The organism is Thalassotalea fonticola (assembly GCF_032911225.1).
In the GTDB taxonomy this organism is placed as follows: domain Bacteria; phylum Pseudomonadota; class Gammaproteobacteria; order Enterobacterales; family Alteromonadaceae; genus Thalassotalea_A; species Thalassotalea_A fonticola.
Genome location: NZ_CP136600.1, coordinates 1,672,472 through 1,730,142 on the forward strand (window position 1 = coordinate 1,672,472; position 57,671 = coordinate 1,730,142).

The 57,671-nt window shown below is 40.9% G+C and carries 46 protein-coding genes (2 of these 46 running past the window's edge); 12 read left to right on the top strand and 34 right to left on the bottom strand.

Annotated features, from left to right (window positions below; translation table 11 throughout):
• A protein-coding gene (locus RI844_RS06775) for an efflux RND transporter permease subunit (RefSeq protein WP_348397683.1) crosses the window boundary here: on the top strand, nt 1-2,209 show its 3' portion. Its footprint begins 920 nt before the window's first position; the window shows 2,209 of its 3,129 coding nt (coding positions 921-3,129); its start codon lies beyond the left edge, outside the window; the stop codon is at nt 2,207-2,209.
• Nucleotides 2,206-3,729 carry an efflux transporter outer membrane subunit gene (locus RI844_RS06780; RefSeq protein WP_348397684.1) on the top strand — a complete coding sequence of 508 codons (1,524 nt, stop codon included), beginning with the start codon at nt 2,206-2,208 and terminating at the stop codon, nt 3,727-3,729. The genes RI844_RS06775 and RI844_RS06780 overlap by 4 nt, the downstream gene beginning before the upstream one ends.
• Nucleotides 3,730-3,771: 42 nt before the next feature.
• On the opposite strand, the gene RI844_RS06785 is transcribed toward RI844_RS06780, so the two are convergent.
• Genes RI844_RS06785 through RI844_RS06800 form a run of 4 tightly spaced genes read right to left on the bottom strand, consistent with a single transcriptional unit; the run spans nt 3,772 to nt 9,795 of the window.
• A complete protein-coding gene (locus tag RI844_RS06785) occupies nt 3,772-4,224 on the bottom strand; it encodes an HNH endonuclease (protein ID WP_348397685.1) in 453 nt (150 codons plus the stop codon).
• 5 nt (nt 4,225-4,229) lie between these two features.
• Nucleotides 4,230-5,447, bottom strand: a complete 1,218-nt coding sequence (locus RI844_RS06790; RefSeq protein ID WP_348397686.1) for a phosphoenolpyruvate carboxylase — start codon at nt 5,445-5,447, stop codon at nt 4,230-4,232.
• Nucleotides 5,444-6,079, bottom strand: a complete 636-nt coding sequence (locus RI844_RS06795) for a hypothetical protein (RefSeq protein ID WP_348397687.1) — start codon at nt 6,077-6,079, stop codon at nt 5,444-5,446. Before RI844_RS06795 ends, RI844_RS06790 begins: the two co-directional genes overlap by 4 nt.
• A complete protein-coding gene (locus RI844_RS06800; protein WP_348397688.1) occupies nt 6,076-9,795 on the bottom strand; it encodes an ATP-binding protein in 3,720 nt (1,239 codons plus the stop codon). Before RI844_RS06800 ends, RI844_RS06795 begins: the two co-directional genes overlap by 4 nt.
• Before the next feature lie 432 nt (nt 9,796-10,227).
• Between RI844_RS06800 and RI844_RS06805 the strand changes: the two genes are divergently transcribed.
• The gene (locus RI844_RS06805; protein WP_348397689.1) at nt 10,228-10,875 is read left to right on the top strand and encodes an HAD family hydrolase; all 648 of its coding nucleotides are present in this window, start codon (nt 10,228-10,230) and stop codon (nt 10,873-10,875) included.
• Nucleotides 10,876-11,219: 344 nt separating this feature from the next.
• Here the strand turns inward: RI844_RS06805 and RI844_RS06810 are convergent, their stop codons facing one another.
• The 3 genes from RI844_RS06810 to adk form a co-directional block, all read right to left on the bottom strand.
• Nucleotides 11,220-12,620, bottom strand: a complete 1,401-nt coding sequence (locus RI844_RS06810) for a peptide MFS transporter (protein ID WP_348397690.1) — start codon at nt 12,618-12,620, stop codon at nt 11,220-11,222.
• A 282-nt stretch (nt 12,621-12,902) separates the two neighbouring features.
• A complete protein-coding gene (locus RI844_RS06815; RefSeq protein WP_348397691.1) occupies nt 12,903-13,523 on the bottom strand; it encodes a 3'-5' exonuclease in 621 nt (206 codons plus the stop codon).
• Between the two features lie 77 nt (nt 13,524-13,600).
• Complete coding sequence (adk, locus tag RI844_RS06820) at nt 13,601-14,245, bottom strand: adenylate kinase (RefSeq protein ID WP_348397692.1); 645 nt, start codon at nt 14,243-14,245, stop codon at nt 13,601-13,603.
• Nucleotides 14,246-14,826: 581 nt separating this feature from the next.
• Here adk and RI844_RS06825 point away from each other — a divergent pair.
• A complete protein-coding gene (locus RI844_RS06825) occupies nt 14,827-16,143 on the top strand; it encodes an MFS transporter (RefSeq protein WP_348397693.1) in 1,317 nt (438 codons plus the stop codon).
• Between the two features lie 204 nt (nt 16,144-16,347).
• On the opposite strand, the gene htpG is transcribed toward RI844_RS06825, so the two are convergent.
• The 4 genes from htpG to RI844_RS06845 all read right to left on the bottom strand — a co-directional run bounded on the left by htpG (nt 16,348) and on the right by RI844_RS06845 (nt 21,414).
• A complete protein-coding gene (htpG, locus tag RI844_RS06830) occupies nt 16,348-18,288 on the bottom strand; it encodes a molecular chaperone HtpG (protein WP_348397694.1) in 1,941 nt (646 codons plus the stop codon).
• Between the two features lie 174 nt (nt 18,289-18,462).
• Entirely contained in the window at nt 18,463-18,933 is a 471-nt protein-coding gene (locus RI844_RS06835) for a nuclear transport factor 2 family protein (RefSeq protein ID WP_348397695.1), read from the bottom strand.
• A 204-nt stretch (nt 18,934-19,137) separates the two neighbouring features.
• Nucleotides 19,138-20,766 carry a 2Fe-2S iron-sulfur cluster-binding protein gene (locus RI844_RS06840; protein WP_348397696.1) on the bottom strand — a complete coding sequence of 543 codons (1,629 nt, stop codon included), beginning with the start codon at nt 20,764-20,766 and terminating at the stop codon, nt 19,138-19,140.
• 102 nt (nt 20,767-20,868) lie between these two features.
• Nucleotides 20,869-21,414 (bottom strand): carboxymuconolactone decarboxylase family protein, encoded by a 546-nt coding sequence (locus tag RI844_RS06845; RefSeq protein WP_348397697.1) that lies wholly within the window; start codon nt 21,412-21,414, stop codon nt 20,869-20,871.
• Between the two features lie 203 nt (nt 21,415-21,617).
• On the opposite strand from RI844_RS06845, the gene RI844_RS06850 reads away from it, so the two are divergent.
• Nucleotides 21,618-22,517: a LysR family transcriptional regulator gene (locus RI844_RS06850; RefSeq protein ID WP_348397698.1), complete on the top strand. Its 900-nt coding sequence runs from the start codon at nt 21,618-21,620 to the stop codon at nt 22,515-22,517.
• 87 nt (nt 22,518-22,604) lie between these two features.
• Here RI844_RS06850 and recR read toward each other — a convergent pair whose 3' ends face one another.
• From recR to RI844_RS06880, 6 genes are all read right to left on the bottom strand, one after another.
• A complete protein-coding gene (gene recR, locus RI844_RS06855) occupies nt 22,605-23,204 on the bottom strand; it encodes a recombination mediator RecR (protein ID WP_348397699.1) in 600 nt (199 codons plus the stop codon).
• Between the two features lie 90 nt (nt 23,205-23,294).
• On the bottom strand, nt 23,295-23,621 hold the full coding sequence (locus RI844_RS06860) for a YbaB/EbfC family nucleoid-associated protein (RefSeq protein WP_348397700.1): 327 nt from the start codon (nt 23,619-23,621) through the stop codon (nt 23,295-23,297).
• Nucleotides 23,622-23,935: 314 nt separating this feature from the next.
• Nucleotides 23,936-26,359, bottom strand: a complete 2,424-nt coding sequence (gene dnaX / locus RI844_RS06865) for a DNA polymerase III subunit gamma/tau (RefSeq protein ID WP_348397701.1) — start codon at nt 26,357-26,359, stop codon at nt 23,936-23,938.
• 78 nt (nt 26,360-26,437) lie between these two features.
• Nucleotides 26,438-26,983 (bottom strand): adenine phosphoribosyltransferase, encoded by a 546-nt coding sequence (gene apt / locus RI844_RS06870; RefSeq protein ID WP_348398326.1) that lies wholly within the window; start codon nt 26,981-26,983, stop codon nt 26,438-26,440.
• A 95-nt stretch (nt 26,984-27,078) separates the two neighbouring features.
• The gene (locus RI844_RS06875; RefSeq protein ID WP_348397702.1) at nt 27,079-27,462 is read right to left on the bottom strand and encodes a response regulator; all 384 of its coding nucleotides are present in this window, start codon (nt 27,460-27,462) and stop codon (nt 27,079-27,081) included.
• A 547-nt stretch (nt 27,463-28,009) separates the two neighbouring features.
• Nucleotides 28,010-28,426 (bottom strand): HvfA family oxazolone/thioamide-modified RiPP metallophore, encoded by a 417-nt coding sequence (locus RI844_RS06880; RefSeq protein WP_348397703.1) that lies wholly within the window; start codon nt 28,424-28,426, stop codon nt 28,010-28,012.
• Nucleotides 28,427-30,742: 2,316 nt separating this feature from the next.
• Between RI844_RS06880 and RI844_RS06885 the strand changes: the two genes are divergently transcribed.
• The 3 genes from RI844_RS06885 to brnA all read left to right on the top strand — a co-directional run bounded on the left by RI844_RS06885 (nt 30,743) and on the right by brnA (nt 32,100).
• Complete coding sequence (locus RI844_RS06885; RefSeq protein ID WP_348397704.1) at nt 30,743-31,471, top strand: transposase; 729 nt, start codon at nt 30,743-30,745, stop codon at nt 31,469-31,471.
• 133 nt (nt 31,472-31,604) lie between these two features.
• Nucleotides 31,605-31,871 carry a BrnT family toxin gene (locus RI844_RS06890; RefSeq protein WP_348397705.1) on the top strand — a complete coding sequence of 89 codons (267 nt, stop codon included), beginning with the start codon at nt 31,605-31,607 and terminating at the stop codon, nt 31,869-31,871.
• Nucleotides 31,858-32,100 carry a type II toxin-antitoxin system BrnA family antitoxin gene (gene brnA, locus RI844_RS06895; RefSeq protein ID WP_348397706.1) on the top strand — a complete coding sequence of 81 codons (243 nt, stop codon included), beginning with the start codon at nt 31,858-31,860 and terminating at the stop codon, nt 32,098-32,100. Before RI844_RS06890 ends, brnA begins: the two co-directional genes overlap by 14 nt.
• 129 nt (nt 32,101-32,229) lie before the next feature.
• Here brnA and galU read toward each other — a convergent pair whose 3' ends face one another.
• Nucleotides 32,230-33,132: a UTP--glucose-1-phosphate uridylyltransferase GalU gene (gene galU, locus RI844_RS06900; protein WP_348397707.1), complete on the bottom strand. Its 903-nt coding sequence runs from the start codon at nt 33,130-33,132 to the stop codon at nt 32,230-32,232.
• A gap of 310 nt (nt 33,133-33,442) precedes the next feature.
• Here galU and RI844_RS06905 point away from each other — a divergent pair, with 310 nt between their 5' ends.
• Nucleotides 33,443-34,303 carry a universal stress protein gene (locus RI844_RS06905; RefSeq protein ID WP_348397708.1) on the top strand — a complete coding sequence of 287 codons (861 nt, stop codon included), beginning with the start codon at nt 33,443-33,445 and terminating at the stop codon, nt 34,301-34,303.
• 70 nt (nt 34,304-34,373) lie between these two features.
• The gene (locus RI844_RS06910) at nt 34,374-35,237 is read left to right on the top strand and encodes a universal stress protein (RefSeq protein ID WP_348397709.1); all 864 of its coding nucleotides are present in this window, start codon (nt 34,374-34,376) and stop codon (nt 35,235-35,237) included.
• Between the two features lie 343 nt (nt 35,238-35,580).
• On the opposite strand, the gene RI844_RS06915 is transcribed toward RI844_RS06910, so the two are convergent.
• The 14 genes from RI844_RS06915 to RI844_RS06980 form a co-directional block, all read right to left on the bottom strand.
• Nucleotides 35,581-37,212 (bottom strand): phosphohexomutase domain-containing protein, encoded by a 1,632-nt coding sequence (locus tag RI844_RS06915; protein WP_348398327.1) that lies wholly within the window; start codon nt 37,210-37,212, stop codon nt 35,581-35,583.
• 2 nt (nt 37,213-37,214) lie between these two features.
• Nucleotides 37,215-38,639, bottom strand: a complete 1,425-nt coding sequence (locus RI844_RS06920; RefSeq protein WP_348397710.1) for a mannose-1-phosphate guanylyltransferase/mannose-6-phosphate isomerase — start codon at nt 38,637-38,639, stop codon at nt 37,215-37,217.
• A 596-nt stretch (nt 38,640-39,235) separates the two neighbouring features.
• Nucleotides 39,236-40,402 carry a nucleotide sugar dehydrogenase gene (locus RI844_RS06925; protein WP_348397711.1) on the bottom strand — a complete coding sequence of 389 codons (1,167 nt, stop codon included), beginning with the start codon at nt 40,400-40,402 and terminating at the stop codon, nt 39,236-39,238.
• A 414-nt stretch (nt 40,403-40,816) separates the two neighbouring features.
• On the bottom strand, nt 40,817-41,776 hold the full coding sequence (locus RI844_RS06930; protein WP_348397712.1) for an AgmX/PglI C-terminal domain-containing protein: 960 nt from the start codon (nt 41,774-41,776) through the stop codon (nt 40,817-40,819).
• On the bottom strand, nt 41,776-42,363 hold the full coding sequence (locus RI844_RS06935; protein ID WP_348397713.1) for an ExbD/TolR family protein: 588 nt from the start codon (nt 42,361-42,363) through the stop codon (nt 41,776-41,778). The genes RI844_RS06930 and RI844_RS06935 overlap by 1 nt, the downstream gene beginning before the upstream one ends.
• Nucleotides 42,360-42,932 carry an ExbD/TolR family protein gene (locus RI844_RS06940; protein ID WP_348397714.1) on the bottom strand — a complete coding sequence of 191 codons (573 nt, stop codon included), beginning with the start codon at nt 42,930-42,932 and terminating at the stop codon, nt 42,360-42,362. The genes RI844_RS06935 and RI844_RS06940 overlap by 4 nt, the downstream gene beginning before the upstream one ends.
• A 14-nt stretch (nt 42,933-42,946) precedes the next feature.
• The gene (locus RI844_RS06945) at nt 42,947-43,597 is read right to left on the bottom strand and encodes a MotA/TolQ/ExbB proton channel family protein (protein ID WP_348397715.1); all 651 of its coding nucleotides are present in this window, start codon (nt 43,595-43,597) and stop codon (nt 42,947-42,949) included.
• Nucleotides 43,598-43,766: 169 nt separating this feature from the next.
• Nucleotides 43,767-44,258, bottom strand: a complete 492-nt coding sequence (locus RI844_RS06950) for a hypothetical protein (protein ID WP_348397716.1) — start codon at nt 44,256-44,258, stop codon at nt 43,767-43,769.
• Nucleotides 44,251-44,982: a tetratricopeptide repeat protein gene (locus RI844_RS06955; protein WP_348397717.1), complete on the bottom strand. Its 732-nt coding sequence runs from the start codon at nt 44,980-44,982 to the stop codon at nt 44,251-44,253. The genes RI844_RS06950 and RI844_RS06955 overlap by 8 nt, the downstream gene beginning before the upstream one ends.
• A complete protein-coding gene (locus RI844_RS06960; protein ID WP_348397718.1) occupies nt 44,969-48,106 on the bottom strand; it encodes a tetratricopeptide repeat protein in 3,138 nt (1,045 codons plus the stop codon). The genes RI844_RS06955 and RI844_RS06960 overlap by 14 nt, the downstream gene beginning before the upstream one ends.
• Nucleotides 48,103-50,211, bottom strand: coding sequence for a tetratricopeptide repeat protein (locus tag RI844_RS06965; protein WP_348397719.1), 2,109 nt, complete (start codon nt 50,209-50,211; stop codon nt 48,103-48,105). The genes RI844_RS06960 and RI844_RS06965 overlap by 4 nt, the downstream gene beginning before the upstream one ends.
• 14 nt (nt 50,212-50,225) lie before the next feature.
• Nucleotides 50,226-50,744, bottom strand: a complete 519-nt coding sequence (locus RI844_RS06970) for a hypothetical protein (RefSeq protein WP_348397720.1) — start codon at nt 50,742-50,744, stop codon at nt 50,226-50,228.
• Between the two features lie 61 nt (nt 50,745-50,805).
• Nucleotides 50,806-51,384: a porin family protein gene (locus tag RI844_RS06975; protein WP_348397721.1), complete on the bottom strand. Its 579-nt coding sequence runs from the start codon at nt 51,382-51,384 to the stop codon at nt 50,806-50,808.
• Nucleotides 51,385-51,958: 574 nt separating this feature from the next.
• A complete protein-coding gene (locus RI844_RS06980; protein ID WP_348397722.1) occupies nt 51,959-52,291 on the bottom strand; it encodes an SH3 domain-containing protein in 333 nt (110 codons plus the stop codon).
• Nucleotides 52,292-52,722: 431 nt separating this feature from the next.
• Between RI844_RS06980 and RI844_RS06985 the strand changes: the two genes are divergently transcribed.
• Nucleotides 52,723-53,268, top strand: a complete 546-nt coding sequence (locus RI844_RS06985) for an outer membrane beta-barrel protein (RefSeq protein ID WP_348397723.1) — start codon at nt 52,723-52,725, stop codon at nt 53,266-53,268.
• A gap of 885 nt (nt 53,269-54,153) precedes the next feature.
• On the opposite strand, the gene RI844_RS06990 is transcribed toward RI844_RS06985, so the two are convergent.
• The gene (locus RI844_RS06990) at nt 54,154-56,100 is read right to left on the bottom strand and encodes a polysaccharide biosynthesis protein (protein ID WP_348397724.1); all 1,947 of its coding nucleotides are present in this window, start codon (nt 56,098-56,100) and stop codon (nt 54,154-54,156) included.
• Nucleotides 56,101-56,289: 189 nt separating this feature from the next.
• Complete coding sequence (locus tag RI844_RS06995) at nt 56,290-56,505, bottom strand: hypothetical protein (RefSeq protein WP_348397725.1); 216 nt, start codon at nt 56,503-56,505, stop codon at nt 56,290-56,292.
• Between the two features lie 350 nt (nt 56,506-56,855).
• Here RI844_RS06995 and RI844_RS07000 point away from each other — a divergent pair, with 350 nt between their 5' ends.
• Nucleotides 56,856-57,671 carry the 5' portion of an ELWxxDGT repeat protein gene (locus RI844_RS07000; protein ID WP_348397726.1) on the top strand. Its footprint extends 669 nt past the window's final position, so only the first 816 of its 1,485 coding nucleotides appear in the window; the start codon lies at nt 56,856-56,858; its stop codon lies off the right edge, out of view.

Consider the following 57,671-nt stretch of genomic DNA (forward strand, 5'->3'; position numbering starts at 1 on the left):
AGTCAGAACTACGATGACTAAATTATCGGGTCAATTTCCTAGCGGGATCAGTTATGAAATAGCGTACGACACGTCGGTTTTTATTGAAGCAGCGATCAGTGAAGTGGTTATCACATTAATAGAGGCATTATTATTAGTGTCTGCGGTGGTGTTTTTATTTTTACAGGATTGGCGCACCACTATCATTCCTATGTTGGCGGCGCCGGTGTCAATTATTGGTACCTTTACCTTTTTAGCGGCTTTTGGGTTTTCAATCAATACCATTAGTTTATTGGCAATGGTGTTAGCCATCGGCTTAGTTGTAGATGATGCGATTGTTGTGGTCGAAAACGTTGAGCGTATCATGCAAGAAAAAGCCATCAATGCAGCGCAAGCAACGTCAATTGCGATGAAAGAGTTAACTGGTGCACTCATTGCAACCTCAATGGTGCTAGCCGCGGTATTTTTACCTGTGGCTTTTTTAGGAGGCATATCGGGCGAGCTTTACAAAGAATTCGCGATAACGTTAACGGTGGCAGTACTCATTTCAACCATAGTTGCACTCACCTTAAGTCCGGCACTATGTGCACTATTAATGAAACCAGAAAAAAAATCTCTGCCAATATTTAATTGGTTTAACAAAAAAATTGATACCCTAACCAGTAAATACAGCAGTTATGTTGCTGCGGCAATAAAACGCACGGCACGTTCTGTTGTATTATTTGTTGCTATTTTTTCTGTCGGTTTAATAATTTTCAAACAATTACCTTCCGGTTTTATGCCCCTTGAAGATACCGGCATGTTTTATGCGGATATACAACTGCAACCAGGCACAGCAGTAGCACGTACAGCAAAAACTACGTTTAACATTGAAAAAGAATTAACCGCACACCCTGCGATTGAGCAAATTATTACTTTAACAGGTGAAAACCTGAGTAATGGCTCAGGTGAAGAGAACGCTTACTTTCAAATAATGTTGAAACCCTGGGACGACAGATCAGACTACACCATGGATAAAACCATGATTGATGTTGGTAAAATAATTGCCAGCTACCCTGAACTCACTTACAAGGTATTTCAACCGCCTGCCATCGCAGGTATGGGCGAGCGCAGTGGCTTTTCATTTGAATTGCAAGATCGCAGTGGCGCCAACTCAGAGGGTTTAAATGAAATAGCAAAAACGTTCCTTCAAAAAGCACAGGCTTTACCTGAAATTGGCAATATTAACAGCACCTTAAGTGGTGACATACCTATGCTAAAGCTAATTGTTGATCGTGAAATGGTAAAAACCTACGGCGTAAAATTGTCGGATTTAAATACACTATTAAAACAACTGACCGGCTCAACCTCGGCGAGTGACTTTAATATGTTTGGTCGTACTTACAAAGTAAAAGTTCAGGCAGAAGCTGAATTTAGACGCCGGCCAGAAGATTTATCACGTTTTTATATAAAGTCTGGCACGGGCGCGTTAATCCCATTATCTATGTTAGCTAAAATAGAGTACGGTGCTGGTGCAGGTAATATAAGCCGTCACAACTTGTTCACGAGTGCGAGCATTGGCGGCACGCCTGCCCAAGGCTATAGTTCAGGGCAAGCGATGGCTGCAATAGAGAAGTTAGCAATTGAAGAGTTACCCGATGGCTTTGCTTACGAATGGACAGGCATGTCATACCAAGAAAAGAATGCCAGTGGTCAGGCTGGCTCAGCAATGCTACTTGCCGTGGTATTTATCTATTTATTCCTTGCTGCATTATATGAAAGCTGGGTGATCCCTATTCCTGTGCTGTTAATTGTGCCAATTGCCTTAGCTGGAGCGGCAATTATTGCCTGGTTAGTTGGCATTGAAAACAACCTGTTCTTTCAAATATCGGCGGTAGCGTTGGTGGGTTTCTCCGCAAAAAATTCTATTTTAATTGTCGAGTTCGCCAAAAGCCTGCATCAAGAGCACGGCCGCACCATTAAACAAGCGGCAATTGAAGCGGCAGAACAACGCTTTCGCCCTATTGTAATGACCTCTGTATCGTTTATTTTAGGCATATTGCCTTTAGTTATTTCCATGGGACCTGGTGCACAAGCCAGGCAATCAATTTCAACAGGTACACTTGGCGGCATGATAGCAGCGACCACAGTAGGGATTGTTTTAGTACCATTATTTTTTGTCATCTTTGTCAGTTTTGCCGAAAACATCAAACAAAAATTCAGCTCAGCAGATAAGGAGGCCCAGTCATGAGTAACCTATCATTAAAGCCAAGCTATTTAGTGCTTGCAACAGTCATATTATCAGGTTGTGCTATTGGCCCTGACTATCAAAAAGCGCCTGAAGTAACACCAGAAGAATTACCTTCATGGCAATTCGACAATGATGCTGCGCAGGCAGGTACCTCGATGGCAACATTGAATTGGCAATCATTTTATCAAGACCCGGCATTGCAACGCTTCATTCAACAAGCACTAGACAATAATATTGACCTAAAAATTGCCAGCGAACGGGTGTACCGCGCACAAATAGGTTTAGTGGAAAGTGACAGCCAGTTTCTACCAAATTTTGATCTGACATTTGACGCCGATCGTGAGAAAACCAGTAAAGCATTAACCTCAGATCCAAAAATAGACAATGAATTTAAATTGACGGCTAATGTATCGTGGGAGCTTGACCTATGGGGAAAATTGCGTCGCAGCAATGAGGCCGACATCGCCAATTTACAGGCAATGCAAGCCGATTTTTACGGTTCAAGAATATCATTGATCGCGCAAGTTGCAGAGCTGTATTATAAAATTCAAGATGCTCAAAATCAGATACAGCTAACCAATAACAATATTCTCGCTCGTGAACGATCGAAACGAATAACTGAATTACGACACCAACAAGGTATTATTTCTGGATTGGATGTTAGTCAAAGTAATGTGGAATTAATGCAAGAAAAGCTGAAATTGCCAGCATTGCACAACTCGCTCAACTCAAGCATGTACCAACTGTCAATATTGCTCGATCAGTCCCCTAAAAAACTTGAGATCCCTGCTCGCAATCCGAACAATTTAGATCGAGAATCGCTGCCTGTAGGGTTACCATCTGAATTATTAAAACGTCGTCCTGATGTTATCTCGCAAGAGCGCAAGCTTCATGCAGCAACCGCGGCAATAGGAGTAGCACAGGCCGATTATTTCCCTAACATCAGCTTAGTCGGTAACTTTGGCGCTAAAAGTTTAGAAATAGATGACCTGCTCGACGATGCAGAATATTGGGAAATAGGTGCAGATATTTCGATGCCGTTATTTAATTGGGGAACAACAACCGCAAATGTTGATAAAGTTACCTCTGAATATCGTGAAGCTATCCTCAATTATCGTAAAGCTATATTTGTTTCCTTTAGAGAGTCGGCTGAAGCCATTGAAAATGTGGATAAAAACCGTACTGAATATTACTTAAAACGCGATCTTCTAAGCGCAACTAATGAGTATCTACGTATCGCAAATTTACGTTACAGTAATGGTGTGATCGGTTATATCGATGTACTTGATGCACAGCGAAACCAGGCTAAATCACAACAAGATTTTTCATCAGCTGCCGAAAGTTTACAAACATCATTTGTAGGCCTTTATAAAGCGTTAGGAGGTGGTTGGGATGCAGCAGGTTATCAGCAAGCATTAAATAATGTAGAAGATATCGACAGCGCAGTAGAGCAACAAAGCAATGTTATTAATAACCAAATGCCGGTAGTGCCGCAAACAGCTGAAATGCCCGAAAATTAATTTTCAGCATTTCGTTTTTTAGCAAGGCTACTGCCTTCATCATCACTGATTATCTTTTTTACCAATGAAATTATTGGTTTTGGCGCGATGACAAACTGAACACAGTGTTTGTAAATTACTTAACTGCAAGGCCAATTCAGGATGAGTTGCGCGCTCTTTTATATGATCAACTTCAAGTACGACGTTGTTATCAACAGTCTTGCTTGCCCCACAAATTTGGCAACATGACTTGTCCCGTGCGAGTGCTTGCGCTCTTACCTTTATCCACTCTTTGCTTAATGAAAAGCTTATCGGAGAAGGTTCATCAAAGGGAACTTGTTCTATATGGGTATAGTTTTCACTGCCAAGCTCTGGTGAGGTTAATATTGCATGAATGAAGCTGGCTGCTGAATTATCTACAAAGTGGCGATAAATAGCTTTATACGCACCCTTTTGGGTTTTGTACGACTTAGACTTAAGTCGTTGATTATTTATAAAAAAGCTTACATTAAACATTATTATTACTTTCGCCCTAACTCGACGTCTTCAATAATATAGTTACCATTAAATATCGGGTGCGGATAACCTTCGGTATCTATTTCGAAAAACTCCTGCTCGTCGGCGCTTAAGCCTTGATAACCGTTAAGCACTCCATATACCCATACTTCTTTATCAAACTCTAACGTTTGTAAATGGTGGTATTCTAGTGCTGATAAACGTTCATTTGAATTAACTACTTCACAGAAATATGATTCAACGGCCGATTTAATTGCATCGTTTTCAATCTCAATAGACTCTATATCATCAATATTAAACTGTTGCGATTTACGTTTATCGCTGTCTGCTTTATTGTGATTTACTTGACGGAGTTTACTCACAATTTGGCCATAAACGTGTTCATGGTCGATATTGTTTACATCAACATGAGCTGGTGCAATCACACTACGGGATTGCTTGAATAGTTTTGCTACATTATGCAGCTGACTATAGTCTTTAATTTTATAATCAGGATTTTGCTGGTGGTGTAAAACAAAGCCTTTAAGTAACTGAGAGCGGTGTAAATATTCTCGAAACTTACCTAATAAGTCGATAAGCTTTGATTGCACAATGGCCAGTTCCTGGCTAATTTCGCTGTGGTTTCGTTGCAGTTGTACGACCAATAAGCGCCTTAATTCTCTTGAAGAACCAGCAATATTGGCAAGTTCGTCAAATTGGAACATTTCGAGCTGTTTACGCATATCAGTAAGCTGACTTTGCGCTAATTCGTTTTCTCGGATTTTAGCGTTTATTGAAGCCACATAACCAAATTCATTATGGATACGGCGCCATAAATTACGTACATTCTGCTTTAAACTATCAACTAAGCCATATACTTGCTCGGTTAAATCTTCTAGATAAACTTCAGATTCCGCCAAGTTTTGATGATGTAACGCTTCTTTATAATGGGATGTTACGGTTTTTATCGCGGCTAATTTCGAACCTATGTTTGCATCAAGTTGGCGATTACGCTCATCACGTAAGTTGTTTTCTAACAAGCCGCGAATAGAACTGCGCAGGCGTAGATCTTCACCCGGCTCTGGTCGCCAAAGTATGCCGGCCTCTATCAGTTTATCAAGTACTTTAGCATCAAAGTCTAAATCACTGATCCGCCCTGATAAATAGGCCAGCATAATCACGTCAGCATGCTTCGCTAATACTTTTAAAAACTTAGTGCCTGCAACTTGCAAGGTTTGACTCACAGTAAGTCCCCTTGCTTAATCGCATCTTCGGCTTGCTCGGCAAGTTTTAAATTTTCACTGTCATCAATAAAGCGTATCACTTCAAATAAATAGTCAACTTTACCGGTGGCGATATAAATTTGCGTATCAGGGTTTGGTCTTAATAAATAACCCAATTCGGTTAATCGTCTAAAAATAAGTTTTATCTGCGCGTCAATGGCACTGGAGGTAGAATTAAAAAGCGAATATTTCGCAATTTTTGCCAATTGCTCTTTAAATGCAGGTGTATCTTCAATAACCGATTGTAATTCATTTAACCGTATTACTACGCCTTCACTTAATGGCGCTGTGTCACCCTTTGCTTCTTGCACTAACACTAACCATTCTATCAAGGGTAAAAGGGAAGAGCTAAAATCGCGAAACTGTTGGCTTACTACTTTGCGTTCTTCATCATCAATAACTTGATAAGCGCAAAAAAGAACGTCACCTTCATTGCTACTGGCAATAGTACGATTCATTAGATTAAGTTGTTGTTCTACCTTGGCGTAGTTTTCACTATTTTGCAGAAAATTAAAGCTAAGCTCATCCGATGTTTTACAAATAAAACCACCGGCCAATAAGGTTTCCATGACCTGCCCTTGTAAAGAGATCATACTAACTCCTCTGCTTGCTTATGTTGCTTAATAAGTTCACTAATGCGTTTTACCTTTGGTTGGACCATGCGTAATTTTTGTTGCTTGGCATTTTTATCAATCAAATAACGATTTTCAAAAAAGTACAATACATCAGACTCAGGATTAGGAAACGCGCCTAACACGGTAATGTTATTTGCTTTACAGGCATCAAATATTTTTTTCACGTTTTTATTGGCTAAAGTACCTATTTCATCAATTGGCCAATGAATTATCGCTTGTGAATTACCGCGTAACAAACGGGTAAATGCCAATAAGAACTTACATAAAATCAAATAGGCCATACCATGGCTAGATGATTCATTTAACTGTCGATCCGTTCGAATGATCAAGTCAGAATTGCCTTCTTTTAAGTGCAATTCTATATCAAGTAATTGGCTGATACCGCGACTTACGGTTGCTTTACCTAATACTTCCAGTACTTCACGGATCGTTTGCATGTACTCTTCATCTGGTAACGTCGCATTTTGATCATTTAACCAAGCATAATGGAGTTGGTTAAAGCGCAGCAGTTTTGGCCAAAAATCAAACTCTGCAATTTTTGAGCGAATTTTTACCATTGACTCAGACACACCATCTAAAAATAGCTCATGATCAACTTCTTTACTGATCCGCTTTGATTGCGAGCTAATACGTTTATCAATGTCTGATAATACGTTGTAATACTGGGTAAGATCATTGCCAAAATTCAAGCCATTATTACGCACGCCGGCAAGATGTTGCGGCACCAAGACAGTTAATAGCGTCTCTAATTCAGTGACCATTTTACGCGAATCTAATACTTCAATGCCTTGCGGATTTTCTTTTAAACATTGAAGACGAGCATGCTCCCAAGTTTCCGTTAAGCTTATTCCCGACTTTTGTCCTATCGCGTTATCAAAATAACTTACAAATGAATCAATATCTTGACTGGCACGGCGCTGTGCTTCAAATAATTCCCGGCCTTCTTGCAAACGAGCATTAACGGTTGACGTTTCCTCAACCAATTCAACGTGCGGTAGGTTCAGTAAAGCAAACTGCGGTTTGAGCTGATTAATACCATTTGCCAACTCTTTTTGTTCTTGCAATGCCTTTTCAAGTTGCTCTATTTGCTCTTGTAATTGTTGCTTTTGGCGTTTGTAGGTACTTAATTTTTCACTAAATAAACGCTCAGCATTGGCTTTTACTTGTTTCGCTTTAGACAGCTCTGTTACATAACTGGCTTTTTGTTTGGTGAAGATTTCATCAAACCAACGTACGTAGTCGTTAACGCTGTCTCGATGCTTGTTGGTTATGTCAATATCATCCTTAATTTTCGATAATTGCTGTTTTAGCGAGGCGATTTGTTCAACATCAACATCTCTATTGGCTAATTCGTCCTTGTACCATTTTTTACAAGCCTTTAGGCCTTCTTTGTATTGAGTAGCCGAGGCAATAATCAATTCGTTTATTGACGCTAGTTTTTGCTCAATAATGCCAAGCACTTGCTGCCAATGCATCTCATGTTCCATTTTTTCATCATGACATTGGTCTTTGTGTTCTTCGATTGCATTTTGTTTATTTTGCAATAATTTATCTAAGGCCGATTGTAATTGCGTTAATGCCTTCTCGCGTTTTTGCTTACGCTCGAGTAACGCTTGTTTAAGCTCAGCTTTTAATTGGGCAAGATCTTCGCCGGTTCGAACTCGGCCTTGTTGTTTAAATTGGCATTGAGAATACAACTGCGTTTGTTGTTGTTCCAAATCGCGTGTTTGTTCATTAACAGCTGTTAATGCTTGCTCACATTCGAGCTGCTTGTCTCTATAGTTGGCTAATTGTAATTCGGCTTGCGTTAACTGCTGCCGCAACTGTTCTTCGCTTTGCAGTAACTCACTTTCAGCAATTGCATGGGTGTCGATATGCATGCCAAATAAGCTCAGTGTTTGCTGCTCGCTATTATCAAGTAACGTTGGTGATAGATCGCTGCGTTCTAATAAATCAGGACTGATCACCTTACCAACGGTTTGCTCCCAACCTTTATACTCTTGTCGTAAAAAGCTTAGCAGCGTATTGTCGTCAGGGTTTAGCCAAGAGTGTATTTTTGCCACTTGTTGCTCTGCCGACTTTACGTTTGCGCGACTATTATTTAAGTGCTCATTGCTGCCGATTTGCTGATACTTTGCCTGTTGTAGTTGTTCTTGTAGTTCTTGTAACTTACTACGTGATTGATCTTCTTCATGCTGCGCTTGTTCAAAATTAGCTTCTTGCAGTGCAAGTGATTGCTGTTCTTGTTGAGTTGGGCCACTTAATTCAATTTCGGTTTTAACCGTTTGCAAATTCAATTTAGATTCATTGATTTGACGATCAAAATCTACATTAATACTCGCAAGGCGCTGCTCTTGCGTTGCAACTAATTGCACAACGGCTTGATGCTCTTCTAGTTGTGCTTTTTGTCGTTCATTATTAACGCTGTCTTTTTGATTGTTTAACTGCGCAACTTCTTTGCTTTGCTTTTTCTCAAGTTCGGCTTCTCGTTTGTGATAAGCCGCTTCAATATCTTGATGCTCTTCGGTAAGTAATGCATGTTGCTCTGTTAAGGACTGTAACTGTGACTGCCAAGCGCTGATATTACCGATATTAGCTTGATGAGTTTCAATATCTTTATCTTGCCAAATATTAAATTCATCTTCGATTTTGTCTAACTGACTTTCACAGGTTTTTTGTTCGGCATTCGCTTTAGAAATATCGCGATTTAATTCATCACGTTGTACTTCAAAGTTTTTGTTAATGTCATTTAGGTGTGATTTATACGACCCATGATTCTCATCGCTAGTAACGATAGACTCACTCAGCAATGAAAAATCAACGGAAAACTGCTGTTTTAATTGGCTTAACCGAACTTCAGTATGCTCAAGTTGAGCATTAACTTTTTGCAATTTTTTGTACTTAGGCATTAAGTCGTCAAATTGTTTGATCAATGAACATTCTTTGATCCAATCTTCAACCTGCGCTTTTGAAATTTTATTGGTTGGTGTTTCTACGCCGTCTTCTTCTAAAATGGCCGCGATCATCGCTTTGATGGTTTCCATCTTGCCTTCTTTAGAATGCACGGCTTTGATAAGTTTTTCGATATGGCGCAAACGAGCATCCGCTTCGCATAGGCTAAAATAGCGAGACATGGCAAGTAAATCGCGTTTATTAGCACTAAGCGACATAACAGCACGATCATTTTGAATAATGGCGCGAAACTCTTTAGTGTTTAAGTTTTTACTTGTAACGACATCGTTGCGACGCATATTGCGAATAATTTCGGCAATCGCTAACGAACGCTTATTTGAAATTTTATCAGCATCGACTGTAGATTCAGAAACCAAATCATCAACAATAAAATCATTGAGATCAAAGCCTTTACTTATAAATCGATAAATCACGCCGGTAGCTGATGATGTTAGTACTGCCATACACATAGCGCCATCTAAGCGCTGGTACTCAAAAATGATAAAGCTTGATTCTCTAGGTAAATACCACGTTTGAAAATTATCACGAGTTGCCGGAACTACTTTATTTGGTGATTCACCATAGAACACCGGAATTAACCGCTGCAGCGTAGTTTTACCCGAGGCATTAGTACCACATATATTGGTGTGTCCATCTACCTTTAGTTCCACTAAACCAGGTAGATGAGTGTCGATTAAAATGATCCGTTTTAAGCCAGACATAGGATTTAAATAAGCCTTTATTATTGTATTAACGGTATCTTATGACTCACAAGCTTTGGTGTAAATAGTAACGCCCTAAGAATTGCTTAATTGCCGGTAAAACAGCTAAAAATTGGTTGTTTTTTAACATTTGTTAACAGACCGAGAAATAACAATTCGCTATATTAGCGTCTACAGTAAAACCTAACGGTTTACTCCCAATCTGTTGTTTGAAGCACTCGCTAACCCGAGTGCTTTTTTTTTACTAAAAATTCCTCTTCGAGAATTGCCTCCGATTAAAATCAGACCAACCTAGATATTGGTAACTTCCCCCCTCAGTCCCTGATCTCGCTTTGCTCTTCGTCTCTCGTTTCTCGGACTAAATTATCAATAGACAACAATAGCCGCGATTTGTTAATTTAACGCTTTCCCCTGTTCCATACTTAATTCACCATGAACCAATACCAACTTTACATCTTCGACTGGGACGGCACGTTAATGAATTCAATTAATAAAATTGTGCATTCATTACAAGCAGCCGCTCAAGCCGTTAATTTACCAATACCCGATGAGAGTGCTTCAAAAGGTATTATTGGCGCAAGTTTAACCCAAGCATCGAAAATTCTTTTCCCGGGTATTGAACAAATAAAAATTGATGAATTAATCAAGCATTACAAACAACAATATCTTGAGATTAATGCTACGCCTTCGCCTTTGTATGAAGATGCTGAGCAATTGTTATTAACACTGCACGCCAAAGAGAAACTATTAGCGGTAGCAACCGGCAAAGGCAGGCAAGGGTTAGAACGAGTATTGGCGGTTTCAAATACCAAACATTTGTTTCATTTAACTAAAAGCTCTGACGATGCGAAATCTAAGCCTCACCCTGAAATGCTTGAGCAAATATTGTTAGAGCTTGATGTTAAACCTGAACACGCTTTAATGATTGGCGACAGTCGCTACGACCTTAAAATGGCAGAACATGCGGGGGTTGATAGTATCGGAATAACCCATGGTGCTGGTTGTATAAGCAGTTTAACTGAGTGCAATCCAAAAGCTATCGTTCATTCAATTAAAGAATTAGCAGCGCTTATTCTTTAATTTATGTACTTTCGAGGTATCTATTAAGCTGATTCCCGTCTCGGCTTTGGCATCCATACGTCGCTCTCGGCACTTGTTCCCGACAGTGTTCTACCTCCGATATCCATATCGTCGTACCTCCTCCTTCCATGGAGTCGTTCACGGGAATGACAAGGGAGTTGAGTGCGGGAATGACAGGAGTGGAATATGTGCAAAAAGGCCGAAACACTGATTGTGTTTCGGCCACTAGTTTTTCCTTCCTGAACACGTTTCAGGGAGTGGTAACTTTGGTTAGTTTCTCGATTCTCGTTAGACCCCGTATCAAGTACGGGAGGACAATGGTCGGTTTCTACTATCAGAGTTAATTAAACTGGATCTTGGTCAAGCTCACTATGTTCAACATGCGCGGTATCTTCAGCACCATGCATCCAATCTACCAACTTATCGGCCATAAAGAACACAACAATACCAGCCACAAAGCCACTCACCGTAAGACCGGCGAAAATACCAAAGGCATTATTAATTTGCTCTTGCCCTTCCCCAATAAAGCCACCAACAACACCGGCAACTTTATTGGCAATTGCAGAGCAAGCAAACCATACGCCCATCAATAAAGACAGGTATTTAATTGGCGCAAGTTTAGACACTAATGATAAGCCAATAGGTGAAATACATAACTCACCAAATACTAGGAATAAGTAAGTCATGATCAAGTAAAGCACACTAACTTTCGCTTCTAAATCTCCACCTTGTTGCAATGTTGCCGCAACCATAAACAAGAAACCAACACCAACAAACAATAAGCTGTAAGCGAATTTCTTCGGCGATGGCGGTTGTTTGTCACCAAGCTTAGTCCAGATACCGGCAAATATAGGAGCAAAAGCAATAACAAAGAATGCGCTTACTGCTTGCAGCCATGATGCAGGCATTTCCCAGCCGAAAATATTACGGTCGGTAAAATCTTTCGCGTAGATGTTAAGTAGGCCACCAGCTTGCTCATAACCTACCCAGAAAACGATAGAAACGATACTCATGATCACGATAACTTTAACGCGATCACGTTCTTCTGCGGTTAATGGTTTATCTTTCGCCGCCCCCTCACCGGTTGATGCAATACCATGAGCTGAAGGTTTTACACCGATTTCACCAAGGTATTTTTTCGCTAAGGTTAATTGCATTGCGACGCTAATAAGCATACCAACACCAGCAAAAACAAAGCCTAATTGCCAATCAATTTTTTCACCTACATAACCAATAACAAGTGGCGCAATAAAGGCGCCAATGTTTATGCCCATGTAGAAAATGGTAAATGCACTATCACGGCGAACATCGCCTTGCTCGTACAAATCACCTACTAATGTTGAAATGTTTGGCTTAAATAAACCGTTACCACAACATAACAGCACTAAACCTAGATAAAAGGCATTTTCGGCATTTCCACCGACCAATTCGTGCGGCGTACCTAAGGTAAAATGCCCCGCGGCCATCAATAAACCACCGATGATGATACTTTTACGTTGCCCTAAAACATTGTCGGCAATCCAGCCACCAAGTACTGGCGTTAAATAAACCGCCATGGTAAACCAGCCGTATAAGCTTAACGCCTCGGCATTGGTCCAACCGAAGCCACCATTTTGCACTGTGGCAACAAGATATAACACTAAAATAGCGCGCATACCGTAGTAACTGAAACGTTCCCACATTTCGGTACCAAATAACAGGAAAAGGCCCTTAGGGTGCCCCAGTATTGTTGAAGATTGATTCATTTCGCTCTCTTTTTTATAAATTTATTTTTGGAGTGTTGCCTCAGGGGCATAACCCATCATAAGGATAAATTGGGAAAAATACCAATTTGATTATGTATGTGTTCTACTTTTTCATGAGGAAAAAAGAATTAATACAAGGCATAAAATTTAGTAAGTAGTTATTCGTACTTAAAAATTTTATAACGTAGTAGTTATTCTTTTTAACCATTAAAAATGAGCAGATATTTAATCAACTTGGTATCAGTATAGTTCGGGAATTAGTATAGTTGGCTGACAGGCGATTTACTGATAATTAGATAAGAAACGGCTAGTATTTGCCTTTGAGGTTTTGGCTAACTGTTTAATTAAGCTAAATTCAATATTATTCAGTTGATAAGTGTTGCGCATATCATCAAGCATAACGAGCCACAACTTAGTGGTCATTTGTGCATCAAATAACGCTCTATGAAACGCGCCATCTTCAGCCAAGTTTTTATAATTAACTAACGTGCCCAGCTTATGGTTTGGTGCATCTTGATAAATGCGTCTTGACGTTAATAACGTACAGGCAAACTCACCCGCATAGTTATGATCGATTCGGGCAAATTCGGCGTCTAAAAACTTTTTATCAAAGGACGCGTTATGTGCCAGCAAGTTATCATCACCAATAAAGTCAGCAAATCTTGCCATCACCTCAGCACAAGGTGCTGCGGTGCGCAGCATGGCATTGGTAATTCCCGTATACTCAGCAATAAACGTGCTTATTGGACGGCCAGGGTTCATCAATTCTTGAAAAGAATCAACCACCACACCATCACAAATTTTTACCGCACCAATTTCAATTGCTCGGTCGCCTTGCTGTGGAGAAAGACCTGTTGTTTCAAAATCGAGAACAACAATTGAGTTGGCATTAAGGTTTGGCATAGTCGTACTTATCGCTCTTTAGATACAATTAAGCCCAGGCAATACCTGGGCTTATTATTTTATTGGTTTTGTTTAGCTTACGCTAATTGCTCAGCAAGTTGTGCACTTACTGCGTCAACTGCTTGCGTGCCATCCATAGTTATGTACTTACAGTTACCAGCTGAAGCCTCTGCTTGGTAGTAATCAACTAGTGGCTTAGTTTGCTCATGGTAAATGCCTAAACGTTTACGAACAGTAGACTCTTCATCGTCTGGACGTATTGACAAGTCTTCACCAGTTTCATCATCTTTACCGGCCACTTTAGGTGGGTTGTAAACTAAGTGATAAACACGGCCACTACCAGAGTGAACACGACGGCCGCCCATACGCTCAACAATAACTTCATCGGCAACATCAAATTCGATAACTGAATCAACGCTTACGCCATTTTCTTTCATTGCATCGGCTTGTGGAATTGTACGCGGGAAACCATCTAGCAGGAAACCACCTTTACAATCGTCTTGAGCAATACGCTCTTTTACCAAACCGATAATCAGCTCATCAGAGACAAGCTGACCAGCATCCATTACTTGTTTAGCTTGTTTGCCAAGTTCAGTACCAGCTTTAATTGCTGCTCGTAACATGTCCCCGGTTGAAATTTGCGGAATGCCAAATTTAGCCATTAAAAACTGAGCTTGAGTACCTTTACCAGCACCCGGTGCACCTAATAAAATAATGCGCATATAGAAAGACCCTAAAATGTCGTCGAAATACCTACCGGTATTATTGTTTATAATTTGAAAAATGTAATCATACTTGTTGCTTTCAATGCAAACAAGTAGTTAACGCTATTTGTTAAGCAATAAAGTTAACTTATATCAAGCAAGCTTAATTATTTAAAGCTAAACTGTGATGAATAACTAATTCGCTTATTATTTTACCGAAAATGATAAGCCATTCAACTAGACGTTAGTTGTAACTTTACTTATTCGTGGTGGATGCACTTTGCTTCGAATACGTTACGTCGTAACTTCTAATACGCTGGCGCTTCGATATAACAATTTCGTGATTCGTTCCTGAATAATAAAGGATGACTAGTGTTACCTATTCATCTTTTAAATGCACTACCACAAAGAGGTTATATATTCCTCGCTGCGAATACGCGGTGCTTCGGGTACGTTAACGCTTCGAAAACTGCTTTGTGATTCGTAATTCGTAACTCGCCATTCGTTACTAAAGTTGGCTGAAACTCTGTTTAGCGACTATAACTTAACCTACATATATTTATGTGCTCCCCCCGTTAAACTAGGATCTTAGTTAGGCAATGATAAAAACTTATAATGCTTTAGGGTCAGAAAAAGGTCGTTTATTTAGCTTTTGTCTATTATACATTTCTGAAGGTATCCCCTATGGTTTTACCTCTATCGCATTAGTAGCTTATTTGCGCAGTGCAGGGCTGCCGCTTGACCAAATAGGTTTATTTATGGCCGCTCTTTTTATGCCTTGGGCATTCAAGTGGGCATGGGCACCATTGATCGATTTATTTAAATTACGCCGTTTGGGTGGTAGAAAAACATGGATAAGCTGTTGCACCTTAGCCATGATCATAACCCTGTTGATGACTGCAAAAACCGATTACATTAGTAATTTTAATTTACTTATCATTATGGTGACATTGAATAATTTATTTTGCGCTACCCAAGATGTGGCAATTGACTCTCTGGCCGTTTCAACGTTAAAAGAAAATGAACGCTCCAGAGGCAATGGTTATATGTTTGCCGGTCAATATATTGGTATTACCCTTGGCGGTGGTGGAGCAATGCTGTTCTCATCGCAATATGGGTTTAATAACACATTAATTTTTATCAGTGTGCTGCTTGCAATGTGTTTAGGCTATACCCTGTTATTTATTCAAGACCCATTCACTAAAGAGATCATTAAACAAAGTAAAGCCAATGCTGTAAGAGCATTAGCTTTAAAGTTTAAGCAGTTTTTTATTACTTTGTTTGAGAGTTTTTTTCGTTCAGGAAAAGGCCCTATATTCGGGTTGGCTTTCGCCATTATGCCCGTAGGGGCAATGGCTTTAGCCTATGGAACATTAGGTACCATCCAAGTAGATTATGGCTTAGATGAAGCACAAATTGGCCGTTTATCTATATACAATACAATTGCCGCGGCTGTTGGTTGTGCTCTGGGTGGTTGGTTAGGTGATAGGTTTGGATTAAAATCAACCCTTATTATTACTTACATACTCACCGCAATTCCTTCAAGTTTTCTTGCATGGCATATATATCAATCAGGGCTAGGCAATATAGAAGCAAATATTTTTTATACTTCGATAATCGCCCATGGCCTGTTTTATGGGATGAGCTTTGGTATTCACGCGGCAATATTCATGGGCATGACCAACCCACTCGTAGCAGCAACACAATTTACTGCATTTATGGCGCTGACTAACCTGGCAATAAGTTTTGCCAATTATTGGCAAGGGCTTATTGCTGAAAGTTTTGATTATGCCTGGGTGTTATTTATCGACAGTTTGCTAATTATTTTACCGATAATGATCATACCTTTACTGCGAAATCGTCAGATAAAATCCTCAACAACCGAAAAACAATTGCAGCATGCGTATGCTAATTAGGCTCTAGTTGTGAATACGTTACCACGTCACTCAAAATACGCTAATGCTTCAAATACGCCTCGATAGTAATACCAATTCCGATAATTTATTGGTCAAAAAAAGGATGAATACTATGCGTATTCATCCTTTAAGTTCGAGCCGTATTCGCTACTGATTTCGAAGGTACGAAGCAGCGTATTCGAAGTGTAACGTATTCGTGATTCGTTACTTGGTTAAACTAAGCATAAGCTTATTCAAACGAGCAACAAATGTTGCCGGATCTTTCAAGCTACCGCGTTCTGCTAATAACGCTTGATCGAACAATACATCCGTCCATTCAGCAAATTTCGCTTCATCTTGCTCATTTGATACATGATTGATTAACGCATGCTCAGCATTGATTTCGAAAATAGGCTTACTTTCTGGCACTTCCTGACCAACCGACTGCATTAATTTCATCATCTGGCTGCTCATGTCGTGTTCGTCAGTCACAATACATGCCGGAGAATCAGTTAAACGATGTGAAATACGTACGTCTTTTACTTTATCGCCAAGGCTTTCTTTTAAACGAGACACTACAGAATCAAATTCTTTCTCTAGTTTTTCTTGCGCTTCTTTCGTTTCAGCATCATCCATGTCACCTAAATCAAGACCGCCACGAGTTACAGATTGTAATTGTTTTTCAGCAAAATCAGTTAAGTGGCTCATTAACCACTCGTCAATACGGTCACTTAGTAATAATACTTCAATGCCTTTTTTACGGAATACTTCTAAATGCGGGCTATTTTTAGCCGCTTCAAAGCTGTCTGCTACTACGTAGTAGATTTTATCCTGGCCTTCTTTCATGCGTTCAATGTAATCATTTAATGATACATTTTGCACCGCACTGTCGTTTTCAGTTGAGGCAAAGCGCAACAACTTAGCAACCGCTTCTTTGTTGGCCATGTCTTCAGCCGGACCTTCTTTAAGCACCTGACCAAATTCATCCCAAAATGTTTGATATTTTTCAGCATCTTTTTTGCCAAGTTTATCAAGCATAGTAAGCACACGCTTAGTACAACCTTTACGCATTGCTTGGGTTACTTTGTTATCTTGTAAAATTTCACGCGACACGTTCAATGGTAAATCGTTTGAATCAAGTAAACCTTTAACAAAACGTAAGTACGTTGGCATGAACTGCTCAGCATCGTCCATAATAAATACACGTTGTACGTATAATTTTAAACCGTGTTGGCGTTCGCGGTTGTACATGTCAAACGGCGCTTTAGTCGGTACATAAAGTAAAGAGGTATATTCTGTAGTACCTTCAACTTTATTGTGGGCCCATAATAATGGGTCGCCGTAATCGTGTGATACGTGTTTGTAGAATTCTTTATATTCATCTTCTGACACATCAGATTTTTCACGAGTCCAAAGCGCTTCAGCTTTGTTTACGCCTTCCCATTCTGCCGGAATAGCCGCTACTGCGGGAATTTCTTCCCCGTCAGGGCCTTCACTTGCTGGAACTTCAGCAACTTCTTCACTCATCATTTCCACTGGAATAGAGATGTGATCTGAGTATTTCGTGACAATCGACTTTAAGCGGTAATCGTCTAAAAATTCTTTTTCTTCTTCTTTTAAGAACAAGATAATGTCAGTACCACGGGTAGACTTTTCAATGTTTTCTACTGAGAAGTCGCCTTCACCTGCCGATGTCCATTCAACACCATCGCTTGCTTGTGTACCGGCAGCACGAGTACGCACTACAACTTTATCGGCAACAATAAAGGCAGAATAAAAACCAACACCAAATTGACCAATTAATTGTGAATCAGAAGCTTGATCGCCTGAAAGACGCGAGAAAAAATCAGCAGTGCCTGATTTAGCAATGGTACCTAAATGGGCAATCACGTCATCGCGAGTCATACCAATACCGTTATCAGAAATGGTAATTGTATTTGCTTCTTTATCGGCTTTAACACGTACACGAAGGTTGGCATCACCATCGTATAAATCGCCATTTGAAAGCGCTTTAAAGCGTAACTTGTCTGCTGCATCGGCAGAGTTAGAGACTAATTCACGGAGGAAAATTTCTTTATTAGAGTATAAAGAGTGGATCATTAATTGTAATAATTGCTTAACTTCAGTTTGAAAACCGTGAACTTCTTTATGGCCTGTATCAGACATAAAAATATATCTCCTAAATTGTGTAATGGGCGCTGTAAGTGCTGAAATAGTAACTTGGTTCAGCACTGCAGAATTAATCTATAAATAGGATGTGGGGATGGCTCAAAAAATTTAAAGGGGGTAATTACAAATTAATTTCCCCCTTTTACGGGTAACTAAACGCAATTGAAGAAACTATAGTCCCAATTCACTCAAACTCGCGTGTTCAACTGGTCTTATTCCTAGCGGCCAGTGAAATTTACGCTCGCTGTCTTTTATCGCTAAGTCATTGATGCTGGCGTGGCGTTGAGTCATTAAACCCTGTTCGTTAAATTCCCAGTTTTCATTACCATAGGCGCGATACCACTGCCCCGCTGCATTTTGGTATTCATAGGCAAATCGAACCGCAATGCGGTTGCCGCTATGGCACCATAACTCTTTTATCAGTCGATAATTTTGCTCTTTTTGCCATTTTCGCGTGAGCAGCCCCACAATTTCCTCTCTGCCATTGACAAATTCATTACGATTGCGCCATTTACTATCAATGGAATATGCCATGGCGATAGCTTCAGGATTCTGCCCATTCCAGGCATTCTCTGCCATGCGAATTTTTTCAATGGCACTTTGCTGGGTAAACGGTGGTAAAGGTTTTCTGACGTTACTCATAATCATAATCTCATAATAAAAATAAACGGGTTGGAGGGCTGCTATACCAAATTGATTGAGTATATGTTCTACTTTTTCATGAGGAAAAACGGATAAATACAATGCATAAAATTTAGTAAGTAGTTATTCTACTTATCAATTTTATAAAGCAGTAGTTATTCGTTTTAACCATTAAAAATGAACAGATATTTGATCAACTTGGTATCATATGTCTAAAGTTATATGCGAGCTGCTTGCGCGCGATATACATGGGCACATTAAGCCTTGTTGTTCTTGCTCGGCGACACTTAACGCATTGTCTAAATGCTTAGGGCTACCGTCTAACACTTTTACTGCACAACTTTTACATTCGCCGGTTTTACAGCTGTATGCCGCAGCAACGTTTGCGTCTAACATGGCATCCAAAATACTTTGCTCTGCCGCTACTTCGATGGTTTTTGCCGATTTATTTAATGTCACCGTTATTGGTGTGGCAGTATCATCAATGGCAGCCGTAAAACGTTCATAACGAATGCGTGACAGGGCAATATTTTGTGCTTTTGCCGCAGCTAAAAAACCATCAATTAATCGACTTGGACCACAAATATAAAAAATACAGGCAGGCTCCGCATTGCTTAATATATTACTGATGTTTAACCGTTGACCTTCCGCTGAACTGTAAGAGTTGAAGCTATCACTAAACTCGCTTTGCAATTTGTCTTGAAACGCCATACTCAGGTTATTTTTACCCGCATAATGCAATGCAAATTCAATATTTTGGCTGCGTAAAGATTGTGCCATTGCTTTTATTGGCGTTATACCTATACCACCGGCAACCAAAACTGCAGGTGCACCTTGCTGATGTGAGCTAGATTGTAAGGCAAAATGATTTTTTGGTGGCTGGCAAGCCAGTTCAAGGCCCAATTGAAAGTGTTGATGTATAGTACTCGAGCCGCCATCGCCACTTGGTTCATGCAATACGGCAATTTCATAAATGTCGCTACGCTCTGGATTTGAGCAAATAGAATAATGGCGTAAAACCTGCTCTTTGTTTGGCAATTGCACCGGTATTTGCAAGTGAGAGCCCGCGCTAACTGGCGGTAATTTATCGCCATTAACGTCACGTAACTCATAGGCGCGAATGCTTGGCGTTAATTGCCTGATTGCAGATATCACTAACGTAAGCGGGCCATCCCCCAGCCTAGTCGGATAAGAATTCGTTGGGTAAGAATTCGTTGCTTCAACAGAACTAGTGTTAAGGTTCACCAACTGTTGCTTTAAAGTTTGATTTTCTTGCTCTAGCGGTTTTAGCAGGGTTTGTATTTCATCATCATTATATCTGGGCGTGATGTATTTCGGACAATTCCAGTCAAATGCCTCCACATGAATTAAAAAGCCGCGCTCTACCGGTGCTCTAAACTCAGCAACCTCAAGCTTAGCTAACGTTTCAGGATCATCATCTGTAACTATACTCACACGACCTAATAGCTTCATCCGAGTGCGATTGGGGTAATCCATAAAAATAATTGATACCCGATCATTGTTTATAAAATTGCCAGTACTGATATATTGACGGTTACCGGTATAGTCGGCAAAACCGATAGTTTTGGCATCTAATACCCGCATAAATCCTGCAGGACCGCCGCGGTGTTGTACGTAAGGCCAGTTTGTTTCACTGACACTGGCCATATAAAAGCTGTCACGCGCGGCTATAAAATTGGCTTCATAGTCACTGAGTAAATAATTTACATCTTCGCCTTGCTCCATATTGGCATAGCCTGTGCGGCTATGTTGCTGGGTTTGAACTTGTTTAACTTGCTCTGTAAATGCAATTTCTGCGTATTTATGGGCCATCATTTCAACCTTAGCGGATGCGTTAATTTGTGCGTATTAATTTCTATAATTAATGGGGAACGACAGAAGCTTGCTCAGGCCTTTGTCGTGTTTGCCTTTTGCTTAAGAAGCTTTTTGCAGTTGCACTTTTGGAAAATCAATTTCAACTCGACTCGCCTTCCCTAAAATATTTGTCAAAATATTCATCCCTACATGCGTAATGATCTCAACAATATCAGATTCACTAAAACCGGCACTGCGTACCTCTAGCAATTCAGCCGTGGTTACCTCACCTTTATGCTCGGCTAAAGCCATAGCAAACTTAACAGCAGCTGCGGCTTTTGCATCTTGGCTTGTGCCGGCACGGTTAGCTTCCATTTCTGCGCCAGTTAAGCCAGCTTTGCTGCCAATAGCAGTATGGGCTGATACACAATACTGACAAGCATTTTGTTCAGCTAACGCTAATGCAATGCGCTCTTTAGTTAGCGGGTCAAGGCTGCCTTCACCGGCAATGCCATGTAAACCTAAAAACGCTTTTAACGCCGTTGGAGAGTTAGCAAACACCTTCAAAAAATTAGGTACCATGCCCAATTGTGAAGTAATTGCTGCAAATAGTTGCTGCTGCTCAGGGTTAGCTTGTTCATTGGTTACTACGTTAATTCTGCTCATAATATTTACCTTTTGGTTTAATTGTCTGTCGTTTAGTTATCGAACTGGGTTGGTCATTCCAATAAATGCTCAATGCTGATTTATATCGCTGCATCACAGTTGCTTAGGTCATCATCTCGCCAGTGGTGTTACTTTGACAAATTCCACTTGATAAAAGAATAGCTATGATTAACAATTAATTATTACCAAAAGTGGAATAATATATGGATAATTTACATTTAATGAATGTGTACGTCGCCGTGGCTGAGGAACAAGGCTTTGCTGCCGGGGCCCGGAGGTTGGCTATGTCTCCTCCTGCGGTAACCAGAGCGGTTGCCGCACTTGAAGAAAAACTGGGGGTTAAATTATTAAGTCGTACGACTCGATATGTGCGCACCACAGATGCTGGCGCACGTTATTTAGTTGACGCTAAACGAATCTTAAATGACGTACAAATGGCCAATGAAGCAGCCACCGGTATTAATGCCGCCCCAACAGGCCACTTAGCGGTCACCGCACCAGTAATGTTTGGCCGAATGTTTGTTATGCCTGGCATCATAGATTATTTAAACCAATATCCAAACACCGAAGTAGACGCAATATTTTTAGATCGAGTGGTCAATTTACTTGAAGAAGGCTTAGATGTTGGAGTAAGAATAGGTGAACTGCCAGACTCAAGTATGCGCGCTTTACGTGTTGGCACGGTGCGCTTAATTTTATGTGCTGCGCCAGACTACCTAAGTAAACACGGTATACCGCAACAGCCAGCAGATCTTACTCAGCATACGATTATTTCATCGCGGGCAATGAATAATTCCAACGATTGGCGGTTCGAGGCAAAAGCGAAAAAGTACACCGTTAATATTAACCCTAGAATAACAGTTACCAACAATGACGCGGCAATAGAGGCTGCACTTTCTGGGTTTGGCATCACTCGCTTGCTATCGTATCAGGTGGCACCTTTTCTAGCCTCTGGCCAGCTAAAAATTGTTCTGCAAGACTATGAACCCAGCGCTAAACCTGTTCATATCGTGCATAGAGAAAGCCACCTTACGACAGCAAAAGTTCGGGCATTTATTGATTTAATGGCAGAGCGATTAAGAAATGATCCGGCACTGAATTAACAGATAAAACAAGTGTCAGCGTCCGGCTTAAAAACTAGGGTCAGAGTCAGGTTTAATTTAAATAACCTGACTCTGACCCTAGTTTATCTAAAATGTTTTTCGACCAGAGAATGCATGTGAAAGAGTATTGCCATCAACAAACTCTAATTCGCCGCCAACAGGTACACCATGGGCAATACGAGTGCTACTTACAGCATATTTTTTCGCGATGTCGGCAATAAAATGCGCGGTGGCTTCACCTTCAACCGTTGGGTTAGTGGCCAAGATCATTTCATCAAACTCATCACTGGCTAATAACGCGGCCAACTTATCAAGCCCCAGTTCATCAGGACCTATGCCATCAATCGGTGATAAGTGCCCCATTAGCACAAAATAACGGCCGGTAAATTCACCGGTTTGTTCAATCGCTAGAATATCTGCTGGCGATTCAACCACACAAAGCATGCGCTTTAACTGGCGCTTCGGGCTTTGACATATTTCACAGTAATCTAGCTCGGTAAATGTGCGACAGCCTTTGCAATACCCAACATCTTCCATCGCAGTAGCTAACGTAGTAGCCAGCTTTTGACCGCCGATACGATTGCGTTCTAATAAATGAAACGCCATGCGCTGTGCTGACTTTGGGCCAACGCCGGGTAAACACTTTAAACTATCGATCAGCTCTTGCACCAGAGGACTTAACTTCATAACACTCTTTCTTTTAAAGCTAGGGGCAAAAAAACAGGGTCAGAGTCAGGTTAATTAAATTAACCTGGCTCCGACCCTAGTATATCGCAATTAGAATGGCATTTTCATCCCTGGAGGCATTTGCATACCACCAGTTAACGCGCCCATTTTTTCTTTATTGGTTTCTTCAACGCGACGTACTGCATCGTTAAATGCTGCAGCAACCAAGTCTTCGATCATGTCTTTATCGTCTTCCATTAAACTGTCGTCAATTTCAACACGACGCACATTATGGTTACCTGTCATCGTAACTTTAACCATGCCAGCACCGGCTTCGCCAGTAACTTCCATTTTAGCGATCTCTTCTTGAGCTTTCGCCATTTTTGCTTGCATTTGTTGGGCTTGCTTCATTAAGTTGCCCATGCCGCCTTTCATCATAGTAATCTCCAAAAATAGTTTGCTTACATCGGCAAACATAGATACGTGTGGTTATTATACCAATTTAATTAAGTATGTGGTCTACTTTTTCATTAGGAAAAACGGATAAATACAAGGCATAAAATTTAGTTAGTAGTTACTCTACTAATCAATTTTATAACGCAGTAGTTATTCGTTTTAACCATTAAAAATGAGCAGATATTTAATCAACTTGGTATTGCACCTACAGCAAGCATTAAGGTTAAGTGTTTGCTATTGGCATTATTTAAATTAAATGTAACTGCTTAAGATATAAATGGTGCCTTAATCAGTTATTACAATGCTTCAATTGAATTTTGATCAACAAAGGCACTAAATTGTTGCTCTAAAGCTTGCACAAAATCATCACCCGCAATTACGTTTTTGGCGTAATCTAAGCGTTTGTTGTTAATGCAGCTTTGAATATAAAATGGTGTTGCACCAGCGTCATCGACAGCATTTATTTGTACGCTGGTTTCTTGCTTCTTCAACGCTGAATAACAATCTGTTATTTGGGTTAATGCCGCGCCAGAACATAAATGCTCAAATTTTTTGTCTAAATTAATCAGCAATATACTGTCTGAACTTTCCTCATCCATATTAGCATTTAGCGCCAGTTGTCGTACTCTTCCGGTTAATCCCATGGCATCTATCGTATTTGCCCAGGCATCTATTTGATTGGCATTGCGGATTAAAGCGGGGTCGATAACCGATTGATCGAAGCTGCTACTGGCAATGCTGTGAACATCAGGTAATGTTGTTTCAACCTGAGCAACAACATTGTTGGGTTGAGTATTACCTATTGCATGTTGCTCTGAACTTGCATCACTTACCGGGCTATCTTCTTGCCAAGGCAAATCAATTGGTTCTGCAGGTTTAATGTTATCTTCAGTAGCAACGTTGGTATGCGATGCTGCCTCAGCTTGAGGAACTGCTATGTCAGGATTTTTAGGCCCAACATTAGAGCGAACCTTAAGCTTGGCTTCAGACTTTTTTGCGCCCTCGCCCTCCGCGGCTTTTTTACGACTACGCAACATATTGCGCGTGGCCAGCATTTTTTCAACATCAGTCCCGGCAGGGTTTGGCTCTATTGTTTCACTCTCTGGCGTTGCTACTTCTGTAGTTTGCAATTCAGCTGTACCGGCTGGAGGGTTTTGTGCTGTTGAAGATTGCGCAGTAGAGTTTTGTGGCTCAAATGCTTCTGCTTGTGCAGTATGTTGTTCTACAGGTGCCTGTTGTACGTTAGCTAATTGCTGCTCGGCTTGCACTTCAAGCTGTTGTTGTTCGGCGTTTAAATCGGTAATTGATTTATCTGCATTGCGATCCATAGTCAGCGTTTCTGGCAGTTTTTCTTGGTGTAAGGCCTGGCCTTCGGCTAAAGATTGTTTTTCGGGTTCAACAACTTCAGGCGCTGCTTCAACCATAGCTTGCGGTTCAACGTCTGATGATAATTCTACTTTTACTTCTGTTTTATCTGCAGTTGTGCTGTTCGCCTCGGCTTGGCTTACTTCGGTCTCTTCTGCTGCCTCATCAACTTTTTCGGCTGAACCGGTTAAAGCTGCGTCATTAATATCTGTATCGTCAAAATCAGTAGTATCGGCTGGGGCTACAGGCATAGAGGTGGTATCTGCCAGAGTTGCGGGCTTAAAAGCCAACATGCGCAGCACGACCATATCAAAACCAGCTTGTTCATCGCTGCTGTACGATAAATCTTTTCGTCCGTTTAATACGATTTGATAATACAATTGTACGTCTTCAGGTGACATAGCCTGTGCAAACTTGCTTAACAATGTTGCTCGTTGGTCATCTACATCAACCGAGTTTGGCACCAACTGCCAAAGCGCGACTTGATGTAAAAGCTGTAACAATTCAGCTAATAATCTATGATAACTTGGGGCAAAACTAGCTATGCTTTTACTAAGCTCGAGCAGGCCTTTCGGGTCTTGCTTAATTAACGCGATTAATATTTTATAGACCCAGTTTTGATCAACACCGCCGAGCATTTGCTGAACATTAGCAACTTCTATGTGGCCTTGACCTTGAGCAATGGCTTGGTCGGTTAAGCTCAAGGAGTCGCGCATACTGCCGCGTGCAGCCTTGGCAAGCATTGCTAGGGCGCCATCTTGGAAGGTAACTTGTTCTGCGGTTAAAATTTCATTTAGCTTAGTTTCAATTTGCTGTGGTGTTAACGCTTTTAAATGAAACTGCAAACAGCGCGATAAGACCGTTACCGGCAACTTTTGCGGATCGGTTGTCGCTAAAATAAATTTTACATGCGGTGGTGGCTCTTCTAAAGTTTTCAGCAACGCATTGAAACTGTGCTTAGACAACATGTGCACTTCATCAATAAGGTAAACCTTAAAGCGACCACGTGTTGGCGCATATTGCACGTTATCTAAAATTTCTCGGGTATCGTCTACTTTCGTGCGCGAGGCAGCATCTATCTCAAGTAGATCAACGAAGCGACCGGCATCAACATCAACACACACATCACATTTGCCACATGGGTTAGCGCTTATGCCTTCTTGGCAGTTTAAACTTTTGGCAAAAATTCGAGCTATGGTAGTTTTACCCACCCCGCGCGTACCAGTAAATAAATAGGCATGATGCAAACGCTCTTGCATTAGTGCATTAACCAATACGGTAACCACGTGCTCTTGGCCCATTAATTGAGAGAAGTCTTTTGGTCGCCATTTACGAGCAAGTACTTGATAACTCATATTATTGTTTAATCCTGCAGCTTAGTTGTTTTCATTATTATTATTTTTACGCTTGGTTAATACGGCAGATATAGCCGTTTAGTCGCCCAAGTAGTCAACCATGGTATATACACTTATATCAAGCTTTGCCAAGCGTTTATCACCTTGTAAATCGGGTAAACCAATCACAAATGCAGCCTCTTTTACCGTGGCACCGGTTGAACGAATTAACTTGGTTGTTGCTTCAATAGTACCACCCGTAGCTAATAAGTCATCTACCATAAGTACTATATCATCACTTTCTAATGCATCTTGATGAATTTCTAGCGTATCTTGACCATATTCTAAATCATAGTTTTGCGAGAACGTTGCTCTAGGCAGTTTTTTTGGTTTTCTAACGGGCACAAAGCCTACGCCTAATGCTAACGCTAGCGGCGCTGCAAATAAAAAACCTCTGGCTTCAGTACCGGCTACTTTGGTAATGCCAGTATTTTGATAACGCTCGGTTAAACGATCAATACATAATTGGAAGGCTTCGGGTTGATCAAGAATACCAGTAATGTCACGAAACATTATGCCTGGTATTGGATAATCAGGCACATCACAAATTACGCTTTTAAGGTATTGTCTATCTTGCTCTGTCATCATAATTTTAATTGAATAAAGTTTGATAACAGGATAATAGATCTTAGGATATTTTTACAGTTACATTTTCAACAATTAAGTGAATAGCTTGAGGTTTATGCAACTTCGCTGCTGTACTCAATTAACTTACGAACTTCAGCTAAAAATTCTGCATTTGAAATTGGCTTGCTTAATACTTTATCAGCAAAGTGTACTTCTGTAATTTGATTAACTGTTTTAAGATCTTGGGTGGTTAAAAACAGAATGTTGCCAGGGGTATTGTCGCCTAACGAGATCAAGTTTTTTACGAGTTGCGGGCCATTCATTAACGGCATAAGATGATCAACAATGCACAAATCAAAACGTTGTTGTTGTGCTTTGTTATAACCATCTAGGCCATTAATCGCTGTTGTTACCTGATAACCTGCCGTGGTTAGAGTTTGATTAAGCTGCGCCAATACTGGGGCGTTGTCTTCAACCAATAAAATACTCTCAGTCATTAACTATTCCTTTATAACAATAAACGTTTACATTTCGCATTAAATTAAGTACGTGCACCACTTAACTTATCCGTAGTTGTACCAACCCATTAACATAGGCAGTAATGGCATTGCTACCATAACTGTTAGGGCTATAAACAAGTGACGTTTTGAAGTGCTTTCTTTAAATGAGTTATCTGCTGACATTATAATTACTACCGTTTAAAAAATCAGCGCGCATAATACACGAACAGACTATTATTTGATATAGATCAAATTAAATATATTGCCGGTTAACAGTTTATTTGCAACAAATGACCATTTAGGGCAAGGCCCATTAACAGTCAGTTAACATTTAGCTGTATTTATTGATAAATTCCTAGGGGTTTAAGAGGTATTTTTATTGGCATTATTGATACTCATTTTTGTCATCCGGTGCTGGTGATTAATCTTATGGTCACAAGCAAATTCAATATTGTATCCTGGCAGCTTTCATTTTATCTTCGCTGAAATAAAAAAAGTCGGCATTTGCCGACTTCTATATAGTTTAAAGTAACCGTATGGTTAATTACTCACCACATTTTTTTTCTTTTGACTTGGCTTTGCCTTCACCGCATTTACCTTCGCCGCATTTACCTTTGGCTTTCGCTTTGCCTTCACCACATTTGCCTTCGCCGCACTTGCCCTTGGCTTTACCCTTGCCTTCACCACATTTGCCTTCGCCGCACTTGCCTTTGGCTTTCGCTTTACCTTCACCACATTTGCCTTCGCCGCACTTGCCTTTGGCTTTCGCTTTACCTTCACCACATTTGCCTTCGCCGCACTTGCCTTCTTTTTTGGCTTCTTCAGCTTCAAAATCAGCAGAGGCTACAACATTTTGAGCTTCAAAAGGATTAGCTTCAGCTTTCGCTGGTAAGCTGGCAAATAATGTTAACATCAGAGCGCTTAAGGCTGCTGTTAATAAATAGTTCTTAAATACTTTCATAATTATCTTCCTAAGTTTTATTAGAGACACCCAGTCTAAGGTTATACCAATTCGATTAAGTTTTATTAATTATCACAAAATAAAAAAACTTAGCCGACTTGGTATCGATGATACAGACCAAGGATACTATTAAATAATTTCACTAGATCAAGAAATTAGCAAGTTTTTAACAAAAACAAAGAGTAATAAAATATTAACAGCTTAAAAAACAGACAATATAGAGAGGTAGATAAAAGACTAGTTTCGCTTATATAAAACAATAACCAAAAACAAAGCACTAGAAATTGTCATGTAAAAGGTATTAAGTACCGACGCATCCAACAAGGTTAAGTAAGTACTAAAGGCTATTAGCAACATAAAACAAAGCGCCATACTAAACTGAATTTTTTTCTGGGTCATAGTAGAAAACAACATTTTAATTCGATCCTTATTAATAATACCTATTTAATTATTTTGTTGTTTTTATTATGTTTATTTAGACATTTTTTTCATTTAACTAGTTGAATGAAATTGATAAAAATAGCGGCAGTGCTAGTCCAACGTTAGTGTTCCATACCAATAAAGTCCACATTATAAAATAATTTCCTTAGACACGCTTTATAACACTGCCAGAGTCATCTCATTTGGTCGGAAATTTTTGAGTAAGGGAGTCTCATAAATTCCTTTTAACTGAGATTGTATTCATTACCAATGAACACTCTAAAAGTAAAAGACACAGCGGCTATTTTGTCAAACCAGAAATTCTGAAAAAGTGTCATTTAAACCAAATTAAATGACAAACTTATGAATTAGAAGAATTTTATTTTTTAAATTAATTTACTCCGGATACCTTAAAGCTTTTTAACTTACTTAGGCCCCATTATTTAAATCTCTAGGAAAACATCAACAACTTTCAATCCCCGTACGTGATAGTTTATTTTCAGCAAAGTGTTAATTTTTTTTTATTCTATTAAATGCTTTTTTATAGCAAAAAAGTTTTTGCAAGCTGATAAATTTTTACTAATATTTAAATATAAATTTGCAGTGCGGTAAATTTATAACATCATGCAAAGTAGTGTTATCCATGGTTAAGGAATCTCAGATAATATTACATTAATCACAAATCTATTGATTTAGATATAATTTTTGCATGATGGATACATTAACAGTAAATTAGCTAAGGACAGACTCATGGAACGTATCAGCACATTCATATTGTTAAATGCGATAAACCAAAAACAGGGAATCAATTTCTTTCTATCACAATTGAAGCAACGCTCACCTGGTTCACTGTTGACTTGCCATTTTGCCTACAAGCCAAAAACCCCAAAAAATTATTGCAACTACCCACTCACCGGTTAAACAGCAATATTTGTTTAATGCACATAAATCTCTCCGGAGACAATAAACATTAAATAATGGCTCCGGCCCTCGATAATTTTTAACACCAGAAGACTAAGTATATTCATATTAATTGCATCATAAATATCGTGCAATTAACCATATAAACTTAATTGTGTTAAATATTTTTTAACACACTGCAGTATCAATGTTAAAAACATCAGTTTCGTAAAACAATTAGCCGTTTGTACTGATTAAACAGCTTAATTGTTTCGAATAAAGTTAAAGGATTAACTTATAAACAAGGACAATCCAAAGGAATTGGATTTTGCAGGATGCATAAGGAAGACTGCGGCCAAGGATGGCCATTACCAATTTGATTAATTAAATACTGCTGATTATTCATTTTGAAAATCAGTAAATAGATTACTCAACTTGGTATAACAAAGGATTCGCGGAGCAAAGCAAGGTACAGCTTTGTTCGAGTAGGCCAGCACTAACGTTTAAACGTTGCTGTAATGCTGTTCTAGCCAGGGTTGGCAAAGCATTTTAATACTTAAAAGCCTTGAAGGAACAAAGCTTTTAAGGGAGATTCAAGAGGTGTATTACTCATATTTAACAAATAAATTATTTTAACAGGAGTGAAATAATTTATAGCTAAGAGCAATTTCATTAACATGAGCAGTTAATTAGTGAGCTTGAGATCTACAGCGTTGTTTATGCGGTACCTCTTACCTTTCTTCCGCCGGTTTATAATACCAGTTCGCGTAATGATGTGATCAATTGAGAATGATATATACAGTTTTAGAACAACTGAAATTTTAAATAGATAGTTATTCATATCTTTTTGAAATTTCAGGAAGTTATCAAGCTTTATATACATACCTGAAGGGGCACTCATATGTTGTTTATATGAGTTACTCAATGACCAGATAATTATACGGATTGGTATAAGTACGCAAATTGTGTCAACGTTAATAAGCAAAGGAATTGCATATGCCTAGAAAGCCACGAATTTACCTAGCCGATAAAACGTCCCATATTTATCTATGCGGCAATAATAAGCAAAGCTGTTTTTATTGCACTGCCGATTATCAATATTACTCAGCCTTGCTCTGTAAAGGTTTGCGCAAATATAAGGTGCTCTTGCACGCTTATGTACTGATGGAAAATCATATTCAATTATTATTAACGCCCAGTTGCAATAAAGGTATTGCGAGCCTTATCCAATATATTTCAAGCAGTTATGTCAGGTATATGAATAAAAAATACCAGCGCAGCGGCTCTTTATTTCAAGGCAGGCATAAAGCCAGTATTATTGATGCCGACAATTATTTATTAGCCTGTATGAGATTTATCGAATCGGAGCCACTAAAATCAGGAATAATTTCTCATCTTGGCCACTATCCTTATTCTAGTTACACGCAAAATGCAGTTCATCAACAACTATCTACGCCACAAGTGGCAGTTAGCCCGCACAGCCAATACATTCATTTAGGTAATAATTTACTGAGTCGAAAAAGCAATTACCAAAAACTGTTTTTACATAGCAGCCATCAGTATTTAGACACTTTGATTATTGAACGGTTAATGCACAACTTCCCTATTGGCGATCAATTTTTTATTAAACACATTGAATCATTACACCACATTAAATTTAATAAAATGAAGCCAGGTCGGCCGTCAAAACCGGTGAAATTGATGTTGCCGGTAATATTTTGTTAGAGCCAACGAACATAGATAGAGCAATAATGAAGCGGCTTATTTTTAAAGGCATTAAATGCTTTCCGACGCTAATCACAACCTCAATAATCACTGGAAAATTGATTTTTGAGTAAAAAAGGTATATTTTTAACTCATGTATAATTTTGAATTCGATGATATTAAAAGTAAGCTGAACTTTGATAAACATGGCATCAATTTTGAGGATGCACAATTACTTTGGAATGATCCGAATCTTGTCGAAATCCCAGCCAATACTGAAGACGAAATTCGACATATTGTAATAGCTAAAATCAATGGTAAGCATTGGTCTGGCATAATTACTTATAGAAGAGAACGTATCCGGATTATATCGGTTAGGCGTTCAAGAAAAACAGAGGTAAATTTTTATGAAAGCTACTGAATTTGATAAAAAGTTTGATAATGGTGAAGACATTTTCGATAATTTAGATTTGTCAAAAGCCAAAAAACCATTACAAAATCAGAAACGAGTAAATGTAGATTTTCCAACATGGATGATTGACTCTCTTGATCGTGAAGCAAGTAGAGTTGGAGTAACAAGGCAGTCTATTATTAAAATTTGGTTGGCCGAGCGTTTAGAGTTGCAATCAAACCCTATCAACCATAAATAATCCCTAAAAATGTAAACCTATTTCAGGACGGGACAGTCATAACAAAAAAGGATCTGCCAAGCAGATCCTTATTATTTCCTACAATAAACACCATTTATATTTAATCGCGTTTGTAGTAAGCAAAAATATTTATAAGCTGTTTAAATACGCTTTAAATTCTTCAGCCAGTTCAGGGTGGCGCAAGCCGTATTCTACATTTGCTTTTAAGTACCCCATTTTGGTACCACAATCGTGAGACTTACCGGTCATATGAAACGCTTCAACTGTTTCAATGTCCATCAATTTAGCAATGGCATCGGTTAGTTGAATTTCATCACCTGCGCCTGGCATAGTTTGCTCAAGTAACGCCCAAATTTTACTTGATAACACGTAGCGACCAACCACAGCCAAATTAGATGGGGCTTCTTCTTGTGGTGGTTTTTCAACGATTTTAGTCATGGTACAAGTTTCACCAGGTAATACCGCTTGACCGCCGCAATCAACTACACCATAACTGCTTACCAACTCCATAGGTACAGGCTCTACCATAATTTGGCTGGCGTTAGAGTCTTCATAACGAGCCAGCATAGCGGCAAGGTTTTCAGTTTTTGGATCGGCTGCTGCATCATCAATGAGTACATCAGGCAATACCACGACAAATGGTTCATCACCAATAATTGGTTTTGCTTTTAATACTGCATGGCCTAAGCCTTTGGCTTCACCTTGGCGTACATGCATTATGGTTACGCCTCTAGGGCATATTGCTTGTATTTCATCAAGCAACTGACGTTTTACTCGTTTTTCTAGTGTTGATTCAAGCTCGTAAGATTTATCAAAGTGGTTTTCAATGGCATTTTTAGACGAATGAGTCACTAACACAATTTCTTTAATACCGGCAGAAATACATTCGTTTACTATGTATTGGATCAGCGGTTTATCAACCACAGGCAGCATTTCTTTTGGAATAGCCTTGGTAGCTGGCAGCATACGCGTGCCTAAGCCGGCAACAGGAATAACGGCTTTTTTAATGGCTGAATTTTTTGATAATGGCAAAACGGGTGTTCCTTGTGATTATTATTGCGATAGTCCTATACCCAGCCAGCTCAAAATGTAGCTTGGGTATTTATCGTTAGGGGCGTAAGTATAGGCTAAATAGATCAGAATTTTAAGTGTTGCAAGTGCATTAATACGTCAATCATTAATAAAATACTCCAGCATCTCATTTACGAATTATTGTACTCAAATCAGCACCTTTGGTTAAAAACAGTAAGCTAATCTGATTCAAATCAAAGGTTTTACATAAATAAAGATTTAAGCTTGATGCAGATAAAAGGTAAATACATTTACAACAAAGAGGCTTAACATGAAAACGATCTTAGTCATTGCTGATCCAAACTTTGAAAAATCAGTTGCCATTAAACAGGCTTATAAACTTGCACAAGTTTATTCAGCCAAGTTGCATGTGGTGTACTTTTACTATGAAGACGTTCATGGCTTAGGCACTAAAGGCGAGGCATTCAAAGAAAGTCTTATTGCTCGTATGGATGATAAAGCCAACGATCAACTGGCAGAGGTATGTGACAATAATAATCATACCTATGAAGTCGTCTGGGAAAAGCATATTCATACCTGGGTAAATCATTTTGCTAAAAATGAACAACCGCTAATGGTGGTTAAAACCGGTAACCGCAGTGAAACCATGTTTTATACCCCGACCGACTGGCATTTAATCAGAGAATGCCCAGCGCCAGTATTAATTGTAGCCCAAGATAAATGGAGTAAAACACCAGATATATTAGCTGCTGTAGACCTACAAACACAGCTGCCCGATAAACAAGCATTGAATCATAAAATACTTTCAACAGCCGCAAGCCTGGCAAGCAAGTTAAATGTACAGGTACATGTGTGTTTTACACCGCTATTTTCACCGGTTTTGCGTGATTTTGGCCTACAATATAAAGATGAAGTTGAAGCGCAGGCAAGAAAAGATTTAAGCGCCACCATAGTGGCACTGAGTGAACAGTACAAAGTTCCGCTAGATAATTTTCATATTCATGCGGGTAAACCTGAGCTAGTCATCCCTTCTATGGCGGCAAAATATAAAGCTGGCATAGTCGTTATCGGCACGGTTGGCCGAAAAGGCATTAGCCAAAAATTGTTGGGAAATACTGCCGAAAATATTTTAAGTTTTCTGAAAACCGATGTATTAGCGCTAAAGCCTTAATAAGAGAGCCTGAACAAGTATACGTAAAGGCTAACCCTAAGCATTAATTCTAACGAATAGAAGTAACAGTATGAAAAACAGCATATTAGTAATTTCAGATCACCAAGAGCAAAATTACACCGCTATTTTGCAAGCTGCAGAACTGGCAAAGGCATATAACTGCAATCTACATATTGTAAACTTTTGCTACGAAGACTTACGCGGAGTTGCCAATATTGAAGACGCTCAAAACAAGGTGGTACATAATCTGCACGAGCTTAACGCCCATAAATTGGTTAATACGTTGCAAAACGTGGTGGAATACAACTTTGAAACCGTATGGGAAAAAAACATTCATATTTGGGTGAACAGCTATGTAAAAGAACATAAGCCGCAGATGATTGTAAAAACCGGTCATCGCAGTGAAGCCTTGTTTTATACCCCTACCGACTGGCACATCCTTAGAGAATGCCATGCACCAATATTAATTGCTGCCGATCAAAAGTGGCATAAAGCAAGAAACGTATTGGCAACTGTCGACTTAGAAACGGAATTAACAGAGCAAAAACAGCTCAATGAAAAAGTGCTTAAAAACGCCAGTATCATCGCCAAGCAAATAAACGCTGACTTGCACATTTGTTATACCGTGCCGTTTTCACCATTACTAAGAAAGCTCGGCATAATTAATAAAGACAAATTAGAAAATGAGCACAAAGCAGAGCTACAAGAAAAATTAACGTTATTGGCACACAGCTATGGCATTAAGCCTGATCATATTCACATTAAAGCCGGGCAGATAGATAAAGTTATAACCTCAATCGCAGCAAACTGCAAAGCAAGCCTGGTGGTGGTTGGCTCCGTCGGCCGCGCCGGTTTAGAGCAAAAACTTATTGGCAACACCGCAGAAAGCATACTAACCCTGCTTAAAACTGACGTATTAGCTATTCCGATTTAATAGGGAGGCTGAAGCCTCCCCTTCTCATTCCCGCACTCAACTCCCTTGTCATTCCCGTATTCAACTCCCCTTGTCATTCCCGTATTCAACTCCCCTGTCATTCCCGCACTCAACTCCCCTGTCATTCCCGTGAACGACTCCATGGAAGGAGAAGGTACGACGATATGGATATCGGAGGTAGAGCACTGTCGGGAACAAGTGCCGAGAGCGACGCATGGATGCCAAAGCCGAGACAGGAACCCATGCTTTAAACTATATTATGGATACCCAATACCCGAACGAGCCGGGCATGACATAGCCGGGTATGACGGCTTTTTGTATTGAAGCGCCAGCGTATTGTCCACTAATTATGCAATATATCCAGTATCTGCTTAGTTTTACGCTGCATTAACTCAACGTTGCCTTTGCTCTCAACATTAAGGCGCACGACAGGCTCGGTATTAGAGCTGCGCAAATTAAAGCGCCACTCTCCTTCCCCACCTTTAAATTCTAACGATATGCCATCGGTTTCATGAACTGATACAGCGTCTGTTTCAAATGCAGATCTTACTTTTTCAATGGAATATTTTGGGTCATCCAGCGTAGAGTTAATTTCTCCTGATGAAGGAAACAGTGCAATTCGCTCTTTCACTAAGCTTGATAATGGCTTACCACTAACACTTAGCAGTTCTGCAACGAGTAACCAGGGGATCATGCCCGAATCACAATAGGCAAAGTCTCTAAAATAATGATGGGCACTCATTTCACCACCATAAATTGCATTTTCTTCACGCATGCGCTCTTTAATAAACGCATGTCCGGTTTTGCTCATAATGGCTTTACCACCAGAGCAGTTAACAATGTCTATGGTGTTATAAGTCAGGCGAGGATCGTGAATTATCTTTTCTTTGCTATGCAGAGACCCTGAAACAAGTTCAGGGAGTGATCTACTGTTGTCTCCATCAGGCTCTCCACCACTTGCTGAACTTGTTTCAGGATCTCCACTTTCTTGTTTTAAAAACGCCTCGGCGAGCAAACCAACAATATAGTAACCTTCAATAAAGTTACCTTGTTCATCAAACAAGAAACACCGGTCAAAATCGCCATCCCAGGCAATACCCATGTCGGCATGGTGTTTTAACACTGCATTGCTGGTATCCGCTCTACATTCAGGTAATAATGGATTAGGAATACCATTAGGGAAACTCCCATTGGCTTGATGGTGCACTTTGATGAATTCAATATTTACCCCGCAAGTTTGCAAACAGTGTTCAATAGCATCAAGTGCAGGGCCCGCAGCGCCATTGCCTGAGTTAACCACTAATCTTAACGGTTTTAACTTTTCCGGCTTGATAAACTCAAGCATATGCTTGGCGTAATCAGCTTTTAAATCACGCTGCTGATAATTTCCTCTGGGCGCTGGCTCTACAGCATAACGGCTATTGCCAAAGACGTCATAGCCTAAATCCCCCCGGCCTAAACCGTCACAGCCTAAATCCCCCTTGTCTACCCCCCCCTTGTCTAAACCACCACGTTCTATACCGTCATTCCCGGCTTGTTCGGGAATCCATTTCGCCCCTGTTCCTAACTTACCAGCAAGTATTTGCTCAGCCTTTTTCTTGATCTCAAATAAACCACTATCACCAGAGATTGGTTTAGAGCCATCCCGCACGAGTTTCATACCGTTATAATCTAACGGATTATGGCTTGCAGTAACTTCAATACCGCCATCAAGTCTTAAAAATTTTGTAGCAAAATAGATCTCTTCGGTGCCGGTCATGCCAATATCGACAACATCGACACCTTCGGCCATTAAACCATGTGCTATGGCTTGTTTTAATGCATGTGAAGTTAAGCGGATATCGCCGCCAACAACGACGCTTTTAGGTTTTATCACTAAAGCAAAAGCACGGCCAATGGCATAGGCAATGTCTTCATTTAACTCTTCACCAAGCTTACCGCGAATATCGTAGGCTTTAAAACAGGTTAACTCGATCACTATTCTTTTATCCGGCCGTAACGATCCTCTAATCGAACAATATCATCTTCGCCTAAGTAACTACCGGTTTGTACTTCAATTAAGTGAATTGGATTAAGCCCGGGGTTCTCCAGCGCGTGAACCGTACCTATTGGAATATAGGTAGACTGATTTTCAGTTAACAAGAAGGTTTTATCGCCGTTGGTTACTAGGGCAACGCCAGATACTACTATCCAGTGCTCAGCGCGATGATGATGCATTTGAATTGACAGCTTTTCACCCGGATTTACAATAATATGCTTCACTTGATACAACTCACCTTCATCTAAACCATCATAGCGGCCCCAAGGCCGGTACACTTGTCGATGCAAATTGGCTTCAGGCCTATTTGCCCTTTTTAATTGCTCGACAATATTTTTAACTTCTTGTACTTTGTCTTTAGCTGCCACTAAAATCGCATCTTTGGTTTGTATAACAATAGTGTTTTCAATGCCTACCGTTGTAACTAAGGTATTTTCAGCCAATATTAAATTATTAGCAGAGTTATGACTTAGCACATCGCCCTTGTGCACATTGTTATTTGAATCTTTAGCAGAAACATCCCAAATGGCTGAAAAGCTACCTATATCGCTCCAGTTAGCATCAAGAGGGACAACTACAACAGAATCAGAGCCTTCAGCATTGCAAAGAGGTTCCATCACCGCGTAATCGATAGACTCAGCCGGGCAATCAACAAAGCTCTGTTTATCTATGCGCACAAAATCTAAATCAGCTTGTGTATCTACTAATGCCTGTTTACAGCTTTGTAAAATATCTGGGCGGCATTTTTCCAGCGCAGCTACATAACGACTGGCTTTAAACATAAACATGCCGCTATTCCATAAATACTCACCCGATGCTAAATAGCCCTGTGCAGTGGCTTCATCAGGTTTTTCAACAAATTTGGCAACCTTGAATCCGTCCGCGATCCCTACTCCCTTTCTGATATACCCATAACCCGTTTCAGCATGGCTAGGTACAATACCAAACGTAACTAATTGCCCCTGTTCGGCAAATATAACGGCTGAATTCACCACTTGTTGAAACCTCGCGGTATCACCAATTTGATGATCAGCCGCCAATACTAACAATATTGGATCTTTACCTTTATCTAATTCATTTAACGCCGCCAAAGCAATCGCTGGCGCAGTATTTCTACCTACAGGTTCAAGCAATATACAACCCAATTTATCAATGGCTCTTAATTGTTCTGCCACCACAAAGCGATGCTCTTCACCGCAAATAGTGACAGGTAGAGACACATCCAGCCCAGCTAGTCGAGTAACGGTATTTTGGATCATACTATGATCAGAATTGATTTTGAGAAATTGCTTGGGATACAAGGTTCTAGACAATGGCCACAGCCTAGTGCCGCTACCGCCAGCCATAATGACAGGTTTGATCATAAATAATTCTTATTGTTAACAAGTATTGGTTTAAATTTAGTTCATCAGATTCGAATTGCGAATCTCGAAGTAGTTATATAAGCGCGGCATATTCGAAGCCAGTTTTTTCAGTCGTTGCCGAGCACTACTCCAATGTTATTACCGCTTACAACTCCAACGTCATTACCGAGCACGACTTTATGGAAGGAGAAGGTACGACGACATGGATATCGGAGGCAGAGCACGGTCGGAACAAATGCCGAGAGCGACGCATGGATGCCAAAGCCAATGCGGGAATCTATTATTCTGGATCCCGCAACAAGTACGGAATGACATCTAACTTTTCGTCATTCCGTCATTTCGTCATTCCCGCGAAGGCGGGAATCTATTCTTATGGATCCCGCAACAAGTACGGAATGACATCTAACTTTTCGTCATTTCGTCATTTCGTCATTCCCGCGAAGGCGGGAATCTATACTTACAACAATGGATTCCGCAACAAGTACGGAATGACATCTAACTTTTCGTCATTCCCGCGAAGGCGGGAATCTATTTTTATAGTTCCCCGTCTGCACGGGGATGACAGTTGTCGCTTTATCGTTTTTAACTGTCAGCTTTTAATCCGAACCAAACAAATCCCGGGTATATACTTTCTCAGCTACATCCGCTAATTCATCGCTCATACGGTTCGACACAATTACATCAGATATTGTTTTAAACGCGTCTAAGTCACGATAAACGGTTGAATAAAAAAACTCATCTTCTTCAAGTACCGGTTCAAATATAACAACCTCAATACCTTTCGCCTTGATGCGTTTCATAATGCCTTGAATGCTTGACGCCCTAAAGTTATCAGAGCCAGCTTTCATAATTAAACGATAAATGCCAACAACCCTAGGCTGTTTGGCGATTATCGAGTCAGCAACAAAGTCTTTACGGGTAGTGTTAGCATCGACAATAGCGCTAATAATGTTATTCGGCACAGACTGGTAATTAGCTCTTAACTGCTTGGTATCTTTTGGTAAACAATAGCCACCATAACCAAATGAAGGATTGTTATAGTGGTTGCCAATACGTGGGTCTAAGCCAACACCTTCAATAATACTTTTTGAATCTAAGCCAAGAGCTTCAGCGTAAGAGTCTAATTCATTAAAGTAAGCTACACGCATTGCCAGGTAAGTATTTGAAAATAGCTTAACCGCTTCCGCTTCGGTACAGTGGGTAAATAGCACATCAATGTTTTCTTTTATTGCGCCTTGTACCAGAAGGTTGGCAAATATACTGGCGCGCTCACTTTCTTCACCAACGATAATGCGCGATGGGTGTAAGTTATCAAAAAGCGCTTTGCCTTCACGTAAAAATTCAGGCGAGAAAATAATGTTAGTACAGTTAAATTTAGCCTTAACCTCCTCAGTAAAACCAACCGGCACCGTTGATTTAATGACCATTACCGCACTAGGGTTTAACGCTAAAACGTCTTTAATAACCGCTTCAACAGAGCTTGTATTAAAATAATTAGATACTGGGTCATAATCAGTGGGCGTGGCAATAATGACAAACTCAGCACCTTCAAAAGCAAGCTTCTTATCTAGGGTAGCTTTAAAATCAATGTCTTTATTTGCTAAAAAGTCTTCTATTTCAGCATCAACAATGGGAGATTGGCGGTTATTGAGAAGCTCAATTTTTTCGGGAATAATGTCTACTGCGACCACTTCATTGTGTTGCGCTAACAACATAGCGTTTGAAAGACCTACATAGCCAGTACCGGCAATTGCAATTTTCATAATTTGCTTAAAATCCTTATTATTTTATGCACTAAAGTTTAACACTTAATATTTAAATGAGGTAGGTGTTACTTGAGACTAGCTTAATTCATTCACGATAACCAAGCTCTCCTCCACGAATAGGCCAAGGCTAGTTGCTAAGTTTTAATTGGATATTATCCGCAAGGGGCTATTTTTCGGCTTCGTGATCCGTTACTAATCTGGTTGGCGTGAATGAATGCTTCGCATAGAAATCTATGCAAACGATTTGTATTCGCGCGTTATGGCGAAGCCACTTTCCCCTTCGGGGATGACGTCCGAAAAATTTCGGACCAACCGTCATTGTGGCGAACGACCAAATGGGTTTTGCAGTACTACAATGCAAAAATCCCCGAACGAGTCGGGGAGGTATTTGCTATCTAGAGATATTGTTTGTTAAAACGGCAGGAAGTTAATGGTGTAGTTCAGCTCGGTTTCATTAACATCTTTAGCACCAAAGTTAATTAGCTTAATGCGAGCAAGGAGCTTATTAAGAAACTCTTGCAAGTCTAAATCGCTGTTTTCAATGTTTACCGATTGCACCGTACCGTTGGATAAAATAATTAAACTAACCGTTACATTACCTTGCAAGCTAGGGTCTTGGCGTAACGCCCGACGATAGATTGAATATAATGCCCCTTTGTTTTTATCAAATATTTTGCGAATTGATTCAGTAGTACGATTACCACTGGCAATTTCGCTGGCACTTAAACTTTCGGCTTCAGCTTCACCTTCGCCACCTGCGACGGCAACACGAGCAGTAAACTCAGTCGTTTTTCTCCCCGCCAATTCAGTACCTGATCCTACATCAGTAGAAAGAGAACCCGCTTTAACACCACCACTGGTACCAGAAGTTACTCGGCCAAGTAATACTCGCTCAGTATCTTCTGCTTCGCCTGCGCCGGCAACTAAATCGTTTTTAGCTAAACTGTCAACATCAACCGTTTCACGCATTGCACTCAACTCATCAGACAAGGCTAATAAACCAGAGTTTTGCGCTTTTTCTTTAGCTGATGCTTCTTCTTCCTGGCGAGTTGGTACTGGCTCAGGCTCAGGTTCAGGTTCAGGTTCAGCTTCAGGCTCAGGTTCAACCGGTTCAGGCTCTGCTTCAGCAATTAGCTCTGGTTCTGGCTCTGGCTCAGGTTCAACAATTACTTTACGCTCTTGTATTTTAACCAACTGTGGCGGTAACTGTTCTTTCTCTTCACGTGTTTGCTCTGGTAGTTCAACAACAGACACAAGAAGGGTAAACAGCATAGTCGCGGCTAAGAACCCCGTGGCAATACGGTTAAAGGTACGGTTATCTTCGTGTTTTTGCCAGCTAGGTAAATGGTCTTGTTCAATCATATTCACCATTAACCCGCCTCCACACTAATTGCCGGAGTTGCTTGCTCATTAGTTGCTTCAACAGCGTTTTCTAACTCCGCATTTAACAAGTCTTCATCACTTTGCCCAGGCATTTGCTCTACTGCCAATGAAATATTGGTATAGCCTGCAGATGCCGAGGTTTGCATGATTTTTTTCAGCAACTCATATGGTACCGATTTATCGGCCATTATGTTTATGCTGCGGCCCATTTCAAGCTCGGCATCAGTTAACTGGCGTTTACCCGCTTGATAAACAAGCTCGTCGTTAAGCTCTTTAACAATCACACCATCACGGTCTGCCAATTCTGTTACCGAAATAATCTTACGGCCTTGCAAAATGACATTCTTGTTATTAATAGTAATAATTAAATTATCTTTAGCGCTTTCATTAGAAGCCGATTGCGGTAATTCAATTTCCTTATTGTTTTGCAACACTTGCACATCTGAGGCATTTACCATCAAAAAGAATACCAAAATAGTAAAGATATCCATTAGTGATACTAACGATAACTTCGACGTTTTTGATGAACGTTGGTGATGGCGTTGCATGCGCTTAGCTCTTACAGATTGTTTCATTTGCTAGCTCCTTGCGCATCTTCTGATACATTAGCCGGTACATTTACTGCGTCTGGGTTAGCTACCGTTAGCGCATCACCTAATGAAATATTAGGGAATAACTCAGCATCTACTACAGAGGCAACAACAACAGCTTTGTACGAACGTGATTTATCCATTAACGTCACTATGGTTTGATAATCAATTTGTGGCTCTAACAACAAAGACAAATCGTTTTTATCTATACCTTGCTCTATTAGCAATTGTTTCACTTGCTTTAAGGTTTGTACCAAAGAGTCGTAATCGTAGTCACCATCTTTCGACGGTATGGTTTTTAACAGGTAACTTTGTGGGTAATACACTTCAATTTGATCGTCTCTAACCATCAACTCTAATTGTTTTACCTGTTCTTCATCACTTTCAGTTTGTACGCTTGGGTCGGTTAACTCCGGTAACTTAAGATCTAAAACGGTAATATGTGAAAATACCATCATCATCAAAAGCACCGGCACTAACACGATCATCAAATTCATAAATGAGGTGATATCGAGTTCAGCTTCCTGACGCTTGATCCGGGGTTTCCTTAACATAATGTCAGCCCGTATTAATCAGTTGTACGTGATTTTGAAGAAACCGTATTGTTACGGCTGATCAAGTTTAAAAACTTAACACCAGCCATTTCCAGGTTATCTACTATTTCAGTGGTTTTAGTTTGTAGCACTGAATGACAAAGTAATAATGGAATGGCGGCGATCAAACCAAATGCAGTGGTGTTCATTGCGACCGAGATTGAGTCAGAAAGTAGTGACGCTTTTTCTGAAGGATCAGCACTTGCTACTGCCGAGAACGCGGCAATTAAACCAATGATAGTACCTAATAAACCAAGCAAAGTTGAAATATTAGCCAACGTTGCAAGGTAAGAAGTGCGTTTTTCTAAACGTGGTAATGCTTCCATTACACCTTCTTCCATGGCAAATTCAATTTCTTCACGACGTGGGGTTTGATTCATTCGACTAACACCCGCTTTAAAGATGTTAGCAATCGCTGAATCACTTTCTACTCTGGCAATACCTTCAAAGTCTGAGTGCTGCAACATTGGCGTGATCTTATTCATGCTATTACCGTTTGCTTTTGACATTTTAAATAAATAAATGGCACGTTCAACGGCAATGGCTAAGCCTACAGCCAATACGATAGCGATTGGGAACATGAACGTTCCACCTTCTTGGAAAAAACGAATAATTGTATCAAACATAGTATTACTACCTTTCTATTGTTAAATGCTTATAAGGCATTATGTAAAAATTGCATTAGTGTTGAAAAATCTTAGAAAATACTTAGAACTTAGTTTTACTAGCGACTATCTTTCAATAGCTCGTAGCATATAGCGCTTGGCGGCCTTTACTTAGTTCGGGTATTTAGCTCTAATTTTCCTTTGATTTTTTATAATATTGAAGTTCACGGTTAAGGCTATCAACCTCAACAGGGTGAAACTTCATTTCTATTTGCCGAGTTACTGGCTGTGTTGATAAAGCCTGATGTTCGGGCTTTTGCCAAGGCACTATTGACAAAACTTTCGGCTGCTCTTTATCCCCGACTATGGTGGACTCAAGCGTGATCACCGTCCGCTTTTTGTTTATTGTAGCCCCCTGTTCGCTAGCGCTTTGCTTGCTTACAGTTTGTTGTTCACTATTAACGTCATCGCTACTTGGTTGCTCATTGGCAACCGGAACGCTGGTTGAGTTTTCGGCATTAGCATTAACGTCAACGTTTACTTGTTCGGTCGGCGCGTCCTGCTCAGCTAACAGTGGTGCTGCTACAACAAAACCAGACAAAATAACGCTGCTGCAAATACTCATTACCCCTAAAGTTGAAATAACCTTAGGCGAGCGCTGATAAAATGTTTTACTAACCATTATTAACGGCCCTCAGTTGCATTGAAATATCGGCGATCCAGCCTTTTACTTTGCGGTTTTCCTGTTTGGTAAGAACTTGGTAGGTTTGGTAGTATGCCAACGCCTGTTCTTTCTTACCCATGTACATATCTAACAAAATACCTAAATTTAAATTTGCTTCGGCAAAACCGGCATAGCTGGTTAAAGCCGCAAGGTAACTTGCTTTGGCTGAGGCAAACTCGCCACTTTTACGTTGTAAATTACCTAACCGATTATGCGCGTAATAGTTGTTGTTATTAGCAGAAATTGCTTGTTGGTAATACGCTTTAGCTAATGCTGTATCGCCGCTTGTTAAAGCAATATCGCCAAGCTGAAGGGCAATACCCGATAAACTTGGGTGATTCGCATTAATCACTTTTAAGCTAGCCTTGGCGCCGTCAATATCGCCATTGGCTTTTTGCGTAAGTGCTGCCTCTACCGCCAGTTTAACCTCGTTAGGTACCGCGGCTGCATTTTCCTTATAACGATTTGGCATAGCCAAAATGCGTTGTCGTTCAGCGTCAACTTCGCTCAGCTCTGGTGTAGTTGCCGCATTAGTTCTGGCAGCAGTGTTTTGCGCTGCTGCTCCAGCCGAGCTTGCTTGCTCAGGCGCGCTTGAACAAGCGGCTAACGTTGATAGCATTAGCGCCGTAAACATTCCCTTTCGGGATAACGGGGTCACCGATAGTTTTTTAATAAAGTTCATTTACAACCTCAACAATCTGTTCTTCTTTGTTATAACGGCCTGGTAATAAACGGGCTAAATCAGCAAAGCTCTTTTTCACCCATTGATCATATACGCCGTCATGGCTGCGATTGGCATTGGCTTCGTGTACGGCAATGGCCTTGTCTTCAAACGGAAATGATTGTTCTTCAAGCAATATTTCGTATTGCTCAAGCTCAAGTTCGTTCAAATTAGCCGGCCGCTGTGACGCCATTAAATCTTGCGCCAGTTGTGAGTACACTTCACCAATCCGATAACTTGCTACAGTGGTGAATTCTGCAACCTTGTAATTAGCCGTGTTGTTATAGGCCGTTAACGTTTGTTCGAGCAATTGACGCTTTTTCGCCAGGCTTTTATTCAATGGTAGCGTTAATTTGACGCGTTTGAATTTTGCCATCGTTTCATCAGCAAAATACATGGATGCATCAGCGGCTAAATAGCGTGACCGGGCGCTACGCTCAGCACCGGCATCTTTATCACCATCTATAATTTTTTGCAGCCAAAACTTCAACTTCGCTTCATCACCTTGGGCAACAATGCTGTACTCACCATTTTTTTGGTAAAATTCACTCATTTTATGCTTTGCTTCCATGGCGGTGGCAAAAGGCGTTTTGTAGGTGTGCGCATAAGTGCGATAAGCCCGTAATGCTTGGGTTTTATTGCCGGCTTTTAGGTAAAGCTCAGCCGACAACCATAACATTTGGCGGGTAGACTCTGCTTCGGGCTGCTGTGCCCAACTCATTTTCAAATAAGCGGCCGCTTGTTGCCATTGCTCGGTTTCCTGATACGCAAACGCAAGTTTAGGCGGTACTGACTTGGTTAACGTGTTGTTTGGGTATCTGTCTTTAAAGTCTACCAACAGGTCAATTGCTTGCTGGTAACGCTGTAAAGTTAACAGGTGCGTTGCCATGTCGTATTGCGCATTAATGCGAATTTTTGAATTTGGTGTTTTTTCAATCACCCGACTAAAATGTTTAACCGCAAGCGTTAAATTGGCCGGTTCACTGTTTGCCGCCAATTCGCCTTGACGATAAATACTGGCAGCCAATCTGTCTTGCATATCACTGGCACGATTATCACCAGCAGGTAATGTGCTTATTACTTGCTCATAGGTTTTTTCTGCCGCCGAGTAATCATCTTCAGCAAATTGGCTGTGACCAATAACCAGTAGTGCAGACAAGCGTTGTTCTACAGTTAAGTCATCACTGCTGGCCAATGCTTGTTTGGCGTACATAATGGCGTTTTCGCTATCACCGGCTTTAAAATATTGCTGAAAGATATCTTTTTGCACATTCGCCGCTCGAGAGTCTTCGCTGTAACTGGCAATAAATTGCGCTTTGTAGGTACGTTGCTCCGCTTGCAGTTTGGCCTGTTTGTTGGCATCTTTTTCATCAGCAATCAATTTATCAAAAGTTAAGATAAGCGCATAAGCGGCTTCGGCACTGTGATCCTTTAATTGCTCTACCGGCACATCGCCAGCAAGCAACTCGCTGTTGTCAGTAACGACGCTATTTTGCTCTGCGGTTGTTGCATTAGCGCTACTTCCGTCTTCGCTATCGGCGCGGTCAACTGCGGCAAGTTGTTTTTGGTTTTCAGCCAGCGCGGCATTGTTTTCAATGGCGTCACTGCCATAGGCTACATCTTGATAAAAGTTGATCGCCTTTAAATATTGGCCGGTCTCATAAAAACTCTCGGCTAAATAAAACTTAATGTTGCTGGCCGCATTGGTCGTTGGAAAGTTTGCCAAAAACATCTCATACCAATGTGCAGTTTCTCTATACGCTTGTTCAATTGCTTGTTGCTGCTGGGCACCAGTTTGCTCACCTGAGGCCAACAATCGACTTTGCTGTTGTGCATTGGCATGCGCGTTTTGGGCAAGCTCTTGCAATATGTCAATAAGCACTGGCGTTACTTGCGCCTTGGTTTTATTTTTCGCGGGCGTTGCTTGTTCGGCGTTACTGCTGTTTTGCCAATAGGCGGCGTTAAGCTGGTAATCGTTCACAAAACGCACTTTCTCTGCTCTTAGCTCGGTAGGGAAACGGCCAAGCTGCAGCGCTTCCATCTTTTTAATTGAATACAACGGTGCCACTTGATGGTTTGGGTAGTGGCTAATAAATTCGTTATATACCGCGACCGTGTCGCTGTAACGTTGTTTTTCCAGATAAAAATCACCAAGTAGTTGGTAATTTAAATGCTCATAGGGACGTATACCCAGCTGTTGGTAATGTTCAGTAATTGCTTTTTCGCCATCACCGCTTGAGAAAATAAGGGTCATTACGGCAAAAGTTTCGCTGGTAAGTTGTTTATCTTTTACCTCCAGCTCGGCGACCAACTCATCCAGGCTGCTCATCGTTAGCATTACTTTGTACGGCATTACGTCATCAAGTATTTGACTAAACGAGTTTAACGCCAACTGGTGCTGTTCAAGTTTAAAGTAACTCCAGCCGCGCATATACAAGGCAATTTTATAATATGGGTTTTTGTCATTATCAGGGGCTACATCTGCAGGTGGTTGTTCAATAACATAGCCGTAACTGCTTATCGCTTTAAAGTAGTCCTGATTAGAGAATAATATTTCGGCTCGGCGAAACTGCACTTCAACCATGAAGGCATTGTTTGGGTGCTCGTTAATCAACCGTTCCAGTGTTACTAGGCTTTTATCGGTTTCACCTTGTAAATCGTACGCCTTGGCAAGTTGGTAAAGCAATTTATCGCTGCCCTCGCCATTAGGGTTTTGCTCAATAAAACGTTCTAGTGATGCGATCGCAGTTGCATAAAAGTCGCTATCGCTGGCACTGCCATTCATTTGTGCTTGTTCGCCGCGCATGACTTCTAGCACCGCAATGCGTTGCTGTATTTCCGCTTTTGCCTCTGGTTGCACATCAGTTTTTAATAAATCTTGATACGATGCCGCTAATTCGTCCAGTGACAAGCTAGGTAACTCGGCCTTCACCATTGGCGATGGGTTTAAATCAAGTGACGCTAATGTTGCACTACGTTGTCGCGCTGGTGGTTCATCATAATTTGGATCAACCAAAATACAACCACTCAGAAAACTGGTACTTAATACGGTACTTATCGATAGAGCTAATAGTTTCTTGTTCATAATTCGCCCTCGCCATTGTTGGCATTAGAGCCGTCGTTAATGCTCTCATCGTTTGAGCTTTGAATAAACACGTCATCATTTAAACGAACAATGGCCATTTGTGCTTTTTGCATATAATTGCTCAAATCATTGCGCTGCTCACTAAGAGACTCGCCTAATGTGGTTTGTAAATAGGTTAAAATTGACTGCTGTAAGCCTTTAGTGGTAGCAAGTTTTGCGGCAACCCTGCGTTGTAAATCAAATACCGGTGCCATGGCAATTTGTTGCGATTGCTGAACATTAAGGCTGGCATTCATCGCTTCATATTTAGTTTTTCGACCAGTTTCATCCAAGTAATAATCACCTATTTGCCACAACAACACGCCTGCCAGGCGGTCTAAACGCGCTTGTAGCTGTGCAAGTTCGGCTTGCTGGTTTTGGCCCGCATTCGCTTTTTCAGCCGTCAATTGGGCCGACAACTTTTGGTATTGACCATAGGCATTGGCTAGTTGATGGCGTACACCTAATACCGGATCGGCTTTAAACAGTTTACCCATATAGGAGAAAGCATGCTGATTTAAACGCGCGTCGTATTCACGAAATTTACGTAACAATTCAGCAAGCTGTGCTTCTCGCAAGCTTTGCTCTTGCGGCTCGGCAATGTCTCCGTGTGCATTCAACGGTGCCGCATCGCCATAAAAACTATTGGCCATGTCAGCCAATTTGCTGTGCCAAAGGTTGAACTGAGCAATGGCGGTATTTAAATCATTTACGTTTTCAACACCATGATGAAATTCATTGGAGGCAACAAGGTCAAAGGTATTAATTGCCGGTGGCAGCTGTAATTCCACCTGAGGGCCTTTCATGCCAGTGGGATCACTTTGCTGACTATTCGCTGTAACTGGTTGCAATAACGACAATATGTATTGGCTTTCGGCTTTGCTGTTTTCAGAAAAATTGCCATTAGTAGCGCGATCAGTAGCAGCTTCATTGGCATTAATTTTTGCTAGCTCAGTATCAAGTAATTGCTGTTGTTTGGCAAACGAGCTGATTGCCTGTTGGTAAGCGGTATAAGCACGCTCTTTATCGTGCATTTGCTCATAAGCGTAACCTATGGCAATAATCGCTTCACGCACAAAAGGGGTTTGTTGCGGTTGCGCACTAAGTTTTTGCCAAACGGCTAATGCGGTTTGATGACTTTTGTCGTTCATTGCCGCCCAACCATAGCCGAGCATAGCGGCATCACTGTCGAGACTGCTTAAGCTGACGCGCTTAAAGGCGGCAAGCGCTAAGGTGTTTTCACCTTGTTCGATATATAAATAACCCATGGTTAAATTTGCGCGATCAACAAGCGCTTCAAATTCATCGGTAATTTCAATACTTTGCACGTAGCGATCGTCACCATCGGTGGCCATAACCACAGGATTTAAATCGATCACTTTTTCTAATTCATTCAGCGCTTTGTTTTTATCATCATGCTTAAGCAGCGCCATGGCATGGTTAAACGCTAAGTAACGGTGATAAATGGAGGCTTTATTTATGTTGTTTTTGGCATTAATGGCAGCAGTAACATCATCAAGTTTTAAAGCGGTTTGAGCGCTAACAAAGTAGAATTCATCCTGGTATTGGCTGGCCAACTGAGTGCCTACATGGCTAAGGGCCGATTGTGCTTTTTGATACTGTTGTTTTTGATACAACGCCTTGGCGAAGGTAAAGTACACCTGGTCTTTATAACCTGGCTCGACACTGGCATTGGCTTTGGTAAGTAACTGCTCGGCATATATTCTGCCGGCATCGGTGTCCATGTCATAATGCAGTTCAAGCCCGGCTTTAAGCAGCTCGCCTTTGCCACTGGCATCGATGACACCTTTTTTGTCATTGACCGCTAATTGCGTAAGTGCGGCAAAATAGTCGCCATTAAAGTAGTTAAATACTGCGCTGCCGGTTTGCAATTCAATCTGGCGCAGCTCGCCCGTCTTGTTGATGTCTGCTTCTGTGGCCATGGCTTGTGTTAACGGCGTTACGCTGCTCACCGCTAAAGCCGCAGTTAAACAGACCACTAACGGATTGCGTAGGCACGATGGTTGCACTTTCTGCCTCGTAGTTGGTAGCTTAAAGCTATTCATAATCCCCATAACCATTAAAGCTCTACAAGCGTAAATTGTGGTTGTTGCAAGTTGCGGTTATACGATACGCTTAATTCAAGTACATTGGCGTTCGCAGCTTTGCTGACTTGTTGGCTTACTGCCCGTTTAATTTTTTGGCCATTGCTGGTTTCACCGGAGATAATGGCCGTAACGGTATGTGCGCCTACTTCAATATCGCCAATAAATATCCGTTCGATACCGCCGCGGTTAAACGCATCCATTTGTACGTCGTTGTAATTTATTAAGGCAACTTCGCTCGCGTTTAATAGCAGTTTCACTCGGCTTACATCAAAACCTTCAGCGATATCAACCGACAGGTATACCGCAAGTTGCTCGGCATCTGGGTATAACATTTGCTGTTCAAGAATTTGCATTTCAGCGGCAATATCCACCATATCGGCTTTCAACGTTTGCAATTCTTGCTCAACGTCTTTGCTATAGCCATTAACAGAAAACAATGCCGTGCATAGCATTGCAATAAGGGAAATTTTGGCTGTTATTGTTTTTTTCATTTCATTACCTGATAAATCTAACCGGTGAATTTTAACGTTTTGTCGTACTGAGTTTTTTTACTTAAAAGAAATACGATAAACCAGCGTTCGCTTCAGCATCTACGGCCCACTCTTCGTCAGTTTCTACTTGATGATGAATATGACCACGTAAGTCAAAGCGTAACGAGAAAGAATCATTTAGCATTACGCGGTAACCGGCGCCACCCACAATAGTATTTAATTCGGCAACGCCGTCAAAATCGGTTCTGCCACCACCGGCAACAAAAAATATTGAGGTTTTAGCGGTATAATCAGAGGTTACAAACGTACTTTGATGAAAGTTATAACCAAGCACAACATTCATAAAGCTAACCTCATTATCATGATTGCTTAATGTGTAAGATGCTTCAGCAAAGAAATTTTCATTTAAGTGATAACCAAACCGAGCACCAGCTACGGCATTGGTTGTGCCTTGGTCCATATTTGCCGCGCCAGCAAACACACCAATTTCCCAATCGCTGGCATGAATGTCTACATCTACCGCTTGGCGAGAAATTACCGGTTCAATAATACCCGATTCTTCAATTTCTTCTGCTTGCGCAAAGCTACCAATGGCCAACAGACCCGCTAATAAACACACATTACGTTTTACATTTACCACGTTTAAACTCCTAAACAGCCCACACCTTGGGCAATAATTATTTTTATTCTTTTTCAAATTACGTCATTGTTAGTAACGTAACGACTAAATTTTTATCATCAACACGTCATACCTGGCTACGTCATACTCGGCTCGTTCGGGTAACCACATGAACCTTCATGCCCTCAGTACTACGTCATACCCGGCTCCAACTACGTCATACCCGGCTCGTTCGGGTATCCACAGAAACCGTCATCCCCCCTGAACCGTCATACCCAACTTGTTTGGGTATCCACAACAGCCTACAAAGCATGGATTACCGCATACGCGGTAATGACAGGGTAAAGTAGACCCAACTACGTCATGCCCGGCTCGTTCGGGTATTGGGTATCCAAAATATAGTTCAAAGCATGGAATTACCGTCTCGGCGTTGGCTCCATGCATAGCTCTCGGGACTTGTTCTCGAAGTGTTTTATCTTCGATATCCGTATCGTCCTACCTGCTCCTTTGATGCAGTCGTACTCGGCAATGTCGATGAGTAGAGCCAAGCTCCATTACTACATCATGCCACAGTACTACGTCCTATCCGGTTCCCTTACTGAAACCGCTTAAGTAAACCATTAATACCGGCTGGGATAATAACCACAGCCTTGCCATTAACATCTAAGGTTTTCGCCATATCGGCTTCGCTGATCCAGCCAGCAGTGCCATCTTGTACAATAATTTTGAAGTAACCCGTACGACGAGCAACCACTGAAACCCATTCGTCTCGTTCGGCAACATAAAATATTGGGTGTTCAACGCTTGGGCCAGCGTGCATATCTACATATTCTGCAGCAATTTGTACTTGCGGTTCGGCAGCGTTGCAGGCAAAAGCCATAGAAAACAAGCATACCAGGGTAAATAGAGAAGATTTTAACAACTGCATCGTTTGAAGCGCCTTTATTATTTTTATGACTAACAGGTCGTTAAACCTGTACGTCAACTTGTAATAGTTTTTAACTAAACCCTTATTACCTGTATGGTATTATGGTCTACAACAAGTTAACTAAAATTTTACACAGTGAGTAAAACTATCACTTTTTCCTGCATTACAAAAGCTCAAAAATGCAAAAAAAACCATTTTTTCAAGCTAAATTAAACTTTAGTTCAATATTCAATCAATTACTAGAAAATATCAGCACTGAATAACGGCTTACATTGCTTAATTTGAAATGAAACAAATAGTTAAGATAAAGTAAATAATTAACACGGTAGTTAAATTTTAAAGTTTTCTTTCTCACAACTTAACAAATCCCTGCTATTCTTTAATTAAAATGCCTAATATAAAATAAACAGAATAAAAACGGACCTTTAACAATGAAAGTAACAAACCTGCTACTTTGCTTATCACTTATCGGGATCTATTCTAGCCATGTGAACGCGGCAGATTATGATATTGGTTTTCAACCTAACCAGCAGTATTATTTTGGTGCATCTATTGGCCACGGGGTTCATGTTGAAGATTCTTTAGAAGAATTTGGCCTTTCCGCCTTAGTTGCGCGCTTAGGCTATAACCACAGCAAAAATTTAGCCTTTGAATTTCGCGTTGGTGCGGGTTTAGCAGAAGATGAAATTGACACACTCAAACGTGAACTGAATTATTTGCTCGGGCTATACGCAGTTTATACTTACAACATTAACAATAAGTTTAATATTTATGGCGTTGCTGGCTTCAGCAGTGCAGAGATCGACTCTGCATCGGGCGCCAGTCGCAGCACATACACTGAAACGAGCCCATCGTTAGGTGGCGGTGTCGAATACAAAGTAAATAGACGCGCAAGTTGGCTTTTAGAAGGCATGGCGTATGTGGAAGGCGATGCGAATTACGGCGTACTAAGCTTTGGCTTCAAGGTAAACTTTTAGCCATTTCCATGAACCGTCATACCCAATCACCGAAACCGTCATACCCAATTCCATGAACCGTCATACCCGGCTCGTTCGGGTATCCACAAAGCAACACAAAAACATGGATTACCGCCTTCGCGGCAATGACGGCGAGAGTGGCTTCGCCGCTATGCCTGATTGTGCGCGAATGCAGAATTTGTACCATCCGTGGCAATTCTAAGTTAAATCATCCATGATTTAAAATTCACGCCAACCAGGCTCTCGCCACCAAGGTTCCCCCCTACCAATACCAAAACCCCGGTTGGTCTGATTTCAATCGGACGTTATTTCCGAAGGAAAGGTAACTTCATCGAAAGTGGCTACGCCATAACGCGCGAATAAATTCACGCCAACCTGGGCTTGCAACCAAAATTTACGCTCCGGTTGGTCCTAATTCATTAGGACGTAATTTCCGCAGGAAAAAATGGCTTCGCCGCTGTGCCTGATTGGACGCGAATGCGAAACGCTTACATAGATTTCTGTGCGCAACACTCATTCACGCCAACCAAAAAGCACGAAAACGGGTAAATAGTCTCGTGCTTTAATTAGAGCAAGGTTAGGTGTAATTTCCGAAGGAAAAAGTGGCTTCGCCATAACGCGCGAATAAATTCACGCCAACCTGGGCTTTCAACCAAGATTTACGCTCCGGTTGGTCCTAATTCATTAGGACGTAATTTCCGAAGGAAAGTTTTCAAAGAATTAATTAAAAGTAAGTGACTTCGAAGAAGTGGTTCGCGCTTATGATGGAGAGGAAATTCGTGGTCAAGAGCATTGGCGTCATGTAAATCCAGGGCAATAAAAAAGCACGAGAACGGGTAAATAATCTCGTGCTTTAATTAGAGCAAGGTTAGGTGTTCGGTTTGCCTAAACAGTTACTTTTTCACATGCTGCTTTTAAAGCGTCTTCAGAAAGCTTAGTTAACAGCGCTTGTTCAGACACATAAACCAAATCACAAATATCATCGCTTGGGGTAAAGCCGGTAGGTGCATTGAGCAAAATATCGCGAATAGTTTGTTGATCAAATTCAGTACAAGCGGTATGCAAATCATTGAGCATCAGTTCAAGCTCTTGCCAAGGTAAAAATACCTCAGACGCGGTCATAATACGTTCATTACCGGTTTCACCTACGTCGTCGCCAATAAGCAGCTCTTCATAAAGTTTTTCACCTGGGCGCAGGCCAGTTTCTACTATTTCAATGTCGCCATCAGGGTTAGCAGCGTGCCTTAACCGCAAACCAGACAAATGGATCATCTTATACGCCAAGTCGTAAATTTTGATCGGCTTGCCCATATCAAGTACAAACACATCACCGCCCGTGCCCATCGCACCCGCCTGTATTACCAGCTGAGCAGCTTCGGGTATGGTCATAAAGTAGCGAGTAATGTCTTTATGGGTTAACGTTATTGGCCCGCCGTCGCTAATTTGCTTTTTAAACAGTGGTACTACCGAGCCTGAGCTGCCTAACACATTGCCAAAGCGCACCATACAAAAACGGGTATTGTGGCTAGGCAGTTCTGCTAGTGCTTGTAAACACAGCTCGGCCATGCGTTTGGTTGTACCCATAACATTGGTAGGTCTTACCGCTTTGTCGGTAGAAATAAGCACAAACGTTGCAACGCTGGTGTTTATTGCCGCTTGCGCGCAGCGCAAGGTGCCAAAAATATTATTTCGTACTCCTTCAATAACATTATGCTCTACTAGAGGTACGTGCTTATAAGCCGCCGCATGATAAACCGTTTGCACCTTAAATGCGGTCATTATTTTTTCTAAGCGATTCTGCTTCGCCACCGAGCCTAACATTGGGTATAAGGTAATCGTCAGGTCGTGCTCAGCAATAAATCGTTCAAGTTCACTATGAATAGAATATAAGGCAAATTCGGTAAGCTCAAATAGCACTAATGCGCTGGGTTGTTGGTTAATTATTTGCCGACAAAGCTCACTACCAATTGAGCCCCCTGCGCCAGTTACCATAACCACCTTGTTTTCAATATCGGCGTGCATTAACTCATGGTTCGGCGGCACAGGGTCGCGCCCTAACAAGTCATCAATACTGACTTCAACAAAGTCATCAATTTTGGCTTTACCCGACACTAAGTCAGACATACCGGGTATGGCCAATACTTCCAGTTTGGTTTTTTCAAGGTTGTTTAATACCCGGGCGCGGTCATTTTTGCTGGCCGACGGTATTGCTAATAAAATACGGGTAATGGCATATTTTTCAATAACAACATCAATTTTTTCTGGCGCAAAAACTTTAAGACCGTTAATTGACAAGCTATGTAATTTTTTATCATCGTCAATGTACACAACCGGATCGTATTCATTACCATTTCGTATCGCATTCGCTAATTGAATGCCCGAGGAGCCAGCGCCATAAATAAGCACTCTGACTTTGCTCGAATGGTTTAATCTATTCGCCCAACTGCGCACTAAAAAGCGGCTACCACCGGTAAAAATTAATAAAAAAGCGCCATAGATAACCGGAATAGAACGCGGCAGCTCGGCACTAAAAATAAGTGAACTAATGGCCACAACAGCGCACGAAGCAAACACACTTAAGCCAACCGCGGCAATTGCTCGTGAGTTTAAATAACGAATAACCGCACGATATAAACCAAATTTAGTATTCGCCAAGATAGTCACAACAACCACTAAGCCTAATAGTTGCCAATATTGGCTGTTATAAAAATTTACGCCAGAGTCTATGCGTAAAAACATAGCAAACCAAAAAGCAAAAACCACCGCAAGTGCATCAATTGCTACACTGATAAAGCGTTTAAGGGGCCGTGATAATTGAAAGATTTTTTCCATGAGAGCTGTTTACCATCCTAGGTCTTCGCCTATTTAATGTAAAAACGTTATTAAGGCCATAAAGGTTATTTGTTAGGGATTATATAGGATAAGCGTTACAAGAGAAAGTAGTAAAGCTGTGCAATAACGTTCAACATTTGTATATTTAATATACTAAGGCATTTGGTACCTACAATTTAATGGTCACTTTTACCTGTACCATTGAGGAGGGCTAACCAGCCAGGCAAACTTAAAGGTGAACTCGCGCGGTAAAAAACAAGCATCATCTTCAACTAAAAGATGATTTTTTAATGTTTTTGTACTATCACTAATAAATAGATTAGTTGTTTTACGGGAATTTATTTTAACGGCATAAATTAAATCACCATCAACAACAATAATAAGAAAACCAGTTAATAATTTCACCTAAATAAAGCCATTAGGCAGTAAACCCGTTAAAACATGGAATTTCATCAACTAACCAACCTCCTCCTTGGTTACTTGCAAGGAGGCAGTGTTGTGAGAGAGACGGGTATGCCTCTTATAAGTCAAAACAACCATGTCACGCAAAACCCTGTTCGGCACTGCTTTGTGTGTTGCCCGAACAAGATACATACCAACAACCCAGTGGACTCAACAGCAAAAGGAATTACGCTCATGTTTCGCCCCGCATGCAGAACTTTCAACTTAGTCAGCCAATGTACAGTTCTGCTGTTTTTGCAATGTGCCCCCTGTGCAGCAATGATAATCGGCAACAGTAACGACAAGGAAGCATCATGAACTGCAAGGCAAGCAACCTAAAAAAATGGATCGCCAAGGCGGCAACACTGGCATTACTGTGTGCCTGCACCCATGCAAATGTGCTTTGGGCACAAAACAGCCCTGAACGGGTCAATGACATAAACCAACTCAGTTCGCCGCAAGGGTCAAGCCCACAACAATTCACGGTGGTTGGCAACACGACGTTTTTCACCGCACACACCAGTACATCGGGTACTGAACTGTGGAAAACCGATGGCACACCGACAGGCACACTTCTGGTTAAAGAAATTCGCATTGGTAGTGACGGTGCGTTAATAAGTAGTTTAACCAACGTCAACGGCACCTTGTTTTTTACCGCTTACACCAACACGGCTGCCAGAGAGCTGTGGAAATCCGATGGCACCGAATCCGGTACAATTCTGGTTAAAGATATCAACCCTGAGGGTGATGGAGGCTTCCCGCAACAACTAACTAACGTCAACGGCACCTTGTTTTTCAGTGCGAACAATGGCACCAACGGCTATGAACTGTGGCGATCTGATGGCACCGAGGCAGGCACCACCTTAGTGAAAGATATCAATACCGGTGGCAAGAGTAGCGCATTGCTCAGCCTAACCAACGTTAACGGTACCTTATTTTTTAGTGCGAACAATGGCACCAACGGCGCTGAGCTGTGGACATCTGATGGCACCGAGGCAGGCACCACTCTGGTAAAAGATATATATTCGGGCAGTGCCAGCAGTGCCCCTGATAACCTAACCAACATCAGCGGCACCTTGTTTTTTAAAGCTTACACGAACGCCAACGGTTATGAACTGTGGAAATCTGAT

Coding starts and splice junctions, on each gene's coding strand:
- RI844_RS06935 (WP_348397713.1), bottom strand. CDS start 42,363: ATGAAACAATCTGTAAGAGCTAAGCGCATGCAACGCCATCACCAACGT.
- RI844_RS06925 (WP_348397711.1), bottom strand. CDS start 40,402: ATGAAAATTGCAATTGCCGGTACTGGCTATGTAGGTCTTTCAAACGCT.
- RI844_RS06950 (WP_348397716.1), bottom strand. CDS start 44,258: ATGGTTAGTAAAACATTTTATCAGCGCTCGCCTAAGGTTATTTCAACT.
- RI844_RS06945 (WP_348397715.1), bottom strand. CDS start 43,597: ATGTTTGATACAATTATTCGTTTTTTCCAAGAAGGTGGAACGTTCATG.
- RI844_RS06980 (WP_348397722.1), bottom strand. CDS start 52,291: ATGCAGTTGTTAAAATCTTCTCTATTTACCCTGGTATGCTTGTTTTCT.
- RI844_RS06785 (WP_348397685.1), bottom strand. CDS start 4,224: ATGTTTAATGTAAGCTTTTTTATAAATAATCAACGACTTAAGTCTAAG.
- RI844_RS06880 (WP_348397703.1), bottom strand. CDS start 28,426: ATGAAAGTATTTAAGAACTATTTATTAACAGCAGCCTTAAGCGCTCTG.
- RI844_RS06985 (WP_348397723.1), top strand. CDS start 52,723: ATGAAAGTAACAAACCTGCTACTTTGCTTATCACTTATCGGGATCTAT.
- RI844_RS06940 (WP_348397714.1), bottom strand. CDS start 42,932: ATGTTAAGGAAACCCCGGATCAAGCGTCAGGAAGCTGAACTCGATATC.
- RI844_RS06805 (WP_348397689.1), top strand. CDS start 10,228: ATGAACCAATACCAACTTTACATCTTCGACTGGGACGGCACGTTAATG.
- RI844_RS06955 (WP_348397717.1), bottom strand. CDS start 44,982: ATGAACTTTATTAAAAAACTATCGGTGACCCCGTTATCCCGAAAGGGA.
- RI844_RS06800 (WP_348397688.1), bottom strand. CDS start 9,795: ATGTCTGGCTTAAAACGGATCATTTTAATCGACACTCATCTACCTGGT.
- RI844_RS06845 (WP_348397697.1), bottom strand. CDS start 21,414: ATGAGCAGAATTAACGTAGTAACCAATGAACAAGCTAACCCTGAGCAG.
- RI844_RS06850 (WP_348397698.1), top strand. CDS start 21,618: ATGGATAATTTACATTTAATGAATGTGTACGTCGCCGTGGCTGAGGAA.
- RI844_RS06930 (WP_348397712.1), bottom strand. CDS start 41,776: ATGGTGAATATGATTGAACAAGACCATTTACCTAGCTGGCAAAAACAC.
- RI844_RS06890 (WP_348397705.1), top strand. CDS start 31,605: ATGTATAATTTTGAATTCGATGATATTAAAAGTAAGCTGAACTTTGAT.
- RI844_RS06905 (WP_348397708.1), top strand. CDS start 33,443: ATGAAAACGATCTTAGTCATTGCTGATCCAAACTTTGAAAAATCAGTT.
- RI844_RS06780 (WP_348397684.1), top strand. CDS start 2,206: ATGAGTAACCTATCATTAAAGCCAAGCTATTTAGTGCTTGCAACAGTC.
- RI844_RS06860 (WP_348397700.1), bottom strand. CDS start 23,621: ATGATGAAAGGCGGCATGGGCAACTTAATGAAGCAAGCCCAACAAATG.
- RI844_RS06835 (WP_348397695.1), bottom strand. CDS start 18,933: ATGAGTAACGTCAGAAAACCTTTACCACCGTTTACCCAGCAAAGTGCC.
- RI844_RS06810 (WP_348397690.1), bottom strand. CDS start 12,620: ATGAATCAATCTTCAACAATACTGGGGCACCCTAAGGGCCTTTTCCTG.
- RI844_RS06965 (WP_348397719.1), bottom strand. CDS start 50,211: ATGAATAGCTTTAAGCTACCAACTACGAGGCAGAAAGTGCAACCATCG.
- brnA (WP_348397706.1), top strand. CDS start 31,858: ATGAAAGCTACTGAATTTGATAAAAAGTTTGATAATGGTGAAGACATT.
- apt (WP_348398326.1), bottom strand. CDS start 26,983: ATGACAGAGCAAGATAGACAATACCTTAAAAGCGTAATTTGTGATGTG.
- RI844_RS06990 (WP_348397724.1), bottom strand. CDS start 56,100: ATGGAAAAAATCTTTCAATTATCACGGCCCCTTAAACGCTTTATCAGT.
- recR (WP_348397699.1), bottom strand. CDS start 23,204: ATGAAGTTAAGTCCTCTGGTGCAAGAGCTGATCGATAGTTTAAAGTGT.
- RI844_RS06920 (WP_348397710.1), bottom strand. CDS start 38,639: ATGATCAAACCTGTCATTATGGCTGGCGGTAGCGGCACTAGGCTGTGG.
- RI844_RS06795 (WP_348397687.1), bottom strand. CDS start 6,079: ATGATCTCTTTACAAGGGCAGGTCATGGAAACCTTATTGGCCGGTGGT.
- RI844_RS06885 (WP_348397704.1), top strand. CDS start 30,743: ATGCCTAGAAAGCCACGAATTTACCTAGCCGATAAAACGTCCCATATT.
- htpG (WP_348397694.1), bottom strand. CDS start 18,288: ATGTCTGATACAGGCCATAAAGAAGTTCACGGTTTTCAAACTGAAGTT.
- RI844_RS06840 (WP_348397696.1), bottom strand. CDS start 20,766: ATGGCCCATAAATACGCAGAAATTGCATTTACAGAGCAAGTTAAACAA.
- RI844_RS06970 (WP_348397720.1), bottom strand. CDS start 50,744: ATGAAAAAAACAATAACAGCCAAAATTTCCCTTATTGCAATGCTATGC.
- RI844_RS06910 (WP_348397709.1), top strand. CDS start 34,374: ATGAAAAACAGCATATTAGTAATTTCAGATCACCAAGAGCAAAATTAC.
- RI844_RS06815 (WP_348397691.1), bottom strand. CDS start 13,523: ATGCCAAACCTTAATGCCAACTCAATTGTTGTTCTCGATTTTGAAACA.
- RI844_RS06825 (WP_348397693.1), top strand. CDS start 14,827: ATGATAAAAACTTATAATGCTTTAGGGTCAGAAAAAGGTCGTTTATTT.
- RI844_RS06960 (WP_348397718.1), bottom strand. CDS start 48,106: ATGAACAAGAAACTATTAGCTCTATCGATAAGTACCGTATTAAGTACC.
- dnaX (WP_348397701.1), bottom strand. CDS start 26,359: ATGAGTTATCAAGTACTTGCTCGTAAATGGCGACCAAAAGACTTCTCT.
- adk (WP_348397692.1), bottom strand. CDS start 14,245: ATGCGCATTATTTTATTAGGTGCACCGGGTGCTGGTAAAGGTACTCAA.
- RI844_RS06875 (WP_348397702.1), bottom strand. CDS start 27,462: ATGACTGAGAGTATTTTATTGGTTGAAGACAACGCCCCAGTATTGGCG.